Raw genomic sequence first — 57,671 nt, 5'->3', positions numbered from 1 at the left:
ACAACATGCACATCGCCTCTGCTTAGTACACCCGAAAGACCATAGTTATTACCGCGTACTGCGCAATAAACTCGGTTGGGGTAGCCGTTTGTTTTAAATTTTTCGGCCCCTCTTGCATTACTGTATAAATACTGTATAACTACTGTACACATACACAGTGTTTGAGGTGACCTATGCTGCTTCATATGCAAATACGCAACCTTGCGGTTGTACGCCAACTTGATATTGACTTTAACGCCGGTATGACAGCAATTACCGGTGAAACAGGTGCCGGTAAATCTATTGCACTGGATGCTTTAGGCTTATGTTTAGGCGATCGCGCCGATGTTGATCTGATTCGTGCTGATGCCGATAAAGCTGAAGTCAGTGCGACGTTTCATCTCGCCGACCAGCAGAGCCCTGCGTTACTCTGGTTGCATGAGCAAGAGTTGCAAGATGACGAGCCTCATACCTGTGTACTGCGCCGTATTGTAACCCGCGAAGGACGCTCCAAAGCCTGGATAAATGGCTATCCTGTCACCGCATCGCAACTCAAGCAATTAGCGCCGTTACTGGTAAATATTCACGGACAGCATGAGCATCAATTGTTGACACGTCCCGAACACCAACTCTCTTTGTTGGATGCCTATGCGCGCCATCAAGCACTGCTCGACGACGTTCAAACTGCTTTTCAACATTGGTACAGCCTGCGTAAGCAGCAGAAGCAACTGCATCAACAACAAGCAGATATGGAATCGCGCTTGCAGTTACTGAGTTATCAAGTGTCGGAATTGAACGATTTTGCGCTTGCCGAGGGCGAATTTGAAGAGCTTGAACAACAGCACAAGCGCTTAGCTAATAGCGCAGCATTAGTCGAAGATTCCGCTTTTGCGTTGAATGCCATATATGAAGGAGAGCACAACAACGCATATAGCCTGTTACAAAGTGCTTTAACGCGGCTGGAACAACAACTCGATACCGATCCAAATTTGGCAGAAACCGTGCGTATGTTAAGTGAGGCAAGTGTTCAAGTCGAAGAAGCTGCGCGTGAGTTGCGTCATTACCAAGACAATATTGAACTTGATGACGAACAATTAGTTCTTGCCGAACGACGCGTCACACAAGCGATTCAGTTGGCACGTAAGCATCAACTAGAACCAACACAACTTTATCAACATCATCAAGAGTTGTTGCAAGAGTTACAGCAACTTGAAACCAGTCAAGCTGAATCAGCAGACATTGATGAGCGTGTGGAGCAAGCAGCGCACTCGTATCGCAGCATGGCCGCCAAGTTGTCCGCGAGTCGAGTGCAAGCAGCGCAGGAACTCAGTGAACGAATCGCTAAGAGCATGCACCAATTAAACATGCCGCATGGGCGCTTTGTCATCGAAGTCAATCACCAAGCGCAAGCACCAGCGACACGCTTGGGTACCGACGAAGTGTGCTTTACCGTGACAACCAATCCAGGCCAACCATTGCAGGCGCTCGCAAAAATCGCATCGGGTGGTGAGTTATCGCGTATTAGTTTGGCGATTCAAGTCATCACGGCAAGTCAATTAACGACGCCAACCTTAATGTTTGATGAGGTTGATGTCGGCGTGAGCGGTGCTACTGCTGCAACGGTTGGAAAATTATTACGACAACTTGGGGAATCAAATCAGGTTATTTGTGTCACACACTTACCGCAAGTTGCTGCAAAAGCTCATCAGCAACTTCTTGTCGATAAAGTCACAGATGGTGCAAGTACCGAAACCACAATGGTTCGACTCGACCCAGATGCCCGCGTAATTGAACTTGCTCGGCTTCTTGGTGGCGACGAAATTACTGCAGCAACCAAAGCAAATGCTGCTGAATTACTTGCGGTCGGTTAGGTGCATTGTTTATCATCACCAACAGAATCACAAATTAACAGCAGGTGTTATGAAAGCTCTCGTAATTGCAGGTAGTGTATTAATTCTTAGCGGATGTTCCGTTTTTGACAGTTGGGTGTACCGGATCGATATTCCGCAAGGGAACTATCTTGAGCAACGCGACGTTGACCAATTGCGCGTCGGTATGTCGAAAGAACAAGTTGCTTATGTGATTGGTGAGCCAGTCGCTGAAAATGTTTTTGATCAAGATGTTTGGTATTACGTATTTAAATTAAACTCTGGTCGCAGTCGCAGCGAAGATTACCAACACAAAGTCACGTTGACCTTTGAAAATAATCAATTGATCGCCTACGACGGCACCTTTGACCGACCAGAAAACTTCGATACACCGCTGGAACAATAGCCCCGCGCACAGCGCGCCAGCGAATAATCGCTGGCGTGCCGATATTCGGCCTCTGCGGACGACTCAGGTTTAGGGAGCACGATGACGACTGAAAACTCAGGAGTCAACATGTCGGCTCGGGTAATACTTGATGATCAAGAGATTACCAAAAGCCCGACCGATCAACGTCACTATCGCATCGTTGAACTCGACAATGGTATGCGCTGTGTACTGGTGCATGAAGCACAGGCACGTCAAGCAAGTGCAGCGCTGGCTGTCGCAGCAGGTCATTTCCACGACCCTCACCACGCTCAAGGTTTAGCTCACTTCTTAGAGCACATGCTATTTTTGGGCACCGAAAAATATCCAGACGCCAATAGTTACCAAAGCTTTATTAGTGCTCACGGTGGTAATCACAACGCATGGACTGGCACTGAATTTAGTAATTATTATTTTACCGTAGATGCCAGTTATCTCGACCAAGCACTTGATAGGTTTATGCGATTTTTCCATCAGCCATTGTTTTCCGAACAATGGATAGAAAAAGAGCTTCAATCGATTGAATCGGAATTTCAACTCAAGCGACAAGATGAACTTCGGCGTCTCTACCAGGTGCACAAGGCAACATCGAACCCGAAGCATCCGTTCAGCAAATTTTCGGTTGGTAATCTCAGCACCTTAAAAAATCAGCCAAATAACTCACTGCAGCAACAGCTTCGTGACTTTTTCCAACGTTGGTATTGCGCTCGACGCATGACGCTCGTGTTGTTGGGGCCTCAATCTCTTGATGAATTGACAGAACTCGCCAGTTCGCACGCACAAGCGGTAAAAAGCGGTTGTGCGGATATTTGGGATATCGACGAACCACTTTACCTTGCCGAGCAGCTAGGCGTTGAGTTGCACGTTAATCCATTAAAAGATGCACGGCGACTTATCGTTACCTTCGCACTGCCGGGGATTAATGACGATTACGCCAACAAAACCACCAGTTATATTGCACATCTTTTAGGTTATGAAGGTCCCGGCAGCCTGTTTGGCTATTTGCGGGATAAACATTGGATTAATACGCTTGCAGCTGGTGGCGGCATTAGTGGAAGCAACTTTAAAGATTTCAATATTAATATGCAGTTGACCGAACAAGGCATGGCGCATCGTGACGATATTATTGCCGCTTTGTTCAGTTACATTCAGCTGATTCGACAACAGGGTTTAAATGCATGGCGTTACGACGAACGTCGCGTCAGTGTCATGAATGCATTTAATTTTCAAGAACAACCACGGGCAAGTGATCTAGCGCCGCAATTAGCGATAAATCTACAACATTACTTAGCTGAAGATATAATTTTTGGCGATTATCGAATGGATGGATTATTTCAGCCAAAAGCACTTCAGTTTTTGGACTGCATGCGCGTCGATAACATGCGCGTTACCGTCATCCATAAAGATTTACCGACCGATCAGGTCGAACCAATATACGGCAGTCACTACACAGTGCGTCCGTTTTCGACAGAGCAAATTACGAAATTTAATAACGCGAAAGCGATCGATGTTGCGCTTCCCAAACCGAATCCGTACTTAAGCGAACCTTGGCAATTGCAGTCAATTGCGGCAGGTGAACCAACCGGTTTACCCCGCGTCAAACAGACCGCACCAGCGCTAACAAGCTGGCATTTACATGACATTGATTTTCGGCAGCCCAAAGCTCATTTATACCTTGGTTTTCAGCTTCCCAATGTCGTCGCAACCTCAGCCAATTTCGCCCAAGCACGGCTATGGTGTGAAATGATGCTCGATATTTTAAATGAGCAGTGCTACGACGCTGAAATTGCTGGATTGCATTTCAACCTGTACCCACAACAACAAGGCATGACATTGCATGTCACTGGGCCTGCGCATTATGTACCACAGTTGAGTAGCACGTTAATCGAAGCTATGCGCGCACCAACCTTTTGTCAGCAACGCTGGTTGGACTTACGGCAAAGGTTGATGACGAACTGGCGCCAGGCATTGTTGCATAAGCCACTAAATTTTCTATTTTCGCATTTGAATGTTCAGTTACAGCCGCATACATATTCGGTCATCGATTTAGCTGGCGAACTTGAACAGTTTGAGTTCGATAGCTTTTGCGAAACCAGTCCGCACTTATTTGCTCAAGCCCAAGTGCAACTGTTTGCGCATGGTGATATTAAAGAGTACCAATTAAAGCCGGTTGAAGAGGCGCTTAGCGAATGGCTAACGTTAGAACAACCATTACCTCCGATCGACTTGACCCCGGCAGCACTGGCGACATTATCAAGCAAAGTTTCGGTTACAACTCAACATCCTGATCACGCCGTCATAGCAGTGCTCCAATCAATGGAAAATAGCGTTGCACAGCAAGGTGTATTTATGTTGCTTAACCACATGCTACAACCGCGCTTTTTTGCTCAACTTCGTACCGAACAACAGCTGGGCTATTTGGTCGGCACCACGTACTTACCGATGCAGCAATACCCTCACCTACTATTTTATGTGCAGTCATCACGCGTCGATAACGACCATATTGCCAGTGCTATATCTGACTTCTTTGCGCAAATGCCGACGATATTGGCGGATATTACTGAGGAAGAGTTCGACAAAGCACGACAGAGCTTAACGCAACAGCTGACTGAAAAAGACACAAGTTTACGCTCACGTAGCCAGCGCTTGTGGAGCGCAATTACCCAACAAGATCATGATTTCTCAAGACTATCTCGAATTGCACTGTGCATAGAAGCACTCAGTTTGGAACAATTCAAACTTGTAACGCAACAACTATTCAACAACACTTCAGGACAAATGTTTCTGTCCGCAAGCCCCGCGAACTTTGACAGTTCTCGCTAAATTGTTTAATTTGATGAGCAACATAACAAATAGAAGAGCTGTACAAAAAACAGTCACTTTTGGGGAAAAGCGTGCAACGCCTGCAACAGCTTTATTACAGTTTAGGTCTCAGAACACTGACAATTGTTATTGTCTCGGTGTTTTCGTTGTCTTTCCCGTTACACGCCCAAGATTGGCAGGTCGAGCTGATTAACCTGCGGCTCGCCAATCAACCGGTTAGTGCGCAACAACTCGATCAGCGTAACCGCCCACAGCTATACAACACTGAAACACTTTACGTTCCCGATATCCAAGACCCATTCAGCATCGAATTTGGTGCACCCTATGCCCCAAATGCGCGATTACTCTATTATCGGTACCAACTTGAAGGCTTTGATAGAGATTGGGTCTATACAGACAACGAATATCGACGCGCGACCTATACCAATTTAAGTTACGGGCAATATACCTTTAAAGTTGAAGCATCCTACGACGGTGTGGTTTGGAGCGGTCGCCGTCAGATTTTACTTGATGTGGCAGCACCAAGCTGGCTATCACCATGGGCAATAAGTGCATATGCACTTATTTTGCTAGGCATTCTAGCAGCCGTATTTTTTGTTGTGCGCGCGCGCCATCTTGCCATTAAACAACTCAGAAGTAGCGAAGAGCGTTTAAAGTTGAGTCTTTGGGGAAGCGGCGATCAACTATGGGATTGGCATGTTCCCGAAGGAACCATTCATCGACATAACAGTTGGCGCAACCTAAATGAGTTTCCAATAGATCATATCCGCTCTGGTAAGCGCGGTAGCCCAAGCAACATTCATCCGCTTGATCTGCCCAAACTACAACAACAATTGCGAAAGCATTTAGACGGCGCCACCAATTATTTTGAAATGACCTACCGCGTGAAAGCTGACAACGGATGGATTTCGGTACTTGACCGGGGCAAAGTTGTCGAACGCGATGACAAGCAACAGCCGTTGCGCATGACCGGAACCTTGAAAGACATTACCCCACTTGTTGCTGCCGAAGAACGGTTGAAGATGTTAGCGACTTCTATTACCAATATTTCCGATGGTGTTTGTATTTACAATGCCAGCTTTAAAATTATCGAAACCAATGCATCAGTGGCGAAAATAACCGGCTATTCGCGCGATGATATGCTCGGACGACCGTTGCAGTTGCAGCTCTATAGTCCTGAGTATATTGAACAAATTAAGCGCTTATTAAAACAACATGGTAGCTGGCACGGTGAAGTGGAAGATCTGCGAAAAGACGGTAGCTTGTACCAAATGGAACTAACACTTGATGCGATTCGCGATGATAGCGACCGAATTTCACATTACGTGGCTACATTTGCTGATATCACTGAGCGGAAATCGACAGAACGCGAATTACGTCGCCTATCAAATACCGATACACTCACCGGTCTGCCTAACCGTTCTTATTTCCAAGTGAGCCATGCCAATTTAGTGCGTAAGCGCATTCAACACGCTCTACTCCTTTTTGACTTGGATGATTTTAAGAAAATTAATGATTCGCTCGGGCATGATGTTGGTGACCAACTATTGCTCCAAGTTGCTGAACGTGTTGCTGAAGTAGGACGACCACAAGATACCTTTTTCCGTCTCGGTGGTGATGAGTTCGTGTTAATGCTTGAAGATACCAGCGATCTCAGTGTAATCACCGATGTCGCGACAAAGATACTTAAACAGGTTGGCGAAGCCTTTCATGTCAATCAACAAGATATCGTAATTGGGAGTTCCATTGGTATTGTGGTTTATCCCAACGATGGCACCTCGTCACAAGAGCTTCTGCAAAACGCTGATACGGCCATGTATCATGCCAAAAACCGTGGCGGTCACAATTATCAGTTCTTTAATGAATCGATGAATAAAAACGCAGTGCGACGTTTGCAGGTTGAAAACCAATTACGCCAAGCGCTTCGCAACAACCATATTCAGGTGATGTACCAGCCTAAAGTTTCCCTGCGCAATTATGAATTTGTTGGCTTGGAAGCATTGGTTCGACTGAATATTCCAGGTATTGGTTTAGTCAGCCCAAATGAATTTATTCCACTTGCTGAAGAAACCGGCCTGATTATTGAAATGGGCGAGCAAGTATTACGCCAAACTTGTCGTGATATGCGTGAATGGGTCAAGCAAGGCACCGTTCAGGGGCGTGTTGCCGTGAACTTATCGGCGAAGCAGTTTGTGCAGCCCGATTTAACCAAGCGCATTATAAGCATCCTCAAAGAAGAACAGCTGGCACCTGAACACCTTGAGCTCGAAATAACTGAGGGCGTGGTCATGGAAGATCCTGAGCGTGCAATTGCGATTATGACCGAACTACACAATTGCGGTATTCATTTAGCTTTGGATGATTTCGGTACAGGGTATTCATCGCTTGCCTACCTCAAGCGTTTCCCGATTCAAACCTTGAAAATAGATAAAGCGTTTGTGGATGATATTAACGGTGCTGAGCGCGACCGTAATATGGTTGCGTCAATTGTCGCAATGGCGCACAACATGGGCCTAGACGTCGTCGCCGAAGGGGTGGTTAATACAGCTCAAGCGGCAACACTAAGCCGCTTAAGCTGCGAATTTGCGCAAGGTTACTTGTTCGCGGAACCGCTAACCAGCGATGCGTTTTTGGCACATATCAGCGTACCAGCATCGATACATTAGCCCGACCTTGGGCTTTTAACATCGTCATCCGTTTATGGGTAAAAAACATCGGCATGACGAATGGCCCCAATAACAGCCCCAACACGCCCCAACGTTTTGCACCCATTGCATGGGTTAAAGCTTGAATATATAACGTCAGCGCAGACAACAAACAACACAGCGCAATAAACATCTTAACTCCAATTTTTACAACTGATACAACTTAAAGCATCGAGCGCTTAATAAAAGCGCTCGTTATTTTCTGCCATTTTCAGCAACAATGGTGCTGGCGTATAACGCTCACCATGTTGCTTTTGATAGCTCTGTAATCGACGTACGATTTCAGCAACGCCTATGGCATCCATATAACGGAATGGACCACCACGGAACGGTGGGAAGCCAATTCCGAAAATCGCACCGATATCACCATCTCGCGCACTACGAATAATGCCTTCATCAAGACAGTATGCCGCTTCGTTTAGCATCAACAACACAGTGCGTTGAGCAATTTCTTCGCCGCCTAACTTCGCTGACGGGCTGATGCCAAGCAAGGTATACACAGACTCATCAACGGCCTTTCCTGGTTTCTTACCTGAATAGGCATAAAAGCCTTTTTTGTTCTTTTTGCCTTTGCGTTCGTCATCCAATAACTTACCAAACGCATCCGGCGCGCGGAATCGATCGCCCAACTCATCAGCCATAATTGGCGCCACCTTCGCAGCCACATCAATACCGACTTCGTCCATCAACTTCATGGGGCCAACTGGGAAGCCAAATTTAACGAGTGCGCTATCAACAACCTCAATTGGCTCGCCTTCAAGAACCAAACGTGCCGATTCATTCATATAAGGCGCAAGAATACGATTGACATAGAAACCCGCACCATCTTTCACGACAATAGGTGTTTTGCCCTGCTTCTTCGCTAGTGCCACCGTCGTTGCAATGGTTTCATCCGAAGTCCCCGCATGGGTGATAATTTCAGCCAATGGCATTTTATCAACCGGTGAGAAATAATGTAATCCGATCACATTTTCCGGACGCTGCGCTTGCGCGGCAATTTTGGTAATCGGTAAGCTCGAAGTATTTGTTGCGAAAATCGTGTTTTCGCTCGCTACAGCCTCAATATCGGCAACCATTTGCTGCTTCAAGTTGAGATCTTCAAACACCGCTTCAATCACTACATCAACTCGGTCAAAACCACTGTAATCAAGGCTTCCACTCAAACGTAACATCGTCGCTTCAAGCTCAGCGCGCGGCATATGCTTACGTTTAACCTTCTTGTTCAGTAAGTCGTAGCTATATTTCAGTGCGTGCACAATACCTTGCTCTGAAATGTCTTTGATGCGTGCAGGTAACCCAGCTTTCGCAGCGGATACGTAGGCAATTCCGCCACCCATCAAGCCACCACCAAGTACACCAACGCGCTCAACCTGACGAGGTTTCGTATCGCCAGCTCCGGTTTCTTTCTTCATTGCTGTGGTCGCAAAAAAGATATTGCGTAGTTGCTTCGACTCAGGTGTCATCGCTAATTCACCGAACGAACGAGCTTCATACTCAAGTCCTGCCTGAAAACCTTTATCAGAACCATACGCAATCGTATCGATAATTTTATCCAATGCCGGATAATTACCCTTGGCCTTCGCTTGGGCTTGCTCGCGTGCTTTCGAGAAAATAATGCCACGACCAACACCGGTTCCTTCAAGCAATTTATTTAACAGTGAATGACGTACGCGCTTCACTTTTGCTTTGCTTGATAATGCCAACTTCACCGCCGCATCTAATAGAATACTTGGTGGCACCACATCATCGACAATACCCAGCTTTTTCGCTTGCTTTGCGCGCAATTGCTTACCCGTTAAAATAAGAGGTAATGCTTTTTGAATACCGATTAAACGCGGCAGACGCTGCGTTCCGCCTGAGCCAGGTAACAAACCGAGTTGAACCTCTGGCAAACCAATAATGGTTTTATTGCTATCCGTTGCTACGCGGTAATGACAAGCGAGCGCCAACTCCAAACCGCCGCCCAAACAGGCGCCATCAATGGCAGCTACCACTGGTACTTGCAAGGCTTCAATACGGTCGAACATCGCCTGCCCTTGGCGTGCAAGGCTCTCGGTATCAGCTGCGTTCTCACAAGCGTCAATCATGCTAATATCAGCGCCCGCGACGAATGAACCTGGTTTATCACTGATGACCACAACGCCCTTCAGGTCGCGCTGTTGCTCCAATTGATTAAGCACTCCGGCAACTTCTTCGGCAAACGATGCTTTTAAAGTGTTCATCGATTCGCCCGGTACATCAATGTGGATGACCGCTACCTGATCATCGCGTAACTCTAGCGTAAAGGCTTGTTGTTCGCTCATTATTCAGTCTCCACAATCATTGCTGCACCTAATCCACCAGCGGCACAGGCCGTGGTTAAACCGACTCCGCCGCCGCGACGTTTCAATTCATTCAGGGTTTGCGTAATTAACCGCGCTCCCGTTGCTGCAAATGGGTGGCCATAAGCTAACGAGCCTCCCATCACGTTGAATTTATCCATATCGATTTCGCCGATTGCTTCACTCCGGCCCAGTTTCTCTTCAGCAAATTTCTTGCTGGCAAACATTTTCATATTGGCCAGAGTTTGCGCGGCGAAAGCTTCATGCATTTCAATGAGGGTTAAATCACTTAACTTCATACCCGCACGATCCAGTGCGATCGGTGTGGCATAAGACGGCCCCATGAGCATGTCTTCCCACACATCAATAGCACTGAATGCATAACTACGAATGTAACCTAAAACCTCATAGCCAAGTGCTTTGGCTTTGCTTTCAGTCATCAATAAAACCGCACTGGCGCCATCGGTTAACGCGGTACTATTGGCAGCTGTCACCGTACCGTGTTTACGATCAAACACTGGACGCAGCTTCGCATAACCATCCAACTTAGAGTCACTGCGTACTGTATTGTCGCGTTTTAAGAAATCTTTGTATGGTTCTGCATAGGCCGTCATCACTTCGCTATCAAGCTTGCCGGCTTCCCATGCTTCATGCGCTAGGCTATGTGAGCGGTGTGCCAAGGCATCTTGATCGGCACGACTAATATTGTGTGTCTTTGCCATTTGTTCAGCTGTATCGCCCATCGTCAAACCTGTGCTGTATTCGGCAATGGCTGGCGGTACCGGCATTAAATCTTTAAACCGCAAACGCTTTAATATATTTAAGCGTTGGCCTAGAGTTTTTGCTTTATTCAAATCAACCAGTGCATGTGCCAGTGCTCGTGACACACCAATTGGCAAAACTGAAGACGAATCAGCGCCGCCAGCAATACCCACAGAGATATTTCCAACCAACATACTTTCTAGTACGTTGACCGTAGTTTGAAAACTCGTCGCACAAGCACGTGATACACTGTACGCGTCAGTAGACACCGGCAAACTTGTGCCCAAAACGATTTCACGAGCAATGTTCGGAGCCTTCGGCATCTGCACAACTTGCCCATACACTAACTGCTCTACTTCATTTGGGTCCAAGCTGTAACGATTAAGTAGCTCTTGCACCACCATTTTGCCCATGTCCAATGCAGGAACGCCATGGAAATAGGTCGCCTGCTTCGCAAACGGGGTACGCAAGCCGGCGACAATCGCAATGCGGTCGCCTGAAGCAGTGGTCAGATTCTGACGTGCGGCCATAGATTTGTCCTCTGTTGTTTTGTTATGGTCATTCCTTAATCTGGTCTGACCTCATAGATGGTTACAAATTTTAACGGGTCTTTGGCGAGAATTAAACCGTTGTTTTCGGTAAAGTGCGAACATAGAGTATAGCGATAGTATAGAAGTAATATACACAAAGCAGAGGAATCTGATGGCAGCTGAACAGTTTCAAGCATTACGCAACTACCTCGACAGTCAAGTTTTGGGGCAACCTGATTTCACCGAAAGCTTACTCGTTGCCTTACTAGCCGATGGTCACTTGTTAGTTGAGGGGCCTCCTGGACTAGCCAAAACACGAGCCGTTAACGCGCTAGCTAAAGGTGTCGAAGGCAGCTTCCACCGCGTACAATTTACCCCAGACCTATTACCCGCAGATTTAACCGGTACCGATATTTATCGCCCAGAAACTGGGGAGTTCGTGTTTCAGCAAGGGCCGTTGTTTCATAACATTATTTTGGCTGACGAAATTAACCGAGCCCCAGCGAAAGTTCAGTCTGCGTTACTAGAAGCTATGGCTGAACGCCAAATTACAGTTGGACAAAAAACCTATCCGTTGCCGGCGCTGTTTATGGTGCTTGCCACTCAGAACCCGCTCGAGCAAGAAGGCACTTATCCGCTACCTGAAGCACAGCTCGACCGTTTTCTGATGCATCTTAATTTGGATTACCCGAACGCCGATACCGAGCGCGATATTTTGCGTCTAACCCGTGGCGAAGAGTTGCAAGGTCAGGCCGACATGCCGCAACCGTTAAAGCAACAAGATATTTTCAACGCCCGCAAAGAAGTACTGGGTATCTACATGGACGAAGCGGTTGAAAACTACCTCGTTCAACTCGTCATCGCGACTCGTGAACCTAGTTTTTATAGTAGCGACTTAGCACGCTGGTTAAATTACGGCGCCAGCCCTCGTGCAACGATTGCACTTGACCGCTGTGCGCGCGCACGCGCTTGGTTGCAACAGCGCGATTTTGTCACGCCAGATGATATTCATGCGGTTTATGCCAAGGTTTTGCGTCACCGGATTATTCTGAGTTATCAAGCAGAAGCTGATGGTATCGACGCCGACCAAGTGTTAGCGCAAATCATTCAATTAGTTCCAGCACCTTAAATGAGCGCACGTCGTACCCCATTAACACCAGAATTCATCACGCAATGGCTGAACACATGGCGTAGCGACGGTGTTCATGTGAGCAGTCACGAACTGATGTACTACCGTAGCAAAGTCAACGCATTTCAACGGTTTCGCCGGTTGCACCCGCCGCCGGGGCCGTCCGGCGCGTTGCTCAGCAAGTTTAAAGGCCGCGGCATGGAGTTTGATGAATTTCGTCATTATCAAGCTGGTGATGATATTCGCGCAATTGACTGGCGCGTTACAGCGCGCACGGGTACGCCGCATACCAAGCTATTTCGTGAAGAACGTGAACGACCAGTATTTGTGGTCGTCGATTTAAGTGACAGCATGCAGTTTGGAAGCCAGTTGCTATTTAAATCAGTACAAGCTTGCCATCTAGCTGCCTCGTTAGCTTGGTTAGCGGTAGCTCGCGGTGATCGCATTGGCGCGGTGATTACGAGCCAATATGGGCATGTCGAGATAAAGCCGCAAGCGCGGCATCATGGCGTTATGCAAGTGATTCATCATCTTGTTGAACAGCAACAACTCGCGCTGTCCGGTTGGCAGCAACAGCACCGTCATCAGAATGTTTTTGCACAAGCACTGGAGCGACTGCAGCAGATTGCACGCCCAGGCAGTATCATTTATTTAATTAGCGACTGGATGAGCGACGACCCTGCGTTATGGCGACATTGTCTTGCCCTACAACGGCATTGTCAGTTGGTACCGTTTACCATCTCCGATCCACTCGAGCTAGCGTTACCCAAAGTTAATGTGAACAGTCCGTTAGCCATGACGGATGGTGAACAACAGGTTGTCTTCGATACGAATAATAAGCACCAACGTCATGCTTATGCACATTCACAGCAACAACGACTCCATGCGACCCTCAAGCAGTGGCAGCAACTGGGATGTTCGTTGCGTTTGTTCTCCACAGCCGACGCGCTCGAAAATCAATGGCCGGGAGAATTATTATGATGTTGCTCGATCAGCCCATTGAAATAAATGACATTGTCGCAGCACCAGCAGCAACCTGGTGGCCGCTGGCAATCGGCTGGTACATTGTCGCCATAGTCGTTTTTGTGACCATAGTTGGTACTATTGTTTGGAGTGTTCGCGCCTATCGCAAACGTCGTCCGCGGCGACTCGCCCTGCGCCAGCTTCGCCAACACCCTCCGCAAACATTGAGCGACGTCACCTTATTGCTCAAGCAAGCGACATTAGCGTACCTGCCGCACGAACGCACATTATCGTGGTGGGAGTTTCTAAGCGCCCAACTTAGTGCTCGCCAACAACGTCGATATCAACCACTGCTTAGCGCATTATGCGAAGTCAGTTACCAACCCATTGCCGAGCAGCAACCATGGTTGGAGCCTTATCGGGAGTTCGCGGAGGTATGGTTAAAACGAGCGTTACCGCTTTTGAATAAGCAGCAACAGACGCAGCCCAAGGAGCAAGGCGATGATTGATTTCGCATGGCTTTGGGTTGGCTTAATTTGGCCTATTCCTCTTATTTATCGTTGGTTCAGGCGGGCTTTTACGCAACAATCGCAACCGTTGACGGTAACCCACTTGCCAGCCGTCGCTTCAACAGCGATACAACCGACCAGCCGCACATGGTTAAATCTGATAGGGCTATTAGTATGGACGCTTGTTGTTGTTGCCTTCATGCGACCACAGTGGCTGGGAGAACCCATTCCAGCGCAAAATGACGCCCGTGAAATGATGATTGCGGTTGATTTGTCGGGCAGCATGGAAATCGCTGATATGACGATCAATGGCGAGCAAGTCGACCGCTTGACCATGCTCAAATATGTCATGCATGACTTTATCGAACGGCGTGTAGGTGATCGTCTCGGCTTAATCTTGTTTGCCGACACGGCCTACGTGCAAGCGCCAATGACCTTTGACCGCGCAACGGTACAAAAGATGTTGGATGAAACCGTATTGCGCCTAATCGGTGAACGCACCGCCATTGGCGATGCTATTGCTCTTACCGCTAAGCGCTTTGCCGACCGGCCGCAAACCAATAAAATATTAATTCTAGTTACCGACGGTCAAAATACTGCTGGTAATGTGTCACCTGCGCAAGCACTTGAGCTGGCGAAATATTATGGTGTTAAAATTTATACCATCGGGGTTGGTGCAGAAGAAATTATTGTTGATGGCTTTTTTGGGCAACGACGCGTTAACCCAAGCCGCGACCTCGACGAAAACATGTTACGTCAATTAGCCGATGAAACCGGTGGCGAGTACTTTCGCGCACGCAGTACAGAAGAGCTTGAAAATATTTATACCGAACTTGATGCCTATGAGCCGGTGCAAGGTGATAATCAACTGCGGCGACCACAAACCGCCTTATACCACTGGCCGCTGGGGTTAGCTTGGTTCATACTGGCGCTGATGTTACTCCACACAATTCGCGGTTCTTGGAGGCAACATGGCTGATTTCCATTTTTTGAGACCGTGGTGGTTACTCACACTCGTTCCCGTACTCATTGTTACATGGTGGGCGTGGCGGCATGCGCGTCAGCAACAAGGCTGGGCGCAAATAATACCTGCCCACTTGCGCACTATCTTATTACCGCAACAAGGGCAACAAAGCACCCACTTCTCATTGATGCTATTGGCGGGAGCGTTAAGCATTGGCGCTGTTGCGTTGGCAGGCCCCACCTGGCAAAAGCTACCTCAGCCTGTATACCACCTGAAAGCTGGCTCAGTGGTGGTGTTAGACATGTCACTGTCGGTTTACAGCACCGACTTAGCCCCCAACCGCTTAAGTCAAATGCGTTTCAAAGCAACCGACTTAGTTACACAGCATATTGATGGTGATATCGGCCTAGTCGCCTATGCCGGTGATGCCTTTACGATCAGTCCGTTGACCGCCGACGGTGGTAACTTAACTAACCTAATTCGTGCCCTAAGCCCCGATATCATGCCAACGCCGGGGAGTTATCCAGTACGCGCACTGGAACTTGCCGATCAATTGTTACGCGAAGCCGGTTACCCAACCGGTGATATTTACTGGTTAACCGATGGCATCGACAGCCGTGATCAAACCGACATCAGCGATTTTATTAACCGCACGGCGCATCGCCTCAATATTTTGGCGGTAGGTACTGAAGCTGGCGCACCAATTGAACTGCCTGATGGCCGTTTGTTGCGTGATAGCAGTGACAATGTGGTGATTCCTAAGCTAGCGGTCAATGGCCTACCAGCCCTAGCAGAGCGCAGCAACGGGCGCTTCATTCAAATTCGCGCAGATCAACAAGATATCATTTATCTTACGTCGCAGGCCCCGATTGCTCGTGAAGGTGACGAGAGCAATATGCAAGCGGGCGATCAATGGGCTGACCAAGGTCCTTGGTTGATTCCTCTTATTTTATTGTTACTGTTGCCACTGGCTCGTCGCGGTCGCTTACTCAGCTTAGCCCCGTTTATGCTCCTTGTGTTGGTGACATCGCCGCTGCAGGCTGCTCAGCAAGAGCCTCTGGCATGGCATGAAAAATTGTGGCAAACGCCTTATCAGCAAGCTGATCAGGCATTGAAAAATGGTAATTACGAGCGCGCCGCCACCATCACCGATGATGCGTGGCAACGTGGCACGGCCAATTATCGCGCCGGCAACTATGATCAAGCATTAGTCGATTTTTCTCAATTAGATAGTGCTGAAGGATTCTATAACCAAGGCAATAGCCTCATGCAAATGGAGCGTTATGATGAGGCAAAGAATGCCTACGCCGCAGCGCTTGAGCGTCGTCCTGATTGGCCTGCCGCACAACAAAATCTCGATTTAGCTGAGCAGTTAGCTGAACAGCAACAACAGCAACAGCAAAATCAACAAAGCCAAAACCAGCAAGGTCAGCAAAACCAATCTCAGCAGCAAGGCCAATCACAACAATCAGGTGAGCAACAGAACGCTGAGCAAGAGGGCGAGCAGGAGCAGTCCGACACCGAACAGGATCAGCAAAGCCAGCAGCAGTCGGAACAAGACGCTGAAAAATCCTCTGAGCAAGAACAAGCTGAGGCACAACAAAATCAGGCTCAACCAGAGGGGGAGCAAAAGCCCTTACAAGGCCAGTTGGGTGACTCCTCTGAAGAAGAATTACAACAGCAAATGCAGCAATGGCTGAATCGCATTGAGGATGATCCCGCTGTATTATTACGTAATAAAATGCAGTTCGAGGCACAGCAACGCCGCCGCCAAGGCCCGCCTCCAGGAGTTCAGAAATCGTGGTAAATTACGTCTTAAAGTTTGCTCTATTAACAATGGCTATTATTTTTAGTGCAGCCGGTGTTGCGCAAGAAGCCGAGGTGATTGCAAGCGTTGATAAGAATCCCATCATTCAAAGCGAGCCTTTTACCCTCACGGTCACCATTAATGATGACGTCAGTGAATCGGTATGGGACGCAGAACAGCAATTAAAAGATTTTCGCATTTTGAATGTTCGCTCGTCGCGCCGAACAAGCGTGATTAATGGTGTCACCACGCGCACCACCTCTTTCATAGTTAATTTACAAGCCCCAGCCACTCCTGGAATTGTCCGAATCCCGCCAATTCAAATTGGTGCCGCAAAGAGTAATGCCATAGAGCTCACTATTCTTGATGCGGCAACATCAGTCGACGAGTTAGAGCAGCGACCAGCATTTATTCGAACATCGTTAGAGTCAAAACGTGTATATGTGCAGCAGCAATTCAAACTGGTGTCGCGTTTATACTTGAGTGCGAACCTACACAGCGGCAACCTCATTGCACCAAACCTCGCTGAAGCGGAAGTTGTTCAGTTCGGCAAAGACGAAGAGTCGTACGAAATTATTAATGGCAAACGCTACCAAGTCTTTCAACGTACCTATCTAATCACGCCACAACGCTCGGGCGATTTGACGCTTGAAGGACCTGTTTTCGAAGGTCAAATTACCCGCGATACCAATCGTTCGGTTTTTTCTGCAATAGCAACTACACAACCGGTGAGCGCGGTTGCCGTGCCGACGTCCATTACCGTGTTGCCTCGTCCCGCTGACTGGCAGGGCCATTGGCTTCCCTCTGAGCTAGTGAGTGTGAGTGTCGAACGAGCGAATCCAGAACAACCCGTAGAAGTCGGTCAACCGATTACCCTAACCTATCGGGTCACGGCAATTGGGGTGAATACCGAGCAATTACCGGCCTTGTCATTTGAGAATATCGAGAACGCTTCGGTATATCCTGAATCACCAGAGTTTGCGAGTACCACACGCAACGGCCGTGTCATCGCACAGCGGGCCCAAACGGTCGCGGTGATTCCGCGTCAAGCCGGTGCATTTGAAATTCCTGCGGTTCAGGTTGAATGGTTTAATACGCGTCTCGGTCAAGCTCAAATCGCAGCATCAGAGCCAATTACCTTAGAGATAAGCCCCAGTTCACAGCCTGCCACGCCGAATCCAGCTACGGCTGAACCAAAGGCAACTGAACCAGCTCAAGCCTCAAGCGCCGAACAACCAGAACCAGCAGCGAGCGCAGCGGAACCAGCTCTTTATTATTATTTAGCAATCATCTTCGCTTTGTTGTGGCTGCTGACGCTCATTATTTGGGCTTGGTGGTGGCTACGTCGCCCATCAGCGACTAAAAAGGCTGTAGGTCATAGCGAGCAAGATGGTAGTAGCGCTTCATGGCGCCATGTGCAAAAGGTCGCGCTAACAAATGATGCGACAGCGACAGACTTGGCACTTCGCCAATGGGCTCGAGAAACTTATCAGTTGCCGATGCAAGATCTGTTTGAGTTGGCACATTATTTTAGCCACCAACCGCTAACCAGTCAGATTGAGCATTTACAGCGTTGTCGGTTCTCAAGTAGTGGCGCAAGCTGGCTGGAAGGTAAAGCTTTAATAAGAGCTCTTAAGGCGGCACAAAAACATCGGAAAGTTGATAGACAGAAAATACCACAGCTATCGCCTCTCTACCCGAACTAGGTATTAAGCAGAGAACATGAGATGTAAAAAAACCCGGACTTAGTCCGGGTTTTTTCTGCTGGTGTCATTACACCTTATTCAGTCGCGTTACCACGCGCGTCAAGACGAATTTCAATGTCCGCCTCGTTGCGTAACGCTTCAATAAACGCGCCATAATTCTGCTGAGTAAAACTATTCGTCAATTGCTCAGCCATCTGGGCCTGCATGGTTTCATCCACTTCGCCAGCTGTTACCGACGTGAGTTGAACCACAGCAATTGCGCCGCTACTTAACTCTGTTACGGCAACTTGCACTGAATCGGCTGCTGGGACAGCTTGTTCAAACAAGCTACGAATCACTGCGCGCGGAACCTCAGTATTACGACGGTCAACAGCGTCTAATGCAGTTAATTCGGTAGTCACTGATTCGCCGTTACGTAGTTGCGCCGCCAACGCTTCGGCATCTTCACGTGCTGCCGCTTGCGCTTTCTCAGTACGAACGTTATCAAGCACTTGAGCACGAACTTCATCGAGTGATTTAACCGATGCCGGCTGATAATCTACCACACGTACCACGACGGCTTGCTTATCATTCACTTCAATCAGATCGCTATTTAACCCTTCATCAATAAAATCACGGTTAAATACTTGCTCGAGCACCGCCGGATGATTTAAGGCCGATGGCGCTGTGTTGCGGTTAAACCAATCACTTTGACGAACACTTACTGCGGTTTCTTCAGCGACCGGCTGCAACGTATCTGGGATATCAAACGCCAACGCTGATACTTTCTGTTGGAGCTCGTAATACGCTTGCTTCACTTGGTCTTGACGCATTTCAGCCACAATCTCATCGCGAACTTCTTCAAATGATGTTGAAGAGCCTTCCTCGATATCCGTTAGCTTGATGATGTGATAACCAAATGAAGTGCTAACAACACCGCTAATTTCACCGACTTCTGTTAGCGCAAATGCCGCTTCATCGAACGCTGGATCCATTGTACCTGGCTCAATAAAGTCCAAGTCACCACCAGTTTCAGCGGTAAAGATATCGTCTGAATATTCAGCCGCAAGCTCCGCAAAATCAGCACCTTCTGTGAGTTTTGTTAACACTTCTTGGGCTTCTTGCTCGGCCGCTTCACCTTCACCTTCAATTAAAATATGAGCAAAGCGATAACGATCATCGGTCTGATAACGCGACTGATTGTTGTCATACCATTCGCGAACCACTGACTCATCAATTTCAACTGACTCGGCGACGACATCTGCGTCAAGTTGAACAAACTCAACTTTTACCTGCTCCGCAACATTAAAGCGTTGTTGATTCTCTTGGTACCACTGTTCAAGCTCAGCATCTGTCACTTCAACTGCGTCAATATACTGATCAAGTTCAAACGTTGCATAAGCACCGCTGCGTTTTTGATTCACGAGGCGCTGCACTGCTGCGGCTTCGCTTGGTAACGCAAACTCTGATTCAACCATCGCTTGCAATAACTGTGTACGCGCTAAATCGCGACGCATCAATTCGGCAAAGCCGTCTGGCGTGTAACCAAGGCCGCTTAAGGTCATTTGATACGATGTGTTATCGAATTGACCAGCAACTTGGAATGCACTAATTTCACGAATCGCCGCTTTTACCTGCTCATCAGATACGCGTAAACCCGCATCACGCGAGTAGAGCTCAACAAGTTTTTGATTAATTAAATCATCTAATACTTGTTGACGTAATTGCTGATTGAAGCCTGGGTCAGCTGCCAATGTCGCGTAAAAATCGCCAAACTGTTCTTGCTGACGCGCGCGTTCATTCTCAACTGCTCGATCAAATTCAACCCGAGTAATTTCCTCACCGTTAACCACGGCTACTGATGGCTCTGGCTGATTAGTGATATAACCACCAATTCCAGCTAACGCAAAAGTAAGGGCAATCAATACTAGAATCGCTTTCACTATAAAGCTTTGCGACCCTTCACGAATCCTGTCCAACATATCTCACTAAACCTCAATTATTCCCGTTGTTGGGCGGGTATTATATCTGCTATTGCAGAAAAAAAATAACCCGAAGACAAGCTTCGGGTTATTTTCAGCATTTGCTGGCGGAACGGACGGGATTCGAACCCGCGACCCCCGGCGTGACAGGCCGGTATTCTAACCAGCTGAACTACCGCTCCGCTTTTATTAGTTTACTGAATCTTTCAGTGCTTTACCGGCTTTGAAAGAAGGTACTTTAGCAGCTGCGATTTGGATAGTTTGGCCAGTTTGTGGGTTACGACCAGTGCGAGCTGAACGCTCACGAACACTGAAAGTACCAAAACCAACTAATGCTACTTGATCACCTTTCTTCAAAGCGTCAGTTACTGCTTCAATGAAAGAATCTAGAGCACGTCCAGCCGCAGCTTTAGAAATTTCTGCTCCGTCTGCAATTTTATCAACTAACTGAGACTTATTCACAGTATCATCCCCTTAGATTGTTATTATCAGATTTGCATGGTTCCATTGCGTTCTGTTTTTCAATGGGCCAGCGAAGGTTATAACAAGCTTAAACTAACTGTTCAAGCGATAGCGACAGATTAGCAGACATCTTCCTTATTAATCTATCACTCAAGTGGCATGCCAGAGACATCGTTTGTTTGTGTCTGACCAATCACTTTGACTCTAGGCTACCACAAGATTTCGGATTGAGAACCCTTTTTAGCAATTTTTTTAACGAAAGAATGCGGGCTACAGGCAGGTTATGGGCTTGCAGACCGCATTTTTACGTTTTTAGGCCGATTTTTCACCGGTTTTCGGCGCAGATTCAAGCGCAACTGCCAGCACTTCATCTATCCATTGAACCGGCTGAATCTTCAAATCACCCTTCACAGCATCGCTAATTTCTTTCAAATCGCGTTCATTATCCTTCGGAATCAACACATGCTTGATACCCCCCCGGTGTGCAGCCAGTAGTTTTTCTTTCAAACCACCAATGGCAAGTACTTCGCCACGAAGGGTAATTTCACCGGTCATTGCAACATCAGCACGCACCGGAATATTGGTTAATGAACTCACCAACGCGGTGACCATCGCAATACCGGCACTTGGACCATCCTTCGGCGTAGCGCCCTCTGGCACGTGCACGTGAATATCACGTTTCTCGTGGAAGTCTTCAGGGATCCCAAGCTTATTCGCCCGACTCCGCACAACGGTAAGTGCCGTTTGAATGGATTCCTGCATCACATCGCCGAGTGAACCAGTTGAAGTGATTTTCCCTTTACCGGCAACGTTGGTCGCTTCAATCGTCAATAAGTCGCCACCGACTTCGGTCCAAGCAAGACCTGTTACCTGACCAACTTGGTTCGTTTCTTCCGCTTTACCATAGTCAAAGCGTTGTACTCCCAAGAAGTCAGAAAGGTTGTCGCCCGTGATTTCGACGTGCTTAATACGTTTATCCAGCACAATCTTTTTCACCGCTTTACGACATAGACGTGAGATTTCACGTTCTAAATTACGCACACCGGCTTCGCGGGTGTAGTACCGAATAATGCCAATGATTGCATCATCGGTTACCTTGATCTCTTTGTTCTTCAGGCCATTACGATCAATTTGCTTCGGCAACAAGTGACGTTTCGCAATATTCAGCTTCTCTTCTTCGGTATAACCCGACAAACGAATCACTTCCATTCGGTCAAGCAACGGTCCCGGTATGTTCATGCTATTTGAGGTTGCCACGAACATTACATCTGAAAGATCGTAATCCACTTCAAGATAATGATCGTTAAAGTTGACGTTTTGCTCCGGATCCAAAACTTCCAATAAAGCCGATGCTGGGTCGCCGCGCATGTCTGAGGCCATCTTATCGATTTCATCTAACAAGAATAGCGGGTTACGCACGCCAACTTTCGCCATTTTCTGAATCAACTTACCTGGCATTGAACCAATATAAGTACGACGATGACCACGAATTTCGGCTTCATCACGCACACCACCCAACGCCATACGGATATATTTACGACCAGTCGCCTTCGCAATCGATTGTCCCAACGAGGTTTTACCAACACCCGGAGGACCTACCAAGCATAAGATAGCTCCACGAACCTTACTGGTACGCTGCTGCACCGCTAGATATTCAAGAATGCGCTCTTTCACTTTCTCTAAGCCATAGTGGTCTGCATCGAGAATTTTCTCTGCATTGGCTAAATCTTTTTTAATGCGCGAACGCTTCTTCCACGGTACTGAGACCATCCAGTCAATGTAACCGCGCACAACCGTCGCTTCCGCCGACATTGGCGACATCATTTTTAACTTCTGAAGTTCAGCCTGCGTTTTCTTTTCAGCCTCTTCCGGCATGCTGGCGTCTTCAATTTTTTTCTGTAGCGCTTCAAACTCATCTGGGCCGTCTTCCATTTCGCCCAATTCTTTTTGAATCGCTTTCATTTGCTCATTCAAATAATACTCGCGCTGACTCTTCTCCATCTGCTTCTTCACACGCGAACGAATGCGCTTCTCTACTTGGAGCAGATCAATTTCGCCTTCCATCAGCGCCATTAGAAACTCGAGTCGCTCACGCACGTCGGTAATTTCTAATACTTTTTGCTTATCGTTGAGCTTCAATGGCATATGCGCAGCCATGGTATCGGCTAGGCGGTCAGCTTCTTCTATACCCGACAAGCTCGTTAATACCTCAGGCGGTATTTTTTTATTCAGCTTCACATAGCCTTCAAATTGATTGATGGCTGAGCGAATCATAACTTCCTCTTCTTTCTCGTCCATCACCTCAGAATCAAGATAATGAACTTGCGCTCGAAAGAATTCCGACTCGGTTTCAAACTGATCAATCTCAGCGCGCTGGCTGCCTTCCACCAACACTTTCACGGTGCCATCCGGTAACTTCAACAACTGCAAGATGGTTGCGACTGTACCAATGGTATGAATATCAGCTTGCTCAGGCTCGTCCACTGACGCGTCCTTTTGTGCTGATAAAAATATTTGCTTATTTTGCTCCATCGCTGCTTCTAAACAACGAATAGACTTTTCACGCCCGACAAATAAAGGGATAACCATGTGCGGATACACGACGACATCGCGTAATGGCAACACGGGAATGCTTAAGCGTTCAATCCGTTCTTCACTCATAAACTTCTCCAGGTAACCGGTTCGTGACTGTTGTCACTCTATCTTACCTCTTAATATGTGGCGCTCCAGCGAAAGTTCAATGTTTTGCACAAAAAAAGGGCCTAAAAGGCCCTTTTTGCACAATTTTCATGCTAAACAAGCAACTTATTCACCTGAAGCGTGCTTTTCATCCTGTTGATTCGCATAAATTAATATCGGCGATGACTCACCTTTGATGACCGATTCATCAATGACGACCTTACTGACATTTTCCAATGTTGGTAAATCGTACATGGTGTCAAGTAACACGGCTTCAACGATTGAGCGCAATCCACGTGCTCCCGTTTTGCGCGACATTGCTTTGCGTGCAATGGCTCGCAATGCATCTTCACGGAACTCAAGTTCAACGTCTTCCATTTTGAACAATGCGCCGTACTGTTTGGTTAATGCATTTTTCGGTTCGCGCAAGATTTGAACTAAGGCATTTTCGTCAAGCTCAGTCAGTGTGGCCAATACAGGTAAACGACCAATGAACTCAGGAATCAAACCATATTTGACCAAGTCTTCTGGTTCAACTTGCGTTAACGTGACGCCCTCAGCTTTGGGTTGCTTGCTTTTCACTTCAGCACCAAAACCGATACCGCTACCCACGCTAATGCGCTGCTCGATAACTTTATCCAGCCCAGCAAATGCGCCGCCTGCAATAAACAGAATCTTTGACGTATCAACTTGCAGGAACTCTTGTTGTGGGTGCTTACGACCACCTTGTGGCGGCACCGCGGCAACAGTTCCCTCAATCAGTTTCAGCAACGCTTGTTGAACGCCCTCGCCAGAAACATCACGCGTGATCGATGGGTTATCTGACTTGCGTGAAATCTTGTCAATTTCGTCAATATAGACAATGCCACGTTGCGCCTTTTCAACATCGTAATCGCATTTTTGCAGTAGCTTTTGAATAATATTTTCAACGTCTTCACCAACATAACCAGCTTCGGTTAAGGTGGTCGCATCAGCCATGGTGAACGGCACGTCTAAGAAGCGCGCCATGGTTTCAGCAAGGTACGTTTTACCACTACCGGTTGGGCCAATTAACAAGATATTGCTCTTGCCAAGTTCGACCATTTCTTCATCTTTGCCCTTAGCTTCATTATTTGCCAAGCGCTTGTAGTGGTTATACACCGCTACCGCCAACACTTTCTTCGCCATTTCTTGCCCAATGACGTACTCATCAAGGTGTGAGCGAATTTCGTGTGGAGTTGGTAATTTCTTTTGCTCTTCTTGCGGCGCTATATTCTGAATTTCTTCTTCCAGAATATCGTTACACAAATCGACACATTCATCACAAATAAATACCGATGGCCCCGCAATTAACTTGCGAACCTCGTGCTGACTTTTTCCGCAGAAGGTACAAAACAACGGCTTTTCGCCATTACCTTCAGTTTTATCGGTCATTCTATTCTCCGCCTCGTTGCGTCAATACTTTGTCAACCAAACCATAATTTACGGCTTCTTCCGCAGACATAAAGTAATCGCGGTCAGTATCTTTAGCGACTTGCTCAAGATCTTTTCCAGTATTTTCCGCCAACATCCGATTCAATTTGTCTTTGATATCTAAAATCTGACGTGCATGAATTTCAAAATCAGAGGCCTGCCCTTGGAAGCCACCTAACGGTTGGTGAATCATCACACGTGAATTTGGTAAACAGAAGCGTTTACCTTTCGCACCACCAGCTAACAAGAATGCCCCCATGCTGGCCGCTTGGCCCATACATACGGTGCTTACATCCGGCTTGATAAAACGCATGGTATCATAAATCGCCATACCTGCTGTTACCGCGCCGCCCGGTGAGTTAATGTATAAATAGATATCTTTGTCTGGATTATCTGATTCTAAGAATAATAGCTGAGCCACAATCAAATTGGCCATGTGGTCTTCCACCTGACCACAACAGAAAATTACGCGCTCTTTAAGTAAGCGCGAGTAGATATCGTACGAGCGCTCTCCTTTTGCTGTCTGTTCCACTACCATGGGCACCAATTGTGCCATTGGGTCTAGCGCCATATCCGACATAATTTACGACTCCTGAAATAAAAATGGCCCGTATAAGGTTATACGAGCCATTAAACCAAGTTGTAGTCGATGCCGTCAACGTTGTTGTGACGGTATTCGCAACTGTTTTACTTTTTCGGGTTCATCAACTCGTCAAAGCTAGTTTTCTTCGCTTTAACTTTTGCTTGCGCAAGAATGAACTCAATCGCTTGTTCTTCTAATGCAACATTGCGAATCTGTTGCATCATTTCTTCGTTACCTTTGTAGTAAGCGATAACTTCAGCTGGATCTTCGTACGCAGAAGCGTTGTTCTCGATGATCTCGTCGACTTTCTTCTCGTCAACTTTCAACTCGTTACCACGAATGACTTCGCCCAGTAACAAACCAACTTTCACACGCTCTTTTGCTTGTTCTTCAAACAAATCAGCTGGCAGTTGTGGCAATTGTGCCTGGTTACCACCGAAACGCTGCATTGCTTGACGACGCAACACATCAATTTCTTGGTCTACCATCGCTTTTGGCAAGTCGACGTCGTTTTGCTCAACTAAGCCTTTCAACACTTGCTCTTTCACTTTGCTTTGTACCGCATTTTTCAGCTCACGTTCCATATTCTTGCGAACTTCAGCTTTCAATGCGTCAACGCCGCCGTCTTTGATACCGAATAAAGAAACGAATTCGTCCGTTAATTCTGGCAAGTCACGCTCTTCAACTTTCTTCGCCACAATCACAAACTGCGCTTCTTTACCTTTCAGGTTTTCAGCGTGGTAATCTTCCGGGAAGGTTACCGTAATAGTTTTTTCTTCGCCGGCTTTCATACCAATAATTTGGTCTTCAAAACCAGGAATCATACGGCCTTCGCCAAGCTCAAGTGCGAAATCAGTCGCTTTACCACCTTCGAATTCTTCACCGTCTACTGAACCAGTGAAATCGATAGTGATACGCTCACCTTTTTTCGACTTACGCTTAATTTCTTTCCAGCTTGCATGTTGCTTGCGTAGCGTTTCCAACATGTTGTCGACATCTTTATCAGTCACTTCAACATCTGGCTTTTCAACAGCTAACTTGTCTAAAGTCGCAACTTTAACTTCTGGATACACTTCGAAAGTAGCTACGAATTCAAGGTCTTTGCCTTCTTCGTTTACTTTTGGCTCAATTGCAGGCATACCCACTGGGTTGATTTTTTCCTGCATCATCGCTTCGAAGTATTTGCTTTGCATAAGGTTTGACGCCGCACGAGCACGTGCTTCTTTGCCATATAACTTCTGCAAAACATTTGGTGGAACTTTGCCTTTACGGAAACCGTTGATACGACGGTTACGGTACTCGTCTTTTAACAGACGCTTGACTTCGTTTTCGATAACGTCAGCTGGCACGGTGATCGTGGCGCGACGCTCTAATCCTTGGGTTGTCTTTACAGAAACCTGCATTGCTTTGTTACCTCGGCTTCACTATTGGCCTGAGCCCACTACCAACGGGGCCCTTCAAAATGACGCCGCATTATAGCGAAGCCATGGGCCTACGTCGAGTAGCAACGGACATTTTTGCGGCGATTACTCAATACCAACGCGAATACGGCGCTCCTGACAGCGCCTTAGCTGGTTGCGAGATTGCCTTGGGCCTTGGGGTTTACTTCAATACGATTACGACCGCATTGTTTGGCGAAATACACCGCGACATCAACTTCGCGCATTAAATCATCGGTGCTGGTTTGTGGCTTCGGTATGGCGGAATGAACGCCGATACTCACTGTGACACTGCTACCTAGTTGCTGCTCGAGTAAGCGTACACGAGCGAGTACTTTTTTGGCTTGCGTGGTTAATTCGTCAAGTTCTGATTGCGGACAAACAACCATAAATTCATCGCCACCAAACCGCGCCACATACTCACCGGTGCGTTTGAAATGACGTTGTAAAATTTGGCCAACAGCCTTGAGCACTTCGTCGCCATGCAAGTGACCGTGTTCATCGTTCAGGCGTTTAAAGAAATCGACGTCCACCATCAACAAGGTCAATGGATGTTGCGCCCGAATCGCCCGACGTAATTCATGCTCAAGACATTCATCTAAGCCACGTCGATTCACTAAACCGGTCAGACTATCTTGCCGAGCTAACTGGGCTAATTTTGCGTTGGCTTCCAACAGCTGCGCTTCGGTGGCACGCAATTGTTCTTCGGTTTTATGGCGCGCAATGGTATTGGCAATCATATCTGCAACTAAGCGCATATGACGGATATCGCGCTCTAACCATTGCGTCTGTCGATTCACCAAATCACAACCAACAAAACCAACCAGCTTACCTTCCATGTACATGCCAACGGCCATCATTGAGCGGATATTTTCACGCAACAGCTCATCACGAAAACCACCGGCTTCTTCCGGCAATAATTTGGCGTCATCGACTAGGATTTGACCATCGTGACACATGCGCTCAAAAAAATACGGCATAGTTTCCGCAGGAATGTTTTGCAGTTCAGGTTTGTGTGCTTGAATACCGTCGTTGGTCCACTCATAGGTATTCGACATACTCAAATGATCGGGTGAAAACTCAAACACATAGCAACGATCTTTACTTCCCCCGCGACCTAAAAGTGCGAGTGCGTGCTCGATATGCGTCTGACTTTGATCGGGAGTGGAATTTATCAATTGCATGCTGATGACCGAGATCATCAACCCAAAACCTTCCTCTGTAGAAGATGCAGGTGCAGTCGTGGATTGCTTGGACGGATTCTCTAGCATGTATAAAGCTCTTATAGTTGTTATAGCTTGTAGCATTTTTTATACAGATGCTGAAATTATACGCAAATCTCGGTAAAAATCTATGCACTGTAAAGAACTATGCGACAAAACGCAGCGCTAATGATATCGAGAAGAGAATGGTCGGCGAGACTGGATTCGAACCAGCGACCCCTTGTACCCAAAACAAGTGCGCTACCAAGCTGCGCTACTCGCCGACTTCAGAATTTTGAAATGTTGCTGATAAAGCAGAGAAATGGGGTGGCTGATGGGACTTGAACCCACGACAACCGGAATCACAATCCGGGGCTCTACCAACTGAGCTACAGCCACCACTTCATAAATTGTGCCAGGGCTTTAATGGCGCACCCGGCAGGATTCGAACCTGCGACCGACGGCTTAGAAGGCCGTTGCTCTATCCAGCTGAGCTACGGGCGCAATTCGCACTTTTAAGAAATGGTCGGCGAGACTGGATTCGAACCAGCGACCCCTTGTACCCAAAACAAGTGCGCTACCAAGCTGCGCTACTCGCCGACATACTTCTTATAAGTCTTTAAAATCCCGTGCAGGACGCGGCCTGACAACGGGGGCGAATATTACCTGTTGGGCCGTAACGCGTCAAACATTTTTTTGCCCAAAATGTCTGACTGCTGAAAATACCAACAGGCTGACTGAAATTTATTCATTTTGTATTTCAGTCCCCCCTGAATAGACGCTACAACCTTAGCAAAAAACATGCGAAAATAGCAGCCCATGAACTCGACATATCAGCATTCAACCGAATAAGGTGCTCAAAGCAATGACTGCGCAACGTATTGATGGTAAACAAGTAGCTCAACAAGTTCGTGATGAAGTAAAACAAGGAGTTGCCAAACGCCTTGCCGCCGGAGCTCGTGCACCCGGGCTTGCCGTTGTCATGGTCGGCGAAGACCCAGCCTCAGCTGTATACGTTGGCAGTAAGCGTAACGCCTGTAAAGAAGTTGGTATTGTCTCTAAAGCTTTCGATTTACCAGCAAGCACAAGCCAAGCTGAACTAGAAGCACTCATTGACCAGTTGAATGAAGATGCCGAAGTCGATGGCATTTTGGTGCAATTGCCGTTACCTCAAGGCTTGGACGCTCAAGCGATTCTCGAGCGCATTAATCCATTTAAAGACGTTGACGGTTTCCACCCGTTCAACATGGGCCGCTTAGCGCAGCGGAATCCCGCATTACGCCCATGTACGCCGCGCGGTGTCATCACCCTACTCGATTCCATTGGCTTAGACTTACACGGTAAAAACGCCGTGGTCGTTGGTGCTTCCAATATCGTCGGTCGTCCCATGAGTTTGGAATTATTGCTTGCCGGTGCCACTACAACCGTTTGTCACCGCTTCACCAATGACCTTAAAGAACACGTGCAAGGCGCTGATGTGCTTGTGGTTGCTGTTGGTAAGCCCAACTTTATTCCTGGCGAGTGGGTAAAACCTGGCGCCGTTGTGATTGATGTCGGTATTAACCGTTTGCCTTCTGGAAAACTCGTTGGTGATATTGAATTTGATGCTGCAGAGCAACGCGCATCGTACATAACGCCAGTACCAGGCGGTGTTGGCCCAATGACCGTAGCCACACTCATGCAGAATACCTTGCAGGCGTGTGATACTTGGCACGCGCCTTTAAAGTAAGCTCTCTACTCTGTTGTTCTAAACCCTGATAGCATCGGTCCTTTACGCCGCGTTATCAGGGGCCAGAGCGGTTTGCCAATAATCGTCTCACGCAATCGGCAAAAACGCTGCGCTTCGCTATTCATCAACTGATGCCAGTTTTGTAATGCACTTGCAACAAAAGGTATCTCAAGTGGCAAACACCACCAAATTTCAATATCAAGCTGACGTGCGTCAAGCCAAGCTGCTGGATCGTCGCTGTTTTTAGCTCGCTCAATAGCATGATCAATTGAAACTTCAGTCACCCAGTTGTTTAATCTCAGATCAAAGCGCCGCTCAGAATAATTTTTAAACGCAGCATCATCAGGGCTGTGAACAATAATTTTAGCGGCGAGTTTTGCATGGATTAAAGTCTCTAATGTCGCTTTCCATACGTGTTCTCTTAAGCTTTCTAGCTCAGTAGTTGAGTCTTTATCATGCCATTGCAATTTAGTGCTCGCCATACCGGTTGCCAACACATTCAACATTTTGCTTTTACTACCGTGTTGTATTTGTCCTGCACGTAGCACGTAGTGGCTTGTTTGATGCAATGTATGTTGCGCCCAGAAAATCCAAACAAGTTGCAGACTTGCGATAATCAGCCAAGTTATTAATGGCAAAATAATCAAAGCTTCTACAGAGACAGCGCCACATTGATACGCATGATACCGACTTTTTCTAACTGCATTTGCCTTGAAGTTCACATTGCTTCCACAGTTGAATATATTCAGCAAGTCGATCTGATACTTCCTGTAAACTTGTTGTGGGTGTAATAACGTCCTGAGCATAGACTGTTGTGACAATTAGTTCTGTCGTTTTCACTGACGTTGCCTCTAATTCATCAGCTCTGATAGTCTCGACGGTTAGCCGTTGGGTATCTAAATTATTGATGTCAATAATATCGAATTGGCCCATATCTAAGTCGGTTGCCATTGTATTAAGATGAGGGGCATCAGTTTGTTCTAATCGATGCAAATAATCTTCATTGGTGGCATTACTCGGACGCGGCTGCCACACCGGCATAACAACCTCGTTGCCACGAACGAATGCTCCCGCAATCTGTCGCACGAACCATTGCGCCTGATCTAATGAGGGGGCGCTAACACTTAATTCAAGCCAATTTTCTCCAAGCGTAAACTGCCATTCTTGATGCCATGGGAAACGCAATATAGCGAGCTCTTGTTCAGTAAAGAGATCACGAGTGGTAGCCGGGGGTGCACCGTTTTCGGCCCAAAAATCACTAGCCGCAAGGTTGACTTGCTCGGCGTCTACAAGCCATCCCTGCCGCTGTTGCTGCGATGATTTGAACAACCATGCTTGATTAATCATTAATAATAAAGAGCTAACAATCACCACCGCCGTAATTACCTCGAGCATGACAAATCCTTGTTGTCTCATAATGCCTCCATGCAGTATCTACATTGCATCTGCAAACTTGTGATACTGAGAAAGTTGCGTGTCTAATCTTTGTTTTATCAAACGATGATTAATCCATGCACCGTTGTCATACGACTTAATTGCGGTGTTTAAACTGGGAAGCATCACCCCCATACTCGCTATAAACACCGCCAGAATAGCTATGCCAACGGTCGATTCCAGCAGCATAAATCCGCGCGACTTGACCCACTTCACAGTCATCTATCCTTGAAAACGCAGTGTTAATGTATCACCGGAGAAGGTGCTAGAAATCGCATAATCAGTAAAGTCATAAGCTAAACGAGCGCCCTCTGCAGCTTGCTCAATACCGCTTACAGTAATGACATAAACCGACGTATCGGTGCCATCAACAGCAATTGCGATATCACCGCCCCAGGGGTTAATGCTGCTCCCTGCTCCCCAAATTTCAGGTACAGCCGCAATACTAGACATTGCACTCATGCTAATACCGGTTAAGTCACCGGTTCGAGGGCGCCAAAGCTGGGCGCCAGATTGAATAGTAATAATCTGACTTTTGGCCTCGCTAATGCGCGAGTTGCCCACCGCCCAGTCTCGTAAGGCCAATGAACCAATGGTGGCAAGCGCAATAATTGAAAGTACCGTCAGCACTTCGATAAAAGTAAATCCTTTTTGAGATTGCATAATTAACACTCCGTTGTTTTGTGAAAAAATTTAAAAGTTATAGGTCAAACGATACTTTGTTGTGTTATTGCCATTAACATGCTGCCCATACCTCCAAGCACAATAATCAACAAAGCAAAAATAAGGCTGTAACAAAAAGCTTGTAAAGCACTTCGCAACCGCCTTAAGGCCTGCAAAGCATCACGAGAAGCATAACCTGCAACACGCAATAGAGTGCCGTGCTCCGTCGCATTACGGCTACCATTACCCAAGCGAAAGAGCATACGCGGCGAGAGTAATCCACTTGCAAAAATTCGCTCTAATTTTCTCTCTCCTTCGGCAAGCTGCTGGCGCATAAAACTAAAATAATAGTTGAGCTCTTGACTACCGTAACGTTGCATAGCGGCCAACGATTTATCAAGATTACTTCCTGATTGGAGGAGAACGGTTAGCGTCTGCAGAAGTAAGACCGCATGGAAGTAACGCTGAATCATGAACGCGCCGCAACCTGCTAGCCAACGACACCAAGACCATTTGAAACGAATAACCCCTGGCGGTCCCCAAACAAGAATAAATATGATGATCACGCCACTCACCAAAATTGGTAGCCAAAGACTATGCGTCAAAACCAACAGCCACTGGCTCAATTCCGGCCAATCAGATTTAGGTAGCGATTTAGCTAGTTTTGGAATGACTCCGCGCCCGATAAATAAACTAGCGCCAAATGCTAAAATCATCATCGCAATTGGATACAGCAGAGGTTTCCAAAACTCGCGCCAAGCTGCCTGTCGCTCCACTTCAAAAAGTCGATGTTGCTGTAATAGTTGCTCTAATACCCCACTATTTTCACCAACCGCAACCAACATAACGAGATCATGAGCAAACCATTCTTGTAGGGATGTTCCGAGTGCTCGGCCGTGACTAAGCTGCCGGATTAAGTGAGCAGCAATCAATTCTTCTTGGCGTAATCTAAGTTTACGTGCATTCACTAAAAGGTCTTGGCAACACTGTAATGGACTTAACCCATCACCTAAGGCGAGGGCGAAATCTTCAAGAAATGCTAATTGACGTTGTCTACTCAAATGCATTCTTGAGCACCTAATAATTGCTCATCAAGTGTCTGCCAGCCCTGCGCTATGAGTTCGCTGCGACAATTTTCAAACTGCTTTGCTAGTAATGCTTGTCGAATATTATTGTCAATGGGTAAATACTCACTGACAATGCGACGCCCGATAACTCCTACCCCATGGCAACGCGGGCAGCCACGATCGGTGCCTTCGCAATCGATACAAATATTCGCAACTAATCGTTGCGCCAAAATTCCCCGCACAACGCCAAACTGCGCTAATGATTCTGGTGATAGCCCGAGATCGAGTAATCGACTTAACACACCAAATGTATCGTGAGCATGCACCGTTGCAGTTACCAAATGCCCAGTTAACGCTGCGGTGAAAGCAGCTTTGGCTGTTGCCTCATCACGAATTTCGCTTATTGAAATCACATCGGGATCTTCACGCAAGGCGACTTTTACCATATTCGCAAAGTTCAGCTCATGATGTTCCGCAATAACGGGTTTTTGCTCAATCTGAGGCTGAATGATTTCAATTGGGTCCTCTAACGAAATGACCTTTGCAGTTGTCGGTATTTCGGCGTTTAAAGCTGCCAAAGTAGTTGTTTTCCCCTGTCCTGTTGGCCCAGCAATAATCAATAGTCCGGATGGTTCTCTCAAAATGGCTTGGAGTCGATTAACAACATCCGCACTTAAGCCAAGTTCGTGTAAGCGCAATATTTTGCTCTGCTCTCGCTGCAAGCGCATAGTTACCGCAAAGCCATTGCGAGTGGGTGACTTCTGTACACGCAAGCGAATACGCTGAAAGCTATCGTTGTCTAATACCGACAAGGAAATACTGGCACTCGATAAGCGTTGCTCATCAAATAGCTCATGAAAATCCTCAGAGCGCGTATTCAACGCGGCGGCAATAGCCCCCGCCATCGACTCTCGGTTACGCTCAACCTTGCCAACCAAACGACCATGTACACGAAACGATAGCGCCGCATGTGTTGGAGAAAAAAGTAGGTGAATATCCGATGCCTGCAAAACCAAGGCCTGCTGCACTAGATCTTCCAATGATTGCTGTGCGCGGGTGTGATCCAGCTCAACGGTTTCAACATGTGCCGACTGCAGTTCATGGGCGGTGGCATCATGCAATAAATTGCGAATCGAACGAGCATTAGCAAGACACCATTGTGTAACGACTTCACCGTTAAGATTCGCTTGCGTCACAATATTCATCAAGGTCATAAAGTGATGTTGCCATGCCGGCAAGCTCGCGATAAGAGCACCCTCAACACTTATCAATACCGCGACATCATCTTGCATGTACTGATCGCTGACGGCGGAGCACAGCGAGAGACTCGTTTGACTCGCTGATAAACCAGTGAGCGTTTCATCGTTCAATTGATACATACCTACCACCGTTCTGTCAGTGGTAAATCGCGAAAATGCCCAAACCGAGAAATTCTTACCTTGCCTGGTTGTACTTCCGCGATAAGACTCATGGCACCTTGCACGCCATTCAGCAAACGAATCAATTCATCGCCTTTGCGCAAAACCACATGAGTTTTGTCTGCAATCGCAACGATTCCCACTAACTGATAACGCGCTAACTCATCGGCAATCTCTGATTTTTCCTCAGGTGCGGGATTCAATTCATCGATGGCATGTTTTGCTTTGGCGATTTGCAGTTCAAGTTGCAACCGTTTTGCTTCAGTTTGAGCGAGCCGTTCCTTAAGCTCACTTATTCTTAGCTTTTGGATAGTATCGTTGCTATCGAATGTAGCAGTCGTAGCTAACAGAACAGAAAGTGTCCAAATCATAATCGCGCTCCTTGCGAAATCTGCTCAAGTTGTAGTGATAGTGACCAAAAATAACCGCTCGCCTCAGCCTCGGCTGAGACTAATTGAGTCGAATCAGCATGTTGAATTAACCAGTTCAACAATGCGTCCCATTGGTTTGCATCAGTTGGATCAAACGCAGCATGTTCTATTTTCAGTCCAGATTCGCTACGAGTTATCACAAAATCAAATTGCTCTAAATTTACTGCAACAGCATTGCGACTCAGCGCTTGGCTCTGCACCGTTGGTAGTTCGCGTTCCACATAAACCGCGTTACCACTTCTGCGCAAACGCCAATCTGCAGCATTTGGAAGTTGAGCAAATAAATCTTGCTGTGAACCATAAGTAGACTGAAGCCATAGTTCCTCGCCGAATTCAGAAAGTTGCCAACGTTGAACCTGCCAGCCGGCTAAATAACTCACACTGGCAAGCAAATCGTTTAGGTGGCGCAAGTGGCTCGGCGACCAGTGCGGTCTAAGATGTTCTACCGGTTTAACTATTGTCGGCTTTGGCGCTGTCGCGACCTTTACTTGTGCTGGCCAATATACCCAACTCGTAATGACCGCACTGATTAGCGCAAAAATCATCGCGATAATAATCACACGACGCCTCAACCAAATAGGTGACCGGCGAATCGAACGTAATCTGGCACGCCGTGAACATGAGCTAAAGTCAATTTCAGGCATATCTTTGACGATGATGTCGGCGCTAATTACTGTTTCTAAAATTTGTCGTGAATGAGCCCCCCCGAATACCAAAGGGCAACTCATCCCATCAGTTGAAAACCAATGTTTGGCAATTGTAGTAAGACTTTTGATACCCAGTGCATCCGCGTTAAATTGACTGGCTCCAAGCAACGTATCGCCGTTCCAGGCGACACAAATAAGTTGATTCCCTTCCAACTGCACAAACACCGCTTTACTCAATCTAACGTGGTCTCGTACATGTATAGCGAGATCAGATTTCGCGTAATTACAGCAACAGAGCCAATAATGATTGCCTTGCTTCACCAAGCCATACTGTTCAAATCCAAGTCTTCTAGCTTCTGCAAGCCAAGTAAGAATTTGATCGCGTTGCGATGATTGTTGTCGCCAAGCTGTCACACACCAATCAATCATTAGCGCACCTCTCGACTAATGATATGAGGTGTAAGCAATACCAATGTCTCACTGTGGCGTTGTTGCTGTTCATTGCGCCCACCAAGTAGCAAGCTCCACCAGCTTTGCTGTTTTAAGGCGGCATTACGTTGGTTTTTAAGGCCACTCATTAACAGCGTTTGATCATGTGCAACCAGCGCCTTCATAAAAAACTTTTTACGATTGGTATGCGGTGTTTGAATCATCTGAGTGCCAGAGCGAACCTCATCAATTCGCTCCAGATCAGAGAGCTCAGTTGATAACTGCAGAATCACTTCGTTGGCACGAATATTTGGCAATAAATACAATTCAAAACCGGTGGTAACGACACCTGGTTGCAATACATCAGCGCGTCCCACGTTGGCTGTTGCAGCCGAGCCTGCTGCGGCAAGATAAGTTGCATTATCTTCGAGAACAATTCGCGCTATCTGATTATTTAAACTGACAATACGAGGGTGGTTACTGATCTGAACGAGTCCTTGTTGCTGCAATGCGTCGATTAATATCTGAGAGCCAGCAGCTCGTCCTTGTTGTTGCTGCCATAAAACCTGACCACCGCTGAGCGCACTGAGTTGTGCCGAGGCAAATCCTAAAACACCCTCACCACCTGCTGTTTTAAGAACCGCATCCCAGTCAATCGCAAACTGCTGCGTGTCATTGAATGTGACTTCTAAAATTTGTACATCAATGGCGACTTGACGCGTCAACCGTTCATTTTGTTGTTGTAGATAATTTTTCACCTGAGCTACATGATGTGGATAGTCGCGCACTAGCACCGATGTCGAGCTCTGATTAACCGTCAACCGACCTTCCTCGGATAACAGCAAACTTAGTGCTTGTTCTAAATCAGCCCAAACGGATAGCTTCTCATTACTAAAATTTAGATATTGTTCGCTTTGTCGAGTAACGACATTTGCTTGAGCAAAATCAGATGCAGCTGCTTGCCCTTGTTGTTGTTGATCTCGGCTCCCTAAAAAGTAACTGGTATCTCCGGCAATAAACGCGACATCGAACTCGGCCACTTCAAATTCGCGAATAAATAGGAGCTCATCCCGCCACTCCAAATGCCATCGATAACGACTCGCCATACGTTGCAATAGCTCAGCAAGCGAACCGGAAAACTGCATATGCACCGGTTGTTGCGCTAACGTTTCACTATCGAAATACGGCACAACACCATGCGGTTCTAATGCTTTGGATATTAATGTTCCAGCTGCTAAACCTTGGGCTGAAAGTGTCACCGGCTGGGCACTCCATGCCGGCAAACGCGCTGTACTTCGCGACAACGGCGGAACATAGAGCTGTTGCTTAAAACGAACATGCTCCGACTCGGGCTCTAATTCTTGCAGAATTGCTAACCGCTGACTTGCTTGCTCGTGCTGTTGCTGCAGATCCAACTGCTGAGAGCTAGAACAGCTACTAAGCCCGAAACAGAGCAAAGCAACGACGTGGTGTGCTTTCATAGCGCCTCCGCAACCTCATAACGATAACTGACAATCGCTGCATGATTAGCGAACATCGTGACAACAAAGGTATAAGGCGCCAGAATTTGCTCTAACAATGCCTCGGCATTGCTTGCTTTAAGGGTGAAATTGGTCGGCCATTGATAATGAGGAGATACACGCCAGTCTATCGTTTCGACGGCAAACTCTTTACGCAGGAATTGTTCTAGTTGCGGCTGCAATAAACCTTCATGCAATACCAATTGGCTCGCACGACTATCGGTCATTCTTGCAGGTTGCTGTTTGGCTTGGCGAGTTTCTGGCTCTGTTTGTCGTTGCGTTTGCTGTTGCGTGAGCGCAGTAACACCAGAAAATTGGTAAACCGGACATGACGTTGCAAATACTGACGTCGACCACAAGCAGCTCAGCGCTAAGCTGCTTGCGATGACGTACCGATGGACTGACGTCCGACATGGTTTAACAACCATAAAACCTCCTTGTTAACCTCACACTGCGATCCTTCGCAGTAGACTTTTAATCTAGCCCAGCTATGGGCGGCTAACAAGGCGGAGATGGCGCATTGCTGCGCCGATTATCACTTACGTTTTTTACCTTCTTGAACTTCCCATTCACCGTCGCGGTAGAACGCTTGCCAGCCTGTAGCTTTCCCGTTTACTTCGGTAATCACGTACTGTTCTTTGTTTTTGCGGCTGTAACGTACAATGGCTTCGTTGCCGTCATCGTCTTTTTCAGGCGCTTCGGTTAAATAATGAAACTTGCTTGGAATGCGATCTTTAAAGCGTTTCAGCTCGCTCACTTTCACCGCTCGAGTTTCACGTGATCGCGGGAAGGTATTTGCTGACAAGAACACACCTGAAGCGCCATCGCGCAAAACAAAATAGGCGTTTGAGTCTTCACACGGTAGCTCAGGGAACGGCACAGGATCTTCTTTTGGTGGCGCCGGTTGACCGTTTTTCAACAGCTTACGGGTGTTTTTGCACTCGCTGTTAGTACAGTCAAAATACTTACCAAAACGGCCCGTTTTGAGCTGCATCTCACTGCCACAACGGTCACATTCAAGTATCGGACCATCGTAACCTTTAATGCGGAACTCGCCCTGTTCAACCACAAAGCCGTCACATGCTGGATTGTTACCGCACACGTGAAGCTTGCGCTCTTGGTCAATCAAGTAGCTATCCATCGCGGTGCCACATTTCGGGCAACGTTTTTTCGCCCGCAATGCTATGGTTTCCGCTTCATCGTCGTCATCTTTAACGCGCACCGCTTCTTCACCTGGCAACAGGTTCATAGTTTGTGTGCAGCGCTCTTTTGGCGGCAATTCGTAACCTGAACAACCCAAGAACACACCCGTTGACGCGGTGCGAATACCCATCGGGCGACCGCACTTCGGACATTTAATGTCGGTCAGCACCATTTGGTTCGGACGCATGCCGCCTTCTTCAGGGGGCATCTCTGCTTGTTGCAATTTCGCACTGAAATCTTCGTAGAACTTGTCTAGCGTTGCTTTCCAGTTCCGTTTACCTTCAGCGATTTCATCCAGCGCCTGCTCCATTTCAGCAGTGAAGCTGTAGTTCAACAAACGCGGGAAGTTATCGACCAAGCGATCATTAACGATTTCACCCATTTTCTCGGCGTAAAAGCGGCGACTGTCAACGCGCACATAGCCACGGTCTTGAATGGTTGAAATAATCGAAGCGTAGGTTGAAGGACGGCCAATGCCGCGCTTTTCAAGCTCTTTGACCAACGATGCTTCACTGAAACGCGCTGGCGGTTTAGTGAAGTGCTGTTGCGGGTCAAGTTGCTGCAACGCTAATATTTCACCGGTTTTCACGTCTGGCAACGTTGCATCTTCGCTATTCTTCGAGCCAGCCGGTGGTTGTACTTTGGTCCAGCCCGGGAAGCGCAATACTCGACCACGTGCACGGAGTTCGTAATCTGCGGCTTGCACTGAAATGGTGGTGGCATCGTATTGTGCAGGCGTCATTTGACACGCCACAAATTGACGCCAAATTAATTCGTATAAACGCTGCGCATCGCGTTCCATATCACGCAAGCTTTCAGACTTCACGCCGACACTAGAAGGACGAATCGCTTCGTGCGCTTCTTGGGCGTTTTGCTTCGAGCCGTAAACATTCGGTTTCGCTGGCAAATAATCTGCGCCATAGTTCTTGCCAATGTAGTCACGACAGTTCGCGACAGCCTCTTGGCTCAAGTTCGTTGAGTCGGTACGCATGTAGGTAATATGACCGGCTTCGTACAAGCGCTGTGCCAACATCATCGTCTTTTTCACCCCGAAGCCCAACCGCGTGCTCGCGGCTTGCTGCAAGGTTGACGTAATGAATGGCGCCGAGGGACGGCTGCTAGTCGGTTTATCTTCGCGATCAATGACTTTGTATTGGGCACCCTTCAATGTAGCCACAGCGGCGTCGGCAGCTGCCTTATCGTTCGCTTTAAAGGTCTTGCCGAGGTGCTTTTGCACCTGCATACGCAATTCATCTTTATTTTGTGTCGCTAAATCGGCGTAAATGTCCCAATATTCTTCAGGCACAAATGCTTTAATCTCGCGCTCACGCTCAACCACTAATCGCACTGCAACCGATTGCACCCGGCCAGCTGACAAGCCACGTGCTATTTTCTTCCACAACAACGGCGACACCATGAAACCGACCACACGGTCAAGGAAGCGTCGCGTTTGCTGCGCATTAACCCGATCAATATTCAAAGCTGCCGGTTTCGAAAACGCGTCTTGAATGGCCTTCTTGGTGATTTCGTTAAACACCACCCGCTGGAATCGACTGTCATCGCCACCAATCAGTTCGCGCAGGTGCCACGCAATGGCCTCCCCTTCGCGGTCCAAATCCGTCGCGAGATAAACAGCGTCTGCTTTCGCTGCGAGTTTCTTCAGTTCAGCCACAACCTTTTCTTTACCGGGTAGTACTTCATAATGCGCTTCCCAGCCATGCTGCGGGTCGATCCCCATACGGGCAACGAGTTTCTGAAATTCGCGCTCTTGGCGGTAGGCTTCTTTTTGCTCCGGCGACATTTTGCGGACTTCCGCCGGCGGCTTGGTTTTGACGGTCGCGGTTGATTTTGTCGGTAAGTCGCGCACGTGACCCACGCTCGACTTCACCACAAAATCATTCCCTAAATATTTATTAATTGTCTTCGCTTTTGCGGGCGACTCGACAATAACTAACGCTTTTGCCATGCGACTCTCTTTTATCCGTAAGCTTGTAGGATTCTTTTTTTAGATATATCTGTTCTGCGGCCGCTACACAACCACCCTGAACAAAAATCATAAAAATACGTTTTTGCTTTATATCTATGCACGAATTCACGTACACGTGCATCAGACCAATAAAATCAAGGCGTTCAGCCCTTACGCCAAGACCAACTTGCGGGTATAATAGCCAACAATTCAACGCTTGCAACTGCAATGGAGGTTTGTTTGAGCATGCACCACTATGAAGTTAATTTCGATGGCCTTGTTGGCCCAACCCACAATTATGCCGGGCTGTCGTTCGGAAACGTTGCTTCATTAAGCAATGCTAAATCTACCTCTAGCCCAAAATCTGCGGCGAAGCAAGGCCTTGCGAAAATGAAGGCGTTGCATGATATGGGCATGGTGCAAGGTGTGTTAGCCCCGCAAGAGCGCCCTGATATTGCAACCTTACGCCGATTGGGCTTTAGCGGATCAGACGCCGACGTACTCAGTAAAGCCGCGCAGCAAGCACCTGAAATTTTTCAAGCTGTTTGCTCAGCATCAAGCATGTGGACAGCAAATGCCGCAACGGTATCACCAGGCGCCGATACGGCCGACGGTAAAGTTCATTTCACGCCGGCAAACTTAACCAACAAGTTTCATCGTTCATTAGAACCGACAACTAGCGGTCGCATTCTTCAAGCGATGTTTAATAATAGTCGCTACTTTGCACACCACACGCATTTGCCAGACAACGAGCATTTTGGTGACGAGGGAGCCGCTAACCACACGCGCCTTTGTAGTAACTATGGTCATGCTGGCGTCGAAGTGTTTACCTTTGGCCGCTATGCGTTTGACAGTAGCAAGCCAGCGCCACGTAAATTCCCAGCACGGCAAACCTTTGAAGCGTCGCAAGCCATTGCGCGATTACACGGTTTAAGCGATGACAATACCGTGTACATCCAGCAAAACCCTGAGGTGATTGATCAAGGTGTTTTTCACAACGACGTCATTGCTGTGGGTAACCAAAACGTGATGTTCTATCATGAACAAGCGTTTTTAGATACCGAGGCGAAATTTGCCGAAATTCAACGTAAATTTGGCGAAGAACCAGTTCACTTCGTCGAAGTTAAGACGTCTGAAGTTTCAGTTGAAGATGCCGTACAAACCTACTTATTCAACACCCAACTGCTGACCATGCAAGATGGCACTATGGCGATTATTGCGCCAACTGAGTGCCAGGAAAATCCGCGCGTTGCGGCCTACTTAGCAGAGCTCGTGACACGTAACACACCAATTCGCCAAGTGCACTACTTTGATGTCAAACAAAGCATGCGTAACGGCGGTGGCCCTGCATGTTTACGTTTGCGTGTGGCGTTAAACGACACGGAATTAGCGGCGGTTAATCCTGCGGTTATTATGAACGACGAATTATTCGCTCGTTTAAATCAGTGGGTTGATAAGCACTATCGTGATGAACTCAGTGTCGCTGATTTACGTGATCCGCAGCTGTTGATGGAATCACGCACTGCACTTGATGAGCTGACTCAGATTTTGAAACTGGGTTCAGTCTATCCGTTCCAGCTTTAATCGCTATCTAACGAAAAACGGACGCCTTGGCGTCCGTTTTTTTTATGACTGACTGACTTGTCTTATTCGTCTTCGTTGTGAAGCTCTAAATTGGCATCTTCGCTTTGATCGCTACCATGGCGAGCAACATCATTACGCGCAGCATCAAGACGATCCAAATAGCTTTGGTTGATATCGCCAGTGATATACTCACCGTTAAATACCGATGTCTCAAAGCGCGTGATCTCTTTATTTTCTTGCTGAACTGCCGCAATCAAATCGTCGAGTTCTTGGTAAATCAAACCATCCGCTTTAATCAAGTCGTTGATTTCTGATGCTTCACGACCATGACCAATTAACTCGTTCGCACTTGGCATATCAATCCCGTAAACGTTCGGGAAACGAATCTCTGGTGCGGCCGAGGCGAAATAAACTTTCTTAGCACCAGCTTCACGAGCCATCTCAATGATTTGCTCAGAAGTCGTACCACGTACAATCGAGTCGTCGACTAACAAGACATTTTTGCCACGGAATTCAGCACTAATCGCGTTCAGTTTGCGACGTACTGACTTACGCCGTTGGGTTTGTCCCGGCATAATAAAAGTACGACCAATATAGCGATTTTTTACAAAGCCTTGGCGATACGGTAAATCCAACACATTCGCCATTTCCAAAGCGATATCACAGCTGGTTTCTGGAATTGGAATCACCACATCGATATCTAAATCGGCGTAGTCGCGTTTCACTTTTTCGCCAAGTTTACGGCCCATGTTCACGCGTGATGCATACACGGATACTTTGTCGATAAATGAATCAGGACGAGCAAAGTAAACATATTCAAAAATACATGGGCAATGTTGCGGATTATCTGCACACTGACGCGAGAACAATTCCCCATCTTCGCTGATATAAATCGCTTCGCCTGGCTCTACATCGCGAACGTATTTAAACCCGGTACCATCAACGGCAACACTCTCCGACGCAACAATGTATTCGTTGCCATTCGCCGTTTCACGCATACCCAATACCAACGGACGAATCCCCCACGGGTCGCGGAATGCAACGATACCATGACCAATAATCATGGCAACCACGGCATAGGCACCGCGAATTTGACGGTGCACTCGCGCAACAGTTGCAAATACATCTTCTGGTGTGAGGTGCAAACTCTCCTGCTGATAAAGTTCGTGGGCGAACACGTTCAGCAGAATTTCTGAATCTGAGGTAGTGTTAATGTGGCGACGCGCTTTGGCAAACAGTTGCTCTTGCAACTCGTGTGCATTGGTCAAGTTACCATTGTGAGCCATCGCAATACCAAACGGTGAATTCACATAAAATGGCTGCGCTTCAGCAGAGCTTGAACTGCCTGCCGTTGGGTAACGAACATGACCAATCCCAATACGGCCTTGTAGTCGGTGCATATGGCGCGTGTGAAACACGTCGCGCACTAAACCATTGGCCTTACGTAAACGCAGTGTTCCGTTATCAACGGTCATGATACCGGCGGCATCTTGGCCACGATGCTGTAGCATCGTTAAACCGTCATACAACGCTTGATTGACTGGGTCTTTACCTACAATTCCAACAATGCCACACATGCAACGACAACCTCATTAAACATTTTGGGGTAAGAAACTTGAAGTATTTTCCAAGTATTCAAAAAACCACTGAATGACCACACCGAAATGTGGAATCAGATTTGAAGCTTGCCACCATGGTTCATCAGATAAGCCCGTGAATGAATCCATGAAAAATAGCAATGCGGCGACTATTAATACGCCACGTAATGCTCCAAACAGCGCACCTAACAGCCGGTCGGTACCGGTTAAACCGGTGCTCTCAACTAGGCGGCCAATTAAATAATTCACTAGTGAGCCAACAATCAAGGTCGCTATAAACAGCGCTGCGACGGCTGCGGCGTTACGCAGCATCGTATCTTGAATGCCAGTAAACAACGTCGCGAGGTCGAGATAGAAAAACTTTGCGATAAAAAAGGCAGCCACCCAAATGGCTAATGACAGTGCTTCTTTCACGAAGCCTCGGGTTAAGCTGATTAACGTCGAAAGACCTATTACCACTAAAATCGCGATATCAATCCAGACCATTGTTAGCATTCCCTAGCGGATTAAAATTTCGCGCGAATTGTATCAGAAAGGCGGACATTTTGCGCAAATTTATTAAGGTTCGTAGCGAAAAACTCGACCACGGAGATCGGTTAATTCCCGTAACTTTGGTAAATCAGCTTCAAGCTCTTCTTTCACCAAGCCTGGCCCAACTAATAGTTTATTGCGGGGGCCATCAGCGGTTTGAACTACCTCGCGGTAAGCAGGATAGCCGGCCGCACGTAGCTCTTTCACTAAGCGATCAACTGATGCTTGATTGCGGAATACACCGAGTTGAATAATCCAACCTGGTTGTTGTAGCTCGGCGTTGCTTGGCGCCTCTGGCGTGCGTTGTTGTGCGGTTTTAATTGGCGGGGCATCATCAGCATCAAGCTCAAGTGTTTCGACTTGTTCCAATGACGCGGGTAGCTTTTCTTGTTCAGGTACCTTTTGTGCAGGCACTTCGGCTACTTCGACATCCGGCTGTAATGGAATCGTTTCAAACGACTCGCGTTGTTGTTGCGGCTTACCGTCAAATAACTCCGGTAAAATAATTACTGCGAGGGCAATAAGAATAACGCTGCCGACAATTCTATTTTGCAACTGCGAGGCCATGAACTACTCCGTTGTTGGAATTTTCCCTACAGTGTAAAACGAGCCGCAGACCAATACCAGAGGTTGTGTTGATTGCATGGTTAAGGACATCGCTAGCGCATCTTCCTGAGCCTTCTGGTATGCGACGGTCACACTCTCAAAACATTCGGTATAATTCGCTTCCGATGGGGCGTTTTCAAGCAATTGCGCAGCACTTGCGCCACGTGGTTCGGCCAAGCTCGCAAAATACCAACGTGATACCGCTGGCTGCAAAGCAGCGAGTGTTCCTGCAATGTCCTTATCATGCAACATCCCAACAACCGCAAAAATCTCGCGTTGTGGATAGCGATGCGCCAAGGCTTGCACCAGATAGTTTGCTGCATGCGGATTATGAGCAACATCAAGCAACGTATCGATATGATGTTGCTTATCACCGGAAACAAATTGTAGACGCCCAGGCTCTCTTGCCTGATTTAATCCATCTCTAATCGCTTGGTCGGAAACCGGCAATTTACTTGCCGCTAACGCCGCGATGGCGGTTGCAGCATTAGGCAATGGCAACTGCGGTAACGGTAAGTCTTGCAGAAAATTATGACTATCACGAAACTGCCAAGTATCGGCACCGGTCACACGATAATGAAAATCCTGACCAACCCGATGTAATTGAACATCTTGTTCCAGCGCCGCAGTAGCAACTGCATTTGGAAAATCAGGTTCACCCACAATTGCCGGGCGATGCGGCCGGAAAATACCCGCCTTTTCACGCGCAATGCCGGTACGGTCGTCACCCAAAAAACCAATATGGTCAATACCGACACTGGTCAACAGCGCCACATCTGCATTAATAATATTTACGGCGTCAAGGCGTCCACCTAGACCAACCTCTAGAATCCAGGCATCTAAATCACGCTGTTTCATCAGCCACAGCGCAGCAAGCGTGCCAAATTCAAAATAAGTTAATGAGATATCGCCGCGAACCTCTTCAATGGCAGCAAATGCCGCCACGTGTTCCTGCTCAGCTAGCTGAAGGGCATTAATGCGTACACGTTCGGCGTAATGGTGTAGATGCGGTGAGATATATACACCGGTATTGTAGCCCGCACAGCGAAGTATGGTTTCAAGATAACGAACCGTTGAGCCTTTGCCATTGGTTCCGGCAACGGTAAAAACCTGCGCCGAAGTTGTGGTGAGGTCTAAACGTTCTGCAACAGTTTTCACGCGTTCTAGCCCCATATCAATGGCACTAGGATGCAACTGCTCTAAATAACTCAGCCAGGCATCTAGCCCGGCTGAATTAGAGGGTTTCATTGCGGCTGTCATTGCTTAGTATTCGTCAGCAACAGCCGGCAGATGTTGGAATTTTGCCAATAATGCGGCAATTCGATTACGCATCTGACGACGATCCACAATCATATCCACTGCGCCGTGCTCCACTAAGAACTCAGCACGTTGGAAGCCTTCAGGTAATGTCTCACGGACAGTTTGCTCGATAACTCGAGGGCCGGCGAAACCAATCAACGCTTTTGGTTCGGCAATATTGATATCACCAAGCATCGCTAAACTGGCCGATACACCACCCATCGTTGGGTCAGTTAATACCGAAATAAATGGAATGCCTTCTTCGCTCATACGCGCAAGCGCAGCCGATGTTTTCGCCATTTGCATCAATGACAACAAGGCTTCTTGCATACGGGCACCACCTGATGCTGAGAAGCAGACAAGAGGAATGCGTTCACGCAAGCAAACTTCAGCAGCTTTGACAAAGCGCGCGCCAACCACCGATGCCATTGAACCGCCCATAAAGTCGAATTCAAACGCCACAGCAACGACTGGCATGCCTTTTAAGCGGCCTTTTTGAGCGATCAACGCATCTTTCTCACCGGTAGCCTTCTGCGCTGCAGCGATACGGTCTTTATATTTCTTCGAATCACGAAACTTTAGAACATCCTTTGGCTCAAGTTCGGCACCGAGTTCTTCACCTTTGCCGTCGTCAAGAAAGTTTGCGAGGCGCACGCGTGCAGAAACGCGCATGTGATGGTCACATTTCGGACAAACATTCAAGCTGCGTTCTAAATCAGCACTGTAGAGAATAGCATCACAACTGGTGCACTTCGCCCACACGCCTTCTGGAATGTTGCGACGTTTGTTGCTCTTCGGTTTTGCGAGAATTCGCTCTATCCAACTCATAATATTCCGTTGTTAACTTGTTCGGTCATCTGGCGTAATTGCCAATAAATACGCTCTATTAAAGCATATTCTATGAAATCAGTTTAGCAAAAAGTGGTCTTAACAGTCAGGTAGCCACAGCGGACCAGGCGGTAATTGCGGCAGATCAAACTCTTGTGGATAATCCACTTGCACTAAGTACAAACCTTCGGCTTTCGCAGTAGCCGCTGCTAAAGTTCGATCGCGCCCGGCCAATAAAGTCCCCAACCAAGCTGTGGTTTGCTCACCTTTACCAACTTCGAGCAAACTGCCAACAATATTTCGAACCATGTGATGCAAAAATGCGTTGGCAGCAATATCAACCACAATAAAATCGCCAAATCGGCGTACGTCGATTCGTGTCACGCAGCGATTCGGTGAGTGCGACTGGCATTGCGCAGCTCGAAATGCGCTAAAGTCATGTTCTCCGATAAGGTGCTGCGCCGCCTCGTGCATCCGTTGGGCATCTAGTGGTTGATGGTAATGGCTTAAACCGCGCCCAAGAATACCTGGGCGCATTTTTTGGTTGGCAATAATGTATCGATAACGGCGACCGGTGGCACTAAAGCGCGCATTAAATGACTCGGGCACTTCACGCGCCCAGCGTACTGCTACAGAGTCCGGTAAGTTACTATTCACACCCATGGTCCAAGCGGGCATTGCCCGCTCAAACTGGCAATCGAAGTGAACAACTTGCCCGGTGGCATGTACGCCGGCATCGGTACGCCCTGCGCAGGTTACTTCAACCGGATGATTGGCTACTTTACTCAACGCGCGCTCAAGCACTTCTTGAACACAGACAACCTCTCGTTGCCGTTGCCACCCAAAATACTGACTGCCGTCGTATTCAATACCCAGCGCAATGCGCGTACTACTCATTAATGTCCCTGTTCTTCAATCTTTTGCAATAACATTGCCGCTTCACGTTTTGCGTCTTCGTCATCGGTTTGTGCAACCTTTTCAAGCTCCGAACGCGCCAGCTCATACTCATCCATTTCTAAGTATGCACGGGCTAGATCAATCATTCCCGAAGGTGTTTCTTCGTTATCATCAACTTGACCTGACTCACGCTCAAAACGAGGACTGTCGTAATCCGATTCTGCTGATTCAGCCTCTTCAAGCAGCGCATCAATTTCTAAAAATGAACCATCGTCAGTGTCGTCTTCTGCTTCTGATTTAGTTTCTGTTTCAGCACTTAATGCTTCAAGATCGATATCAGCTAAGTCGACATCTTCGAACTGCTCCAGTTCGACTTCTAAATCCGTTACAGGCGTTTCATCGGTCGCTGGCGCATCAACTTCAGTTGCGGCATCATCGATATGAAAGTCTAAGCTCATTTCATCATCGTCAGCTGTTGCGGGCTCAGTTGGCTTCGTTTCAGCCTGCGACTGTTCAGGAGCTACTGGCGTTGCATCGAACTCTAACGATAAATCATCATCTGCAGTAGCTTCCTCCGGTTGCACCTCTTCCGATAAATCGCTTTCTGCTTCAAGGTCTACCTCAACCTCTTTATCTGGTTGAATTTCGGTCTCAATCTCGCTCTCAGCTTCAGCTTCAGGCTCATCGAAACTACTCGCTAGCAGTGTATCCAGATCCGCTTCGTCATCAACGGTTTCATCAATCGTCTCAAATTCATCTTCTGCATCATCTAGTGCGGATAGTTCATCTTCTAGCGTTTCCGGAGCCTCTTCTTCGTCTGCTTCCGCAACCACTTCTTCATCTTCGTCTAAACGCTCAAACTCAGGCATATCAGCCGCTTCTTCGGCCAGAGCGGCTTGCTCAGCTTCCTCATAAGCGCTTAGTTTCTCTTCTGCTTCACCCTGTTCTTGCTGTTGCTCTTGCTCAGCGGCTTGCATAGCACCGTTATACGGACCCAGCGTTTCACGATTCAACCGGCGAACATACAGCACGTACCAAATAATGGCGGCAAGTAGCAATGGAATCAGAATTGCCAAGGCCAATTGGAACGGTTGTAATAACCAGTCAATAAATTCCTGATATTCAGATTGCTGCTTACGCTTCACAGGCTTCGGTTCAGCAGCTTTCGGCTCGGCAACTTTCTCTTTAGTAGCCGATTCAGTCACTGTAGTGCTTGAAGCCTCTGCTTCAGTTGGCTGTGACGCAACCGGTTGTTCCACCGGTGTTGCTTCTGGTTCTGGTGTTGCGGCAACGGTCTCGACTGGAGTTTCGCTTGCTACCGAAGCCGTTTCACCAGCTTCAACTCGGGTCGCGACAATTTCTGCAGCAATCTGGTCTTGTAGTTCATCTTCGGCCACTTGTTCGGCATTAACCTTCAACCGCAACTGCTCAAGCTCCGCGGTTACTGAATCAAGACGATCTTGTAACTGACTATTTTCGCTGTTTAAGCGCTCAATCAATGAAATCGATTCAGCCAATTGGGTACGTAATTGAGTAAGTTCTGCTACATCAAACTCAACACTAGTTTCGGTAGCAACACGGTTCGAGGCATCAGCTTTTGCTGGAACGCTCTCAACCACATCAGTAGCTTCATCGACAGCTACTGCAGCGACAGAACTATCTTCGGTGGTCGTTTGAGGCGTTGCTGATTCAGTCGCAACTACAGCTGTTTCTGTTCGGGTTCGCTGAGCAATTTCAGGAACCTTAAGGTAATAGCCATCCATCATCCGATCAGCGCGACCGTTGATGAAAGCTTCAGGGTTTAGCTCAATGAACAAGTCCATCATTTCATAAACCGACAAGTCCGTTTTGTCACCATAGTACATGGCGATAGACCATAAGGTGTCGGATGAAACGATTGGACCAAATCGATCAGGCTGCCATCTTGAGGTGGCCTGACCTTGCAGCATAGCCGCCGCACTTGTATTCACAAAACTCGCGTCCGCAGTCACGACTGCTGACGAGCCGAGTGCCAGTGCTATTCCGGCAGCCAGTGCCAAGCTATTCCGTTTCATTGAGCTGGTTCCCTCTTTTGTAATCGTTGTAATTATCGGTACCGCATTGAAAGATGGATAGTTTTACATATAGTCGCGAATTAAGTGTTCTGCAATCTGAATACTATTTGTCGCGGCGCCTTTGCGTACATTATCGGCTACGACCCACAAGTTTAAGCCCTGTGGATGAGAAATATCGTTACGCACGCGTCCTACAAAAACTTCATCATGTCCGGCAGCGTTACCTATTTGTGTCGGAAAATCATCGTTATTATCAAACAAGACAACACCCGGTGCGTGACGCAGCAGCTCCTTCGCCTGTACCGCATCAATCGGTTGTAATGTTTCAATATGTATCGCCTCTGCATGACCAAAAAACACCGGCACACGCACAGCGGTTGCATTCACCCGAATGCTTTCATCCCCAAAGATTTTTTGTGTTTCCCACACCATCTTCATTTCTTCTTTGGTGTAATCGTTATCTAGAAACACATCAATCTGTGGAATACAGTTGAAGGCGATTTGACGGCTAAACCGCTCGACTTCAACTGGGCGTCCATTTAATAGCGCTGCTGTTTGCTGTGCCAATTCGTCCATCGCTTCTTTACCGGCGCCCGAGGTTGACTGGTACGTTGCAACGTTTATCCGGTCAATACCTACCGCATCGTGAATCGGTTTGAGTGCCACAAGCATTTGAATGGTTGAGCAATTTGGGTTGGCGATAATGTTGCGGTTACGAAAGTCAGCCAGTGCGTGAGCATTTACCTCTGGCACAACCAACGGGATATCGGGCTCATAGCGAAATTCCGAGGTGTTATCGATAACCACGCAACCAGCATCCGCAGCTCGCGGCGCATAAATTCGTGAAATATTTCCGCCGGCCGAGAAAAAACCAAGCTCAACTTGACTCCAATCAAAGGTTTCAGCGTCTTCTACCGTGATTTCTTCGCCACGGAACGTAACCGTTGAGCCGGCCGAGCGGCTACTTGCTAATGGAAACAGTTGAGCGACTGGGAAATCCCGCGCTTCAAGAATTTCAATCATGTGTTGACCAACCAATCCGGTTGCACCAAGTACAGCTACGTTAAATGCACGTGACATTACTGCTCCTGCTTTTGTATATGTGAAAATGTGAGTTGTCGCAGACGTACCTGCCACGCCTCTTGCGCGAGCCAACTCCCACCAGCAACGGTACCTTGCGATAACTCTGCGCGGGCCGAATAATTGCGCCGTAGCGCATCAAATGTTGCTGGTTCTGGTGTCGCCTGACGCAATAATTTGTCATCGATGCGTATATCATAAATGTCACGCACCCAAGATGCTAGCATTTGCCATGTTGGTGGTTCATTACTCTGCCAACGATACATCCGCACAGCTTCAGGCCACGGTTGCATTAACTCGCTTAACGGCGGCAATTCTGAAGTTAATTTAGCATGCTTTAACCACTGCGCTAGCTCGGAAAATAATCGCCGTGTACCTCCCACTTTACCAGCGACACTGTGCCCGGCAATATGCGCAGTGGCATAGCGTAACCAAGGAAATAAGTCAGCGGCAACTTGCGGTTCATGTTCCCACACATCCAAAACAACATGTAAGCGCTGACCACATTGCATGGCTGCACGCAGTGCCTGCTCTTCAATAACAGCTCCGCGGCTGGCGTTAATCAGAATGCAGTTATCAGGCAACGCTGCAATACTGGCTTGCGTGAACAAATGATAAGTCGGGTATTCACCGGCTTTAGTCATAGGTACATGACAACTTATAACGTCGCTGGCTAGCACGCGGTGCCAATCAGCATGAACATCGACAGGTGCAGAAGTACCTTCACGTTGCAATAATGGCGGATCGTAATAGTGCACATGCAATCCCAACCCGCTGAGGCGTTGGCCTGCTGCACGACCAGTATGACCGGCGCCGATAATGGCAACCTCGCCTCGCGGCAAATTACCTTGTTCTAACGCGATGCAGCTCACTGCACTGGCAACATAGTCACCCACTGCATTCGCATTTACGCCTGGTGTTGATACAAAATCGATGCCGGCAGCTTGGCAGGCTGCTGCATCAACATGCTCGGTACCGATCGTTGCGGTACCAATCCACTTTAACTGTGGCGCTTGTTGCAGCAGATCGGGATCGACTTTGGTTATCGAGCGAATCATCAAAAAATCGGCTTGAGCGAGTTGTTCTGGTGTGGGTTGGCGACCTTGAAACGTCGTCAACGTCAAAGCGACGCCCTGCTGCTGAAGCGCATCCGAAAAACGGTGAGCGAGTTCGGTAACCAACGGCATCGAAGCATCAGCTAAAAGCTGCATCAATCAAACCCTGTCAGATAGCGATGGATGAATTGTTAAAGAGCATACAACAAAAAGGTGCGCATTTGCGCACCTTTTTACCACCGTATGCATGATGAAGATGTTAATTTTATTGATATTTACGCAAAACTAACGTTGCGTTAGTTCCACCGAAACCAAAACTGTTCGACATCACTGTGGTTAATTCAGCTTTTTGCGGTTCACGAACAATGTTCATGCCTTCTGCAGCTGGGTCTAAGTTCTCGATGTTAATCGAAGGCGCAACAAAACCATGTTGCAACATCAACAACGAGTATATCGCTTCATGGACACCTGCAGCACCCAATGCGTGACCAGTCATTGCTTTAGTCGCACTGATGTAAGGTGCTTTATCACCAAACACTTCACGAATCGCTTCCAACTCTTTGGTATCACCAACTGGCGTTGAAGTACCATGCGTGTTGAGATAATCAATTGGCGTGTCGACGGTGTCCATCGCCATCTTCATACAACGCACTGCGCCTTCACCAGAAGGTGCAACCATGTCATAACCGTCTGAAGTAGCACCGTAACCAACAATTTCAGCGTAGATGTGGGCACCACGAGCTAACGCAGTTTCCAACTCTTCAATTACGAGAATACCGCCACCACCAGCTGGCACAAAGCCATCGCGATCGGCATCGTAAGTACGTGATGCTTTACTCGGTGTTTCGTTGTATTTGGTTGAGAGCGCACCCATCGCATCAAATTCCATGCCGAGCGTCCAATGCAACTCTTCACCGCCGCCAGCAAATACGCGATCTTGCTTACCAAACTGAATCAACTCAAGTGCGTGACCAATACAATGTGCAGATGTTGCACAAGCAGAGCTGATTGAGTAGTTCACACCTTTAATTTGAAATGGTGTAGCCAAACATGCTGATGTAGTTGAAGCCATACAACGTGGCACCATATATGGGCCAACACGCTTCACGCCTTTTTCACGCATGATATCTGCCGCAGCAACTTGATGCTCGCCTGACGCACCGCCAGAGCCAACCACCAAACCTGTACGTGGGTTGGATACTTGCTCGTCAGTTAAACCGGCATCTTCAATTGCTTGCGCCATCGCCATGTACGCGTAGGCCGCTGAATCACCCATAAAGCGTAATGCTTTACGATCGATGTGATCAGCTGGGTTCGCCCGTACGGGCCCCCATACCTGACAACGTAATCCCATGTCGGCGAATTCTTGAGAAAATTCGATGCCCGAGCGTCCTTGTTGTAACGACTCCAACACCTCTTGTTTGTTTACGCCGATACTGGACACAATGCCCATACCGGTAATCACTGCTCTTCTCATTCTATTATCCTGTCTTGCTGAGCGCTGCTGTATGGTAGCTCACTTCTTGAAAAAAGTGGTCTGCTTTCCGCCTTTTTACCTAAATATTGTTACACTATGACGCATGTTTCATCGACTGCTGTAGGTTATTTTTGTGAGTCATCAATTCAACAAGCATTTCACCAGCGAACAACCTGCTACTGCCAAGGTTAGCTTTAATCAATTAGGCGTTCCGGTTTCCACTGAATTTGATGATATTTATTTTAACAATGAAAACGGATTAGCCGAAAGCCGTTACGTATTTCTTCAGCATAACGATCTCCCAACACGCTGGCAAACCTCTTTGCATAACACCTTCACTGTTGCCGAAACCGGATTTGGCACGGGTTTAAACTTTTTAGCCTGTTGGCAACTGTTTCAGAACACTGCACCTGCAAACAAGCGTCTACACTATGTTTCCTTTGAAAAGTACCCGCTTCGCCGAGCCGATCTTGAACGTGCATTAAGTGCTTTTCCAAAATTAGCGGGATTAGCTCGAGAGCTACTACAAGCGTATCCATCAGCTCAAACGGGCTGTCATCGCATGCAGTTTGAACATAATCGGGTGGTCGTCGATTTGTGGTTTGGTGATATCCACGAGCAACTTCCCGAGTGGCTTCCGCAGGCACAGAACACCGTTGACGCTTGGTTTCTTGATGGCTTCGCACCCGATAAGAATCCACAAATGTGGCAACCCAATGTTTTTCAGGCCATGGCGAGCAGTTGCCGAAACGCCGGTACTTTTGCAACATTTACAGCCGCTGGAGCGGTGCGCCGCGGCCTTCAGAAAGCTGGCTTTAACGTTATTAAAGCGAAAGGATTTGGGCGCAAACGCGAAATGCTACAGGGTAGCATAAGTAAATCATCACAGGTCGCAGCACCAACTAGCAAATCCGTCACAGTCGTTGGCGGGGGGATTGCCTCAGCATGCCTTGCTTGGTCACTGACGCAGCGTGGTTATACAGTGCATCTGATTACCAGTGGTATCGCCAATGGCGCTTCTGGTAATGCGCAAGGCGCTGTGTATCCCCTACTGCACGCAGAACTCAGTCCGTTGAGCCAGTTTTTTGTTTGTGCATTTGACCATGCGCGGCAGTTCTATCAGAGTTCATACTCGGATTTATGGCATGCAACCGGCGTCATCCAGCTTGCCTTTAACACGATTCGCGAGCAACGGCAGCAGAAAATAGCCAGCGGTGGCTATTATGACAACCATTTGGTTACCGCTATTTCAGCCGAGCAAACACAACAAATTTGGGATGCTTTGCCAGCACAACCTGCGCTGTATTATCCGAGTTCAGGATGGATACCACCGCAGCGCTTAGTGGAGACCATACTGCAGAGCTGCGGTAAATTACTCAAAATCACTAAAGTAACGACCGTTGAATCGATTCAAAGAAGTGCCGCTGGACATTGGCAAGTCAGCGCAAGTGATGGCAAAAATTTCGATGCTGAAACACTGGTCGTTGCTGCTGGAGCTCACACGACAGAGTTGCTTGCCCCGTGGCACATCGTCACTCAGAACGTACGCGGGCAAGTGACACAAGTGGAGGCTTCAGAAACCAGCGCAAGCTGCCCTTTGGTGGTGTGTTACAAAGGCTATTTCACCCCTGCCATGAACGACAATGGCGGCTTAACACACTGTGTAGGAGCAACCTATAATCGCGAATTTAGTGCGGAGAACTATCAACAAGTTGATGCTGCTGATACTGCAGAAAATCTAGCAACACTGCAGGACAATCTGAATCAAGCGTGGACGCAGCAATTGACTGCGGTAAGCGATCGCGCTGCGTTGCGTAATACCACTCGTGACCATTTACCAGCTTGTGGTTGGCTAACGAATAATTTGGGGATGTTAAGTGGGCTTGGTTCGCGCGGTTTCACCAGCGCACCGTTGTGCGCTGAACTTCTCGTAAGCCAGTGGCTCGGCGAGCCACAGCCATTAGCCAATTCGTTAATTAAGCGACTTGAGCCGCAACGGCTTCAAGCCGAGTCAGCATAGCTTGAATGTGTGCCATGTCCACTGGAGCTAATTCGTGTTTCGCTTGTTCAACCGATGCATGCACTGCCGGGAGCACGGCATCAGCACTGGCGTTGTCATTCAATTCAAGCTGCGCCACGACTAAATCGAAGTGGCCACGTAAATAACCGCTAGCAAAGAGTTCATCGTCGGAACCAGTGGCGACCACGTCATCAAAAACTTGTTCGAGTGATTGGATGTAGTCATGAAATGCTGCTGATGCCATAAAATTACCTCTGTTGCGCGATGCTTGTTTTTAGAAGCGCAAGCATACCATAAAGCGGCTATTTTCTGATACACTACAGGCCTCTTTTATTCCTCGAACTCATCAATGATTAGGCGACAAGACATGGCTTTACGCATTGGTTTATTTTACGGCTCAACCACTTGTTTTACCGAAATTGCAGCAGAAAAAATTCAAGCTCAGTTTGCTCCGGGTGAAGTTGAGTTATTCAATATTAAAGATGTACCTCTAAGCGACGCCGAACAGTTTGATGTTATTATTTTTGGCCTTTCCACGTGGGATTTCGGCGAAATCCAAGAAGATTGGGAAAGTCACTGGAGCGATATTGCTGATCTTCAGCTAAACGGCAAAATTGTTGCTCTATTTGGTATGGGCGATCAAGTCGGTTATACCGACTGGTTCCAAGATGCGCTTGGTATGTTACACGATGAGTTAGCGGCAAACCCTGGTACGCAAGGCTGTATTCGTATCGGCTTTTGGCCCAATCAAGGTTATGATTTCGCCGCCTCCAAAGCACTGACCGCTGATGGTGAGTTTTTTGTCGGTTTAGCGCTCGATGAAGACAGCCAATACGAATTTAGCGAAGAACGTATTCAGCAGTGGTGCGCTCAGCTTAAAGAAGAGCTTGCCAGCGTTTAATTTCTTGCTTTCTTGCCGACTCGTCAAAGCGCTGGGCGGCTGAGTGCCCCCATACCGGCCCCGGCCATGCCGGATCTTGTGGGTGGCGCATCACTAAATGCACGTGTAATTGGCTTACGACATTGCCAAGCGCACCCACATTGAGTTTTTGCCCTATCCCAACTTGCTTCAATAGCAAAGAGACTTGCTGTACTTCAAGCGCCAGCTGCTGCTGTTGCGGCGCGGATAAATCCGTAAATTCAACACTATTGTCGACCCGCGGAATTAACATCAACCAATCGTAGCGCTCGTCATCAAAACGCCGCACGTCGCACAAAGGCCAATGTGCAAGTAGAAAGCTGTCGCTTGCCAAGCGCGTGTCTAACGTAAATTTGTCGCCATCAGCCGCGTTCAACGAATTCCCTGCGTTACTTTGCACAGCGAGTTTGTTATAACGGTTTTTTGAGGTTGTATTTTGCATCCAATAATCCATGAACTAGTTATTAAAACGGTGAGCCACAATCATGCTACGCATTGTTTTATTTACGTTTTTAATTTTAACTGCAAGCTTTTCATCTGCGACTTATGCGCAATCCAGCACGCCAGTAACAACATCCGCGGTTGCTCAGTTTACCGCTGAGATGCGTGCTCATGAAGGTTTTTTCACCTTCTATCATGATCAGTCGCAAGGCAAAATTTACTTACAAGTACCGAAACAGCAGCAACAGTTTATTTTTCAAACCAGCTTACCATGGGGGCTTGGTTCAAACGATATCGGCTTAGATCGTGGCCAACTCGGCGCGACACGACTTGCTAGCTTTTATCTTGAAGGCGACAAAATATTACTCCTGCAACACAACACGCAGTTTCGCGCCAACAGCGACAACGAAGCTGAGCGCAAAAGTATCAACGAGGCCTTTGCTGATTCAGTCATTGCCGGCTTCACGGTTGTTGCGCAAGATGCCAATCACGTGCTGATTGACTATA

The 57,671-nt window shown here is 47.6% G+C and carries 49 protein-coding genes and 5 tRNA genes (2 of these 54 cut by a window edge); 16 read left to right on the top strand and 38 right to left on the bottom strand.

What is annotated here, in order from left to right; genetic code table 11:
* From nadK to CWI82_RS03830, 5 genes are all read left to right on the top strand, one after another.
* Positions 1–97 carry the final stretch of an NAD(+) kinase gene (gene nadK, locus CWI82_RS03850; RefSeq protein ID WP_130202729.1) on the top strand. The gene continues 794 nt to the left of window position 1, outside the view, so only the last 97 of its 891 coding nucleotides appear in the window; its start codon lies off the left edge, out of view; it ends in the stop codon at positions 95–97.
* A 76-nt stretch (positions 98–173) separates the two neighbouring features.
* A complete protein-coding gene (gene recN, locus CWI82_RS03845) occupies positions 174–1,850 on the top strand; it encodes a DNA repair protein RecN (protein WP_130202728.1) in 1,677 nt (558 codons plus the stop codon).
* Positions 1,851–1,899: 49 nt separating this feature from the next.
* Positions 1,900–2,253 carry an outer membrane protein assembly factor BamE gene (locus CWI82_RS03840; protein ID WP_092855777.1) on the top strand — a complete coding sequence of 118 codons (354 nt, stop codon included), beginning with the start codon at positions 1,900–1,902 and terminating at the stop codon, positions 2,251–2,253.
* Positions 2,254–2,334: 81 nt separating this feature from the next.
* Positions 2,335–5,094: an insulinase family protein gene (locus CWI82_RS03835; protein ID WP_130202727.1), complete on the top strand. Its 2,760-nt coding sequence runs from the start codon at positions 2,335–2,337 to the stop codon at positions 5,092–5,094.
* 71 nt (positions 5,095–5,165) lie between these two features.
* Positions 5,166–7,760, top strand: a complete 2,595-nt coding sequence (locus tag CWI82_RS03830) for an EAL domain-containing protein (RefSeq protein WP_130202726.1) — start codon at positions 5,166–5,168, stop codon at positions 7,758–7,760.
* On the opposite strand, the gene CWI82_RS03825 is transcribed toward CWI82_RS03830, so the two are convergent.
* Genes CWI82_RS03825 through fadI form a run of 3 tightly spaced genes read right to left on the bottom strand, consistent with a single transcriptional unit; the run spans position 7,735 to position 11,412 of the window.
* Positions 7,735–7,932, bottom strand: a complete 198-nt coding sequence (locus CWI82_RS03825; RefSeq protein ID WP_130202725.1) for a hypothetical protein — start codon at positions 7,930–7,932, stop codon at positions 7,735–7,737. The genes CWI82_RS03830 and CWI82_RS03825 overlap by 26 nt on opposite strands.
* A 46-nt stretch (positions 7,933–7,978) precedes the next feature.
* On the bottom strand, positions 7,979–10,102 hold the full coding sequence (fadJ, locus tag CWI82_RS03820; protein WP_130202724.1) for a fatty acid oxidation complex subunit alpha FadJ: 2,124 nt from the start codon (positions 10,100–10,102) through the stop codon (positions 7,979–7,981).
* Entirely contained in the window at positions 10,102–11,412 is a 1,311-nt protein-coding gene (gene fadI / locus CWI82_RS03815) for an acetyl-CoA C-acyltransferase FadI (RefSeq protein ID WP_092855785.1), read from the bottom strand. The genes fadJ and fadI overlap by 1 nt, the downstream gene beginning before the upstream one ends.
* Before the next feature lie 172 nt (positions 11,413–11,584).
* On the opposite strand from fadI, the gene CWI82_RS03810 reads away from it, so the two are divergent.
* The 6 genes from CWI82_RS03810 to CWI82_RS03785 are packed head-to-tail and all read left to right on the top strand — an operon-like array spanning position 11,585 to position 18,490.
* Positions 11,585–12,541, top strand: coding sequence for an AAA family ATPase (locus CWI82_RS03810; protein ID WP_092855787.1), 957 nt, complete (start codon positions 11,585–11,587; stop codon positions 12,539–12,541).
* A complete protein-coding gene (locus CWI82_RS03805; protein ID WP_092855790.1) occupies positions 12,542–13,522 on the top strand; it encodes a DUF58 domain-containing protein in 981 nt (326 codons plus the stop codon).
* A complete protein-coding gene (locus tag CWI82_RS03800) occupies positions 13,519–14,013 on the top strand; it encodes a DUF4381 domain-containing protein (protein WP_165383873.1) in 495 nt (164 codons plus the stop codon). The genes CWI82_RS03805 and CWI82_RS03800 overlap by 4 nt, the downstream gene beginning before the upstream one ends.
* On the top strand, positions 14,006–14,992 hold the full coding sequence (locus CWI82_RS03795; RefSeq protein ID WP_092855798.1) for a vWA domain-containing protein: 987 nt from the start codon (positions 14,006–14,008) through the stop codon (positions 14,990–14,992). Before CWI82_RS03800 ends, CWI82_RS03795 begins: the two co-directional genes overlap by 8 nt.
* The gene (locus tag CWI82_RS03790; RefSeq protein WP_130202722.1) at positions 14,985–16,784 is read left to right on the top strand and encodes a VWA domain-containing protein; all 1,800 of its coding nucleotides are present in this window, start codon (positions 14,985–14,987) and stop codon (positions 16,782–16,784) included. The genes CWI82_RS03795 and CWI82_RS03790 overlap by 8 nt, the downstream gene beginning before the upstream one ends.
* The gene (locus tag CWI82_RS03785) at positions 16,778–18,490 is read left to right on the top strand and encodes a BatD family protein (RefSeq protein WP_130202721.1); all 1,713 of its coding nucleotides are present in this window, start codon (positions 16,778–16,780) and stop codon (positions 18,488–18,490) included. Before CWI82_RS03790 ends, CWI82_RS03785 begins: the two co-directional genes overlap by 7 nt.
* Before the next feature lie 74 nt (positions 18,491–18,564).
* Here CWI82_RS03785 and ppiD read toward each other — a convergent pair whose 3' ends face one another.
* The 12 genes from ppiD to CWI82_RS03725 all read right to left on the bottom strand — a co-directional run bounded on the left by ppiD (position 18,565) and on the right by CWI82_RS03725 (position 28,868).
* Positions 18,565–20,451: a peptidylprolyl isomerase gene (ppiD, locus tag CWI82_RS03780; protein WP_130202720.1), complete on the bottom strand. Its 1,887-nt coding sequence runs from the start codon at positions 20,449–20,451 to the stop codon at positions 18,565–18,567.
* A 105-nt stretch (positions 20,452–20,556) separates the two neighbouring features.
* Positions 20,557–20,633 (bottom strand) — tRNA-Asp (locus CWI82_RS03775).
* Between the two features lie 7 nt (positions 20,634–20,640).
* Entirely contained in the window at positions 20,641–20,913 is a 273-nt protein-coding gene (hupB, locus tag CWI82_RS03770; protein ID WP_055438316.1) for a nucleoid-associated protein HU-beta, read from the bottom strand.
* Between the two features lie 312 nt (positions 20,914–21,225).
* A complete protein-coding gene (gene lon, locus CWI82_RS03765; RefSeq protein WP_130202719.1) occupies positions 21,226–23,574 on the bottom strand; it encodes an endopeptidase La in 2,349 nt (782 codons plus the stop codon).
* A gap of 144 nt (positions 23,575–23,718) precedes the next feature.
* Positions 23,719–25,005 (bottom strand): ATP-dependent protease ATP-binding subunit ClpX, encoded by a 1,287-nt coding sequence (gene clpX / locus CWI82_RS03760; protein ID WP_092855809.1) that lies wholly within the window; start codon positions 25,003–25,005, stop codon positions 23,719–23,721.
* A gap of 1 nt (position 25,006) precedes the next feature.
* On the bottom strand, positions 25,007–25,624 hold the full coding sequence (gene clpP, locus CWI82_RS03755; protein WP_092855810.1) for an ATP-dependent Clp endopeptidase proteolytic subunit ClpP: 618 nt from the start codon (positions 25,622–25,624) through the stop codon (positions 25,007–25,009).
* 107 nt (positions 25,625–25,731) lie between these two features.
* Positions 25,732–27,030 carry a trigger factor gene (tig, locus tag CWI82_RS03750; RefSeq protein WP_130202718.1) on the bottom strand — a complete coding sequence of 433 codons (1,299 nt, stop codon included), beginning with the start codon at positions 27,028–27,030 and terminating at the stop codon, positions 25,732–25,734.
* Between the two features lie 164 nt (positions 27,031–27,194).
* Positions 27,195–28,337: a GGDEF domain-containing protein gene (locus tag CWI82_RS03745; RefSeq protein WP_165383872.1), complete on the bottom strand. Its 1,143-nt coding sequence runs from the start codon at positions 28,335–28,337 to the stop codon at positions 27,195–27,197.
* A gap of 138 nt (positions 28,338–28,475) precedes the next feature.
* Positions 28,476–28,552: transfer RNA gene (locus CWI82_RS03740), tRNA-Pro, on the bottom strand.
* A gap of 39 nt (positions 28,553–28,591) precedes the next feature.
* A tRNA-His gene (locus tag CWI82_RS03735) sits at positions 28,592–28,667 on the bottom strand.
* A 28-nt stretch (positions 28,668–28,695) separates the two neighbouring features.
* Positions 28,696–28,772: transfer RNA gene (locus CWI82_RS03730), tRNA-Arg, on the bottom strand.
* A gap of 19 nt (positions 28,773–28,791) precedes the next feature.
* A tRNA-Pro gene (locus CWI82_RS03725) sits at positions 28,792–28,868 on the bottom strand.
* A gap of 265 nt (positions 28,869–29,133) precedes the next feature.
* Here CWI82_RS03725 and folD point away from each other — a divergent pair.
* Positions 29,134–29,997 carry a bifunctional methylenetetrahydrofolate dehydrogenase/methenyltetrahydrofolate cyclohydrolase FolD gene (gene folD / locus CWI82_RS03720; protein ID WP_130202716.1) on the top strand — a complete coding sequence of 288 codons (864 nt, stop codon included), beginning with the start codon at positions 29,134–29,136 and terminating at the stop codon, positions 29,995–29,997.
* 5 nt (positions 29,998–30,002) lie between these two features.
* On the opposite strand, the gene CWI82_RS03715 is transcribed toward folD, so the two are convergent.
* The 11 genes from CWI82_RS03715 to topA form a co-directional block, all read right to left on the bottom strand.
* Complete coding sequence (locus CWI82_RS03715) at positions 30,003–30,719, bottom strand: TadE/TadG family type IV pilus assembly protein (protein ID WP_130202715.1); 717 nt, start codon at positions 30,717–30,719, stop codon at positions 30,003–30,005.
* On the bottom strand, positions 30,694–31,413 hold the full coding sequence (locus tag CWI82_RS03710; protein WP_130202714.1) for a type II secretion system protein: 720 nt from the start codon (positions 31,411–31,413) through the stop codon (positions 30,694–30,696). Before CWI82_RS03710 ends, CWI82_RS03715 begins: the two co-directional genes overlap by 26 nt.
* A gap of 18 nt (positions 31,414–31,431) precedes the next feature.
* Positions 31,432–31,647 carry a hypothetical protein gene (locus CWI82_RS03705; protein ID WP_130202713.1) on the bottom strand — a complete coding sequence of 72 codons (216 nt, stop codon included), beginning with the start codon at positions 31,645–31,647 and terminating at the stop codon, positions 31,432–31,434.
* 6 nt (positions 31,648–31,653) lie between these two features.
* Positions 31,654–32,094 carry a type II secretion system protein gene (locus CWI82_RS03700; RefSeq protein WP_233340186.1) on the bottom strand — a complete coding sequence of 147 codons (441 nt, stop codon included), beginning with the start codon at positions 32,092–32,094 and terminating at the stop codon, positions 31,654–31,656.
* Positions 32,095–32,138: 44 nt separating this feature from the next.
* Entirely contained in the window at positions 32,139–33,161 is a 1,023-nt protein-coding gene (locus tag CWI82_RS03695) for a type II secretion system F family protein (protein WP_130202712.1), read from the bottom strand.
* A complete protein-coding gene (locus CWI82_RS03690) occupies positions 33,152–34,540 on the bottom strand; it encodes a GspE/PulE family protein (RefSeq protein WP_130202711.1) in 1,389 nt (462 codons plus the stop codon). Before CWI82_RS03690 ends, CWI82_RS03695 begins: the two co-directional genes overlap by 10 nt.
* 2 nt (positions 34,541–34,542) lie before the next feature.
* Positions 34,543–34,950: a hypothetical protein gene (locus CWI82_RS03685; RefSeq protein ID WP_130202710.1), complete on the bottom strand. Its 408-nt coding sequence runs from the start codon at positions 34,948–34,950 to the stop codon at positions 34,543–34,545.
* Positions 34,947–36,086, bottom strand: coding sequence for a hypothetical protein (locus CWI82_RS03680; protein WP_130202709.1), 1,140 nt, complete (start codon positions 36,084–36,086; stop codon positions 34,947–34,949). The genes CWI82_RS03685 and CWI82_RS03680 overlap by 4 nt, the downstream gene beginning before the upstream one ends.
* On the bottom strand, positions 36,086–37,567 hold the full coding sequence (locus tag CWI82_RS03675) for a hypothetical protein (RefSeq protein ID WP_130202708.1): 1,482 nt from the start codon (positions 37,565–37,567) through the stop codon (positions 36,086–36,088). Before CWI82_RS03675 ends, CWI82_RS03680 begins: the two co-directional genes overlap by 1 nt.
* Positions 37,564–38,034: a hypothetical protein gene (locus CWI82_RS03670; RefSeq protein WP_130202707.1), complete on the bottom strand. Its 471-nt coding sequence runs from the start codon at positions 38,032–38,034 to the stop codon at positions 37,564–37,566. Before CWI82_RS03670 ends, CWI82_RS03675 begins: the two co-directional genes overlap by 4 nt.
* Before the next feature lie 107 nt (positions 38,035–38,141).
* Positions 38,142–40,775: a type I DNA topoisomerase gene (gene topA, locus CWI82_RS03665; RefSeq protein WP_130202706.1), complete on the bottom strand. Its 2,634-nt coding sequence runs from the start codon at positions 40,773–40,775 to the stop codon at positions 38,142–38,144.
* A gap of 246 nt (positions 40,776–41,021) precedes the next feature.
* Here topA and astB point away from each other — a divergent pair, with 246 nt between their 5' ends.
* Positions 41,022–42,359 carry an N-succinylarginine dihydrolase gene (gene astB, locus CWI82_RS03660; RefSeq protein ID WP_092855853.1) on the top strand — a complete coding sequence of 446 codons (1,338 nt, stop codon included), beginning with the start codon at positions 41,022–41,024 and terminating at the stop codon, positions 42,357–42,359.
* 62 nt (positions 42,360–42,421) lie between these two features.
* On the opposite strand, the gene purF is transcribed toward astB, so the two are convergent.
* The 10 genes from purF to fabB all read right to left on the bottom strand — a co-directional run bounded on the left by purF (position 42,422) and on the right by fabB (position 53,784).
* The gene (gene purF / locus CWI82_RS03655) at positions 42,422–43,936 is read right to left on the bottom strand and encodes an amidophosphoribosyltransferase (protein ID WP_092855854.1); all 1,515 of its coding nucleotides are present in this window, start codon (positions 43,934–43,936) and stop codon (positions 42,422–42,424) included.
* A gap of 15 nt (positions 43,937–43,951) precedes the next feature.
* Positions 43,952–44,443 (bottom strand): CvpA family protein, encoded by a 492-nt coding sequence (locus CWI82_RS03650; protein ID WP_092855856.1) that lies wholly within the window; start codon positions 44,441–44,443, stop codon positions 43,952–43,954.
* A 72-nt stretch (positions 44,444–44,515) separates the two neighbouring features.
* Positions 44,516–45,055, bottom strand: a complete 540-nt coding sequence (locus CWI82_RS03645) for an SPOR domain-containing protein (protein WP_092855863.1) — start codon at positions 45,053–45,055, stop codon at positions 44,516–44,518.
* Positions 45,056–45,058: 3 nt separating this feature from the next.
* The gene (gene folC / locus CWI82_RS03640; protein ID WP_130202705.1) at positions 45,059–46,354 is read right to left on the bottom strand and encodes a bifunctional tetrahydrofolate synthase/dihydrofolate synthase; all 1,296 of its coding nucleotides are present in this window, start codon (positions 46,352–46,354) and stop codon (positions 45,059–45,061) included.
* A 3-nt stretch (positions 46,355–46,357) separates the two neighbouring features.
* Positions 46,358–47,221, bottom strand: coding sequence for an acetyl-CoA carboxylase, carboxyltransferase subunit beta (accD, locus tag CWI82_RS03635; protein WP_130202704.1), 864 nt, complete (start codon positions 47,219–47,221; stop codon positions 46,358–46,360).
* A gap of 99 nt (positions 47,222–47,320) precedes the next feature.
* Positions 47,321–48,118, bottom strand: coding sequence for a tRNA pseudouridine(38-40) synthase TruA (gene truA / locus CWI82_RS03630; protein ID WP_130202703.1), 798 nt, complete (start codon positions 48,116–48,118; stop codon positions 47,321–47,323).
* Positions 48,118–50,172, bottom strand: coding sequence for a FimV/HubP family polar landmark protein (locus CWI82_RS03625; protein ID WP_130202702.1), 2,055 nt, complete (start codon positions 50,170–50,172; stop codon positions 48,118–48,120). Before CWI82_RS03625 ends, truA begins: the two co-directional genes overlap by 1 nt.
* Positions 50,173–50,235: 63 nt before the next feature.
* The gene (locus CWI82_RS03620; protein WP_092855874.1) at positions 50,236–51,252 is read right to left on the bottom strand and encodes an aspartate-semialdehyde dehydrogenase; all 1,017 of its coding nucleotides are present in this window, start codon (positions 51,250–51,252) and stop codon (positions 50,236–50,238) included.
* Positions 51,252–52,463 carry a 4-phosphoerythronate dehydrogenase gene (locus CWI82_RS03615; RefSeq protein WP_130202701.1) on the bottom strand — a complete coding sequence of 404 codons (1,212 nt, stop codon included), beginning with the start codon at positions 52,461–52,463 and terminating at the stop codon, positions 51,252–51,254. Before CWI82_RS03615 ends, CWI82_RS03620 begins: the two co-directional genes overlap by 1 nt.
* A gap of 109 nt (positions 52,464–52,572) precedes the next feature.
* Entirely contained in the window at positions 52,573–53,784 is a 1,212-nt protein-coding gene (gene fabB / locus CWI82_RS03610; RefSeq protein ID WP_092855876.1) for a beta-ketoacyl-ACP synthase I, read from the bottom strand.
* Between the two features lie 133 nt (positions 53,785–53,917).
* On the opposite strand from fabB, the gene mnmC reads away from it, so the two are divergent.
* Positions 53,918–55,804 (top strand): bifunctional tRNA (5-methylaminomethyl-2-thiouridine)(34)-methyltransferase MnmD/FAD-dependent 5-carboxymethylaminomethyl-2-thiouridine(34) oxidoreductase MnmC, encoded by a 1,887-nt coding sequence (gene mnmC, locus CWI82_RS03605; RefSeq protein WP_165383871.1) that lies wholly within the window; start codon positions 53,918–53,920, stop codon positions 55,802–55,804.
* On the opposite strand, the gene CWI82_RS03600 is transcribed toward mnmC, so the two are convergent.
* The gene (locus CWI82_RS03600) at positions 55,761–56,048 is read right to left on the bottom strand and encodes a YfcL family protein (protein WP_130202699.1); all 288 of its coding nucleotides are present in this window, start codon (positions 56,046–56,048) and stop codon (positions 55,761–55,763) included. The genes mnmC and CWI82_RS03600 overlap by 44 nt on opposite strands.
* Before the next feature lie 123 nt (positions 56,049–56,171).
* On the opposite strand from CWI82_RS03600, the gene fldB reads away from it, so the two are divergent.
* Positions 56,172–56,705 carry a flavodoxin FldB gene (gene fldB, locus CWI82_RS03595; protein ID WP_092855879.1) on the top strand — a complete coding sequence of 178 codons (534 nt, stop codon included), beginning with the start codon at positions 56,172–56,174 and terminating at the stop codon, positions 56,703–56,705.
* Here fldB and CWI82_RS03590 read toward each other — a convergent pair.
* Positions 56,680–57,165: an HIT domain-containing protein gene (locus CWI82_RS03590; RefSeq protein WP_092855880.1), complete on the bottom strand. Its 486-nt coding sequence runs from the start codon at positions 57,163–57,165 to the stop codon at positions 56,680–56,682. The two genes, fldB and CWI82_RS03590, sit on opposite strands and share 26 nt — an antisense overlap.
* 43 nt (positions 57,166–57,208) lie before the next feature.
* On the opposite strand from CWI82_RS03590, the gene CWI82_RS03585 reads away from it, so the two are divergent.
* Positions 57,209–57,671, top strand: partial view of a zinc-dependent metalloprotease gene (locus CWI82_RS03585; RefSeq protein ID WP_130202698.1) — the 5' portion only. Its footprint extends 1,913 nt past the window's final position; 463 of the gene's 2,376 nt are visible here — the first part of the coding sequence; it begins with the start codon at positions 57,209–57,211; its stop codon lies off the right edge, out of view.

This window comes from Pseudidiomarina tainanensis (genome assembly GCF_004214835.1).
Taxonomy (GTDB): Bacteria; Pseudomonadota; Gammaproteobacteria; order Enterobacterales; family Alteromonadaceae; genus Pseudidiomarina; species Pseudidiomarina tainanensis.
Note: the sequence above shows the minus strand (reverse complement) of the source record. Positions and strands in the feature narration are given on the sequence as shown.

Excerpts from the sequence above, each read along its gene's own strand:
- clpX (WP_092855809.1), bottom strand. The coding sequence starts at position 25,005 with ATGACCGATAAAACTGAAGGTAATGGCGAAAAGCCGTTGTTTTGTACC.
- CWI82_RS03810 (WP_092855787.1), top strand. The coding sequence starts at position 11,585 with ATGGCAGCTGAACAGTTTCAAGCATTACGCAACTACCTCGACAGTCAA.
- CWI82_RS03625 (WP_130202702.1), bottom strand. The coding sequence starts at position 50,172 with ATGAAACGGAATAGCTTGGCACTGGCTGCCGGAATAGCACTGGCACTC.
- CWI82_RS03835 (WP_130202727.1), top strand. The coding sequence starts at position 2,335 with ATGACGACTGAAAACTCAGGAGTCAACATGTCGGCTCGGGTAATACTT.
- CWI82_RS03670 (WP_130202707.1), bottom strand. The coding sequence starts at position 38,034 with ATGGTTGTTAAACCATGTCGGACGTCAGTCCATCGGTACGTCATCGCA.
- CWI82_RS03685 (WP_130202710.1), bottom strand. The coding sequence starts at position 34,950 with ATGATTTGGACACTTTCTGTTCTGTTAGCTACGACTGCTACATTCGAT.
- fabB (WP_092855876.1), bottom strand. The coding sequence starts at position 53,784 with ATGAGAAGAGCAGTGATTACCGGTATGGGCATTGTGTCCAGTATCGGC.
- folC (WP_130202705.1), bottom strand. The coding sequence starts at position 46,354 with ATGACAGCCGCAATGAAACCCTCTAATTCAGCCGGGCTAGATGCCTGG.
- fadI (WP_092855785.1), bottom strand. The coding sequence starts at position 11,412 with ATGGCCGCACGTCAGAATCTGACCACTGCTTCAGGCGACCGCATTGCG.
- astB (WP_092855853.1), top strand. The coding sequence starts at position 41,022 with ATGCACCACTATGAAGTTAATTTCGATGGCCTTGTTGGCCCAACCCAC.
- tig (WP_130202718.1), bottom strand. The coding sequence starts at position 27,030 with ATGCAGGTTTCTGTAAAGACAACCCAAGGATTAGAGCGTCGCGCCACG.
- lon (WP_130202719.1), bottom strand. The coding sequence starts at position 23,574 with ATGAGTGAAGAACGGATTGAACGCTTAAGCATTCCCGTGTTGCCATTA.
- clpP (WP_092855810.1), bottom strand. The coding sequence starts at position 25,624 with ATGTCGGATATGGCGCTAGACCCAATGGCACAATTGGTGCCCATGGTA.
- recN (WP_130202728.1), top strand. The coding sequence starts at position 174 with ATGCTGCTTCATATGCAAATACGCAACCTTGCGGTTGTACGCCAACTT.
- CWI82_RS03600 (WP_130202699.1), bottom strand. The coding sequence starts at position 56,048 with ATGGCATCAGCAGCATTTCATGACTACATCCAATCACTCGAACAAGTT.
- topA (WP_130202706.1), bottom strand. The coding sequence starts at position 40,775 with ATGGCAAAAGCGTTAGTTATTGTCGAGTCGCCCGCAAAAGCGAAGACA.
- fldB (WP_092855879.1), top strand. The coding sequence starts at position 56,172 with ATGGCTTTACGCATTGGTTTATTTTACGGCTCAACCACTTGTTTTACC.
- truA (WP_130202703.1), bottom strand. The coding sequence starts at position 48,118 with ATGAGTAGTACGCGCATTGCGCTGGGTATTGAATACGACGGCAGTCAG.
- CWI82_RS03590 (WP_092855880.1), bottom strand. The coding sequence starts at position 57,165 with ATGCAAAATACAACCTCAAAAAACCGTTATAACAAACTCGCTGTGCAA.
- CWI82_RS03645 (WP_092855863.1), bottom strand. The coding sequence starts at position 45,055 with ATGGCCTCGCAGTTGCAAAATAGAATTGTCGGCAGCGTTATTCTTATT.
- CWI82_RS03800 (WP_165383873.1), top strand. The coding sequence starts at position 13,519 with ATGATGTTGCTCGATCAGCCCATTGAAATAAATGACATTGTCGCAGCA.
- purF (WP_092855854.1), bottom strand. The coding sequence starts at position 43,936 with ATGTGTGGCATTGTTGGAATTGTAGGTAAAGACCCAGTCAATCAAGCG.
- CWI82_RS03620 (WP_092855874.1), bottom strand. The coding sequence starts at position 51,252 with ATGTCACGTGCATTTAACGTAGCTGTACTTGGTGCAACCGGATTGGTT.
- CWI82_RS03795 (WP_092855798.1), top strand. The coding sequence starts at position 14,006 with ATGATTGATTTCGCATGGCTTTGGGTTGGCTTAATTTGGCCTATTCCT.
- accD (WP_130202704.1), bottom strand. The coding sequence starts at position 47,221 with ATGAGTTGGATAGAGCGAATTCTCGCAAAACCGAAGAGCAACAAACGT.
- CWI82_RS03805 (WP_092855790.1), top strand. The coding sequence starts at position 12,542 with ATGAGCGCACGTCGTACCCCATTAACACCAGAATTCATCACGCAATGG.
- CWI82_RS03840 (WP_092855777.1), top strand. The coding sequence starts at position 1,900 with ATGAAAGCTCTCGTAATTGCAGGTAGTGTATTAATTCTTAGCGGATGT.
- ppiD (WP_130202720.1), bottom strand. The coding sequence starts at position 20,451 with ATGTTGGACAGGATTCGTGAAGGGTCGCAAAGCTTTATAGTGAAAGCG.
- CWI82_RS03690 (WP_130202711.1), bottom strand. The coding sequence starts at position 34,540 with ATGTATCAATTGAACGATGAAACGCTCACTGGTTTATCAGCGAGTCAA.
- CWI82_RS03615 (WP_130202701.1), bottom strand. The coding sequence starts at position 52,463 with ATGCAGCTTTTAGCTGATGCTTCGATGCCGTTGGTTACCGAACTCGCT.
- CWI82_RS03700 (WP_233340186.1), bottom strand. The coding sequence starts at position 32,094 with ATGCAATCTCAAAAAGGATTTACTTTTATCGAAGTGCTGACGGTACTT.
- CWI82_RS03745 (WP_165383872.1), bottom strand. The coding sequence starts at position 28,337 with ATGCTAGAGAATCCGTCCAAGCAATCCACGACTGCACCTGCATCTTCT.
- CWI82_RS03650 (WP_092855856.1), bottom strand. The coding sequence starts at position 44,443 with ATGGTCTGGATTGATATCGCGATTTTAGTGGTAATAGGTCTTTCGACG.
- CWI82_RS03675 (WP_130202708.1), bottom strand. The coding sequence starts at position 37,567 with ATGAAAGCACACCACGTCGTTGCTTTGCTCTGTTTCGGGCTTAGTAGC.
- CWI82_RS03695 (WP_130202712.1), bottom strand. The coding sequence starts at position 33,161 with ATGCATTTGAGTAGACAACGTCAATTAGCATTTCTTGAAGATTTCGCC.
- CWI82_RS03710 (WP_130202714.1), bottom strand. The coding sequence starts at position 31,413 with ATGAGACAACAAGGATTTGTCATGCTCGAGGTAATTACGGCGGTGGTG.
- CWI82_RS03680 (WP_130202709.1), bottom strand. The coding sequence starts at position 36,086 with ATGATTGATTGGTGTGTGACAGCTTGGCGACAACAATCATCGCAACGC.
- folD (WP_130202716.1), top strand. The coding sequence starts at position 29,134 with ATGACTGCGCAACGTATTGATGGTAAACAAGTAGCTCAACAAGTTCGT.
- CWI82_RS03825 (WP_130202725.1), bottom strand. The coding sequence starts at position 7,932 with ATGTTTATTGCGCTGTGTTGTTTGTTGTCTGCGCTGACGTTATATATT.
- CWI82_RS03790 (WP_130202722.1), top strand. The coding sequence starts at position 14,985 with ATGGCTGATTTCCATTTTTTGAGACCGTGGTGGTTACTCACACTCGTT.
- fadJ (WP_130202724.1), bottom strand. The coding sequence starts at position 10,102 with ATGAGCGAACAACAAGCCTTTACGCTAGAGTTACGCGATGATCAGGTA.